This window comes from Desulfitibacter sp. BRH_c19, assembly GCA_001515945.1.
Classification (GTDB): Bacteria; Bacillota; DSM-16504; order Desulfitibacterales; family Desulfitibacteraceae; genus Desulfitibacter.
The window spans coordinates 1-57,671 of the sequence record LOER01000041.1 but is presented as its reverse complement, the minus strand read 5'-3'; the positions used below and the strand labels follow the sequence as shown (position 1 = coordinate 57,671).

Here is a 57,671-nt window from a genome sequence, read left to right as displayed (position 1 = left end):
AAGCAAACTTACTGAAAAGTAAGGACGCAAAACTATGGGTCTAAGACTTTCAGAGTTAAGACTGCCAGGTTGCCGGATGTTTTTCTTAAAGGTATGATGAATCTCATGGGCAAACGTTGCTTATGAGATTTTATTTTGCATTAAAAAATGGAGGGGATGAAGTGAAGGGTAAGAAATTATTAAGTTTAATTTTAGCTATTGTAATGATTATGAGTTTTACTATTGGGTGTAGCACAGCGGAACTAGGACTGTATAAAATGATTAACGAAATGAAACAGCTGACCAAATACGAGCAATCTGGAGAAATTGAAATTAATATATCTGTCGATGAATTGGCTACATCAGAAATGAATATAGGTGAACTGATTACTATGCAAAAAATAGAGGCATTTTTGGGTGAGAATAATATTGCATATTTAAGTGAGTGGGATTTGGATGAACAGCAAGGCTCCCTAATTCTTATGCTTAAAAATAAAGATAATCAAGAAACAACTGATTTTTTCACCTTAATCTACAATCAAGAGACCATCTACATAGATATAGAGCAACTCTTTAGCTTTGCACAGATATTCATGGATGAAGAAACCTTTAGTGAAGATGATATGAACATGGTTAAGGAGATATTTGAGGGCACCCAATATCTGTCCATTGACCTTAAAGATATAGAAGAGATGTTAATTTATGACATGCAAGATCCAGAACAAGTGGATGTTTTAATGAAGTACTATGATCCAGTTAAGGCAAAAACAACCCAAAAATATTTTGATGACTTTATAGACGGCTTAATTAAAAATGTTTATGATAATTACTCCATGGACATTGTAGAAGGAGGTAATAATAAGTATACTGTTACCTTCGACCTTGAAGACTTAGCGATTGTTCTAATATCATTAATTGAATATAGCGTAGATAATATTGAAGAGCTATCTATGTATGTAAAGGATTATATAGATGCTACAGATGATGAAGTAATTAATGACCTATCCATACTATTAGAAGAGGATCCAGTATACCTAAAAGAGCAAATAAAAGGAACAATGGATATGATGGTAGTGGAAGTTACTACAAACGAAGAAATGATTAAGGAAGACTTAAGAGAGTTTCGGGCTGAAGTGGCAGGTCCAGAATATAAGGATATTCTTAATAATTTCAATACCATGGTGGCCTTTGAAAAATTAGAAGATGAAAGTTACCAAACCTCACTACAGACAAGCTTTAGATATGTTGACCAGTTTACTCAACAAGAAATGTTTAACGTAGAGTTTAAAATTGACCAAACCTTAGTACCCTTGCAGAGTGTTACTGTCAACGTTCCAACAGATAATGTAATGACCCTTGAACAGCTTCGAACCATAATAGATGAGATAGAATCTGCACAAAATACAGAGAAATCCTTAGTTTTAACCCTTGAGCAAGGGCAGGCTATTGTTGATGGCTCACCCATGATACTGGATGTACCACCTTTTATGAGGAATGGCAGAACCTTAGTACCCTTTAGATTTATAGGAGAACAACTTGGTGCTTCAATAGATTGGAATGCGACTGATAGAAGTGTTAGTTATATCACTCAAGACACAGAAATTACATTGTATATAGACAGCACAAAAGCGATTATTGATGGAGAAGAAATCACCTTAGATACTCCTCCTATTCTTAAAGATGGCAGAACTGTTGTACCTGTAAGATTTATTAGTGAAGCACTAGGATTTTCTGTGGATTGGCTACCAGATGTTCGCCAAATCACTATTACAGGATCAGCGGGTCCTGTAAATTCCAATTAAAATATTCACAAACAAATTCATACAAAAAGCCGACAGCCCCTTATCCTTAGGGGCTGTTTTAGTTAATGTGGGTTAAGTATTGCTGTTTACCCTTCCTTTATGCTAGTATTGACAAAAGATGAAAGGTGGGGGAGAAACTATGCGTATAGGAGTATTGACAGGTGGGGGAGATTGTCCTGGTCTAAATGCAGTAATTAGAGCGATAACAAGATCAGGGCTTTACCGGGGTGATAAGATATTTGGTTTTAAAGATGGCTTTAAAGGGTTGATAGAAAATAGATATATTTCTCTAAATCATGATAGTGTATCAGGCATCTTAGCACGTGGTGGAACAATTTTGGGTACAACCAACAGAGATAATCCTTTCAAGTTCAAGCAGATTATAGAAGGAAAAGAAGTATTTGTAGATATGTCTGAGGTAATCAAAGAAAACTACAATAGCTTAGGGTTGGATTGCCTAGTAGTTATAGGTGGTGATGGTTCCATGAGGCTTGCCAATGAAATATCAGCCAGAACTGATATTAAAATAATAGGAGTTCCCAAGACCATAGATAATGATATCGTCGGGACAGAAATGACCTTTGGATTTAATACTGCCGTTGATGTTGCAACACAGGCATTGGATAGATTACACACAACTGCAGAATCTCATCACAGGGTAATGATCTTAGAAGTAATGGGCCGGGATGCAGGCTGGATTGCTCTTCATGCAGGCATGGCAGGGGGAGCTGATATCATCCTCATACCTGAAATCCCCTATACTCTCGAGGTAATAAATAAGACTATTCAAGAAAGAATAGCTCGTGGTAAAAACTTCAGCTTGATTATAGTAGCAGAGGGAGTTAAAAATCTGACTGGGGATCAAATTATTCAATCAGGAATACCAAAGGATATCTTTAATATCCCAAGGTTAGGCGGGATCAGTAACTGGCTGGCTAAGATAATTGAAGACTATACAGGAATAGAATCCAGAGCAACTATTCTCGGGCATCTGCAGCGGGGCGGCTCTCCTAATAGCTTTGACAGGGTCTTTGCCACTCAACTAGGAGCTAAAGCAGCAGAGCTAGCTGCTGATGAAAGATTCGGAGAAATGGTAGCACTAAGAGATAATAAAATTGTAAGCATTCCATTGGAAGAGGTTAAAGGTATACGCCTCGTCTCGCTAGAAGATCCCCTTGTAAAAACATGCCGAGAAATAGGTCTGTCTTTTGGGGAAGGGCAAAAGTAAAAGCCGAAGAAAAGTGTACGAATACCCATTTTATGGTACAATAATTATATAAAAGATAGAAAGCAGGTGTAAAATCTGAGTGAAAAAAGTGGATGATTTAAGGGGAATAAAAACAGCTATTACGGATAATAAAAGGTTTATTAAGAAACATAAAATTGAGTTGCTGGTCGTTATAGGGAGCTTTGGAACAGATAAGTTCTTGCATGGTGAAAGTGATATAGACATAGCTTTTCTAACTGAGGTTCCCATTAAAGAGGACCAAATGCTGGGTTTCTTAAATGAGCTTTCAAGTATAATTAAATATAGTAAACTGGATTTGATCGACCTGCATTACGCTTCAGGCTTGTTAAAATTTGAAGTTGCCACTAAAGGTAGGCTTTTATATGAGAAGACTCAAGGACTACTTGAAAGGTATAGACTTTATTGCTATAGGTATTACTATGATACTAAAAAATTCAGAGTTATGCGACAGGAGTATTTTGAAAATAAACTGGGGGAGTTAATGAATGGGCAAGGTTGAAATTGAAATTATTCAAGAAAAACTATTGTCATTGATACATACTATTCTGAGCTCATGGAACTTAAGGACATTAATTATGAAGAATATCTAGGGAATAAGCTTTATAAAAGGACTGTAGAGAGATTAATTCAATTAATTGTTGAAGTAGCTACTAATATTAACAATATGCTATTAAAAGGCTTGGAATTTGGTCCTACAGTTGATTACTATTCTTCCTTTATTGAGTTGGCTGAGGCTAATGTTTTACCCATGGAATTTGCCCTTAAGATTGCTCCTTCTACAGGTCTAAGGAACGTTATAGTTCATGAATATCAGAAAATAAATGATGCTACAGTACACAAATCTATAAAGGAAACATTGTCATATTATAAGAGTTATATGAAATATATTAATGATTATTTGAAAACTTAGCTTATGAACAGTAAAAAGCTGGCACTTTAAATTAACAAGTACCAGCGAAACTAAAACAATACCTGACTTGCTTACCAACCTACTCTAGTGTAAAATAATGGTAGAAAGAGACCATAGAGAGGCGATTTTATGGTTAAATTAGATAAAAATAAAATTGAATCTATTATAAATTACCTTCTGGAAAAAGTAGATCCTTATCTAATTATTTTATTCGGCTCTGTTGCTAAGGGATATATGAGGGCAGATAGTGATGTAGATTTAGGTTTTTTAAGCGATAAGAAACTAGACAACTATGAAATATTTCTAATTGCTCAAGGTTTAGCAGATATTTTAGGGAGAGAAGTTGATTTGGTTGATTTAGATCAAGCTTCCACAGTCTTTCAAGCCCAAGTTATTAGTTCTGGTAAGGTCATTTACTGTAATAATGAAAAAAGAAGAAAGCTTTTTGAGATAGTGGTTTTAAAAAAATATGTCCGATTAAATGAAGAGCGAAAACCTATCTTGGAGAAAATTAAGGAAAGAGGTAATATATATGGATAGGGATATTATTATTAATAAAGTTCAAGTAATTGAGCGATGTATTGCAAGGATACATGAGGAATACAATAACAATTCAAAGAACCTGGAAAATTATACAAAACAGGATTCAATAATATTAAATATACAAAGGGCTTGCGAAGCAAGTATTGACTTGGCAATGCATGTTGTCTCAGAAAAAAAGTTAGGTCTTCCACAAAGCAGTCGTGAAGTTTTTGATTTGCTTTGTAAGGATAAATTGATTGACGAAAGTTTAGCAGACCGCTTGAAAGCAATGGTAGGTTTTCGAAATATTGCTGTTCATGACTATCAAACTTTAAATTTGGAAGTTATAGAGAAAATTATTGATAATAATTTAGATGATCTAAAGGTATTTACAAAAAAGCTAATTAATAAAGGTACCGGGAACTAAGAAATCAAGGAGATAGGTACATTGATTTAGAAATGGGGGAGAGGTATACGCCTCGTCTCTCTAGAAGATCCTCTTGTAAAAACTATTGTCATTGCATACATACTATTCTGAGCTCATGGAACATAAGGACATTACTATTCTTCATTTATTGAAATAAATAAGCGCTACAGTACACAAATCTATAAAGGAAACATTGTCATATTATAAGAGTTATATGAAATATATTAATGATTATTTGTAAATTTAGCTTAAATAAGGAAGTATTGTTCTTATAACCTTATAAATTAGCTCTAGCTCCGTATCTGAACACTTGTCTAGTAAAACATTAATCTCCTTGCTCTTATCCATATTACCGTTAGATACCCCATAATGATCATTACCTTCCAAGAAATAACTAGCATCCTGGTTAACAGCTCCAAAGATCAGGTAATCCAAAGATTCCCGCAAATGCTTACTGATTTTAACCAAAACAGGAAGACTCATTTGCCTTTCTCCACGTTCTAATTGTCCAACATAGTAGTCTGAAAGCCCAATAATCTCTGCAAATTTCTCTCGTGAAAGACCTAGCTTTTCTCTTTCTCCCCGTATTCTTTGTCCAATCGCCTTGAGATCTATATCTTTGTCACCTACCATTTTATCCACTCCTCGCCTGAGGCTACTTTATCGAACTTTAGATAATACCTGAATGTGCTATTAGCATATATTTATTATTTGCAAATAGCTTTGATTTAATGTAAAATTATTGCAGGTGTTTTAGAGGAGTGATAAGGTGGGTTTATCAACTAGAATAGAAATAGCAAGAAAAATACTTGTTAATGCTGTTAATATGAATATGAGTAAAAATATCCTCTTAAAAATCAGTCAAAAAATGGACAAGTATATTGTTCAATATTATATAGAAAAGAAGGAAGAGGAGGATGCTGAAAAATGATATGGACTGCTTTAGCTATAATTCAAATGATTATCATCATATGTTTTGTAATTATAATTAAGCATCTATATAAGAAAGCACATACTGATATGCTGACTGACCTTTACACAAGGAGATATTTCTATAAGAAAATGGCAGAGTTGAAGCGAAAAAGACCGGTATTTCTGATTTTAATTGATATTGATAACTTCAAGGATGTCAATGACATATATGGTCATCCAGTAGGAGATCAGGTACTAAAGCAATTTGCCAGGATACTGAAGAGTAATACAAGGGATAGTGACCTAGTAGTCAGGTGGGGAGGAGAGGAATTTGCAGTAGTACTTTTTCGTACAGATGTTAGAGAAGCAGTTAAAATTTCTAACAGAATCAAAAGTACTGTAGAGAATTTTTCTTTTTCTTGTGAGAATGTAACTTGCAAAATAACTGTTAGCATGGGCATAGCATCCACAAAAAAACAAGAGGAGCTCGAACTAGAGCAATTTATAAAAATAGCTGACGAAGCACTATATAAAGCGAAAGAAAAAAAGAACTGCATTATTTGTAGTGAATGTTAGTAAGGCATATAGCTTCTTCCTTTCACAGGAACAAATTTTCCCACTCCACGTCTAACTAACCTATAAAATAAATAAATCATAAAAAGGTAAAAAATGTATAAGACAAGCAATATACTAATCATGTATAATTGATATTGATGGAGCAACACATGAATTCAGGGAGTGGTCAAGGCTATGGAGGAAGAAATCAATTTACGAGAAATAATCGAAGTACTAATCCGGGGAAAAGTATTTATTGCTATAATTACAATAGTGGCGGTGTTAATAAGTGGAGTCTTCAGCTTTATTATTTTATCACCTACTTATCAGGCGAAAACAACACTTTTAATTAATCTGCCAAATATCAGTCGCCAGGACGCTGACAGCAGTTTATCAGTATTTTTAGAATCAATTTCCCAATATCCTACCATGACAATGGAGACTCTTCGTTCCCAGGTAATAAACCCTGATCTACTACGAGCTGCTCTTGACATGCTACAGACTAATGACGAAGAATTGACATTGACAGGTCTTGAACAAAAAATAGATGTGCAGATTGTAAAAGACACAAGCCTTATGGAGATCTCAGTCAATGATAAAGACCCTGCTTTTGCAGCAGAAATGGCCAGCATATTGTCCCAGGAATTCATTAAGTTCATTAATGATCAAAACAAAGATAGGATGAATCAGTCAGTATCCTTCTTGGAAAAGCAGATACAAATAGAAGGTGAAAAGCTGGATGAAGCTGTAGAAGAAATGAAGACGTTTTTGTCTCAATCTCCAGGAGTAGAGGAATTGAGCTACGATATTAATGCTAAATTAATGCAGTTAACTGAATTCAAAACAACTATAGTAAGTCAGCAAATTGAGCTTGAAAAGCTACAAGCTAGCTTATCAAGTGCACAAAAAGAACTAGAGCAAACTCCCATGACATTAGTAACTAAAAAGTCTGTAATTGATGATCCTTTATTATCAGGCTTAATACAAGATACAGAAGATATGGATACTAGTTCTTTAAGCAAAATAGAGTTGGAAACAGAAGAAATTAATCCATCATATGTGTTTCTTTCAGAAACAGTTAGCTTTGATAAAATATCGATTTCGCAGATTGAAACCGAATTGACCGGTTTAAATCGCGAAATAAGAGAATTAAAAGTACAATTAGATAAGCTTAATGCACAATATGCTGAGAAGAGAACTTTACATGATCAGCTTGAACAGAAGGTCAATACCCTAAGTGGTACATACCAGGCCTTTGCCAACAAATATGAGGAAGCTAGAATTGCTGCATCTGCTGAAATGGGTGACAATACTGTAACTATTTTGGCTTCAGCACAGGTGCCTGAAAATCCTATAGCGCCCAATAAAAAACTCAACCTAGCTATAGCAGGGGTATTAGGTATAATGATTGGAGTCTTTGTAGTATTCCTCCGTGAATTTTGGATAAATAGTAATCCGAACAAAAAGTCGCAGAATCAAGCCGTTTAAGGCCCTGCGGCTTTTTAAGTATGTGCTCGACTAAAACTATATGGGTAATCTATGGAAAAAACACAAGTTTTAGGCAGGAAATGTACTAATCATATAGAATAACTTCTATTGATGCAGAAACAGTCGAATCTTAGGAGTTGTTAAAGTTATGGAAGAGGAAATAAATTTACGAGAACTTATAGAAACACTTTTACGAGGCAAGGTAATTATATCCGTTATTACAGTTATGGCAGTCTTAATAAGTGGCGTACTTAGCTTTTTTGTTCTCACACCTACATATCAGGCCAAAACTTCACTTATGGTCAATCAACCAAATATTCAATCAACAGAATCTGATAATCCAATATCAGTTTTGTTAGATTCCTTGTCACAGTATCCTACAATGAATTTAGAAACAATAAAAGCTCAAATTAAAAATCCAGAGATCCTTCAAAATGTGGTTGATAAACTAGATTTTGAAGAAGAGATGTCTCCTGCAAGGTTTGCAGATAAGATTAGTGTAGCAAATGTAACAAATACTAATTTGCTTGAGATTTCTGTAATAGATACTGATCCTGCAAAGGCCGCCGAAATAGCAAACATACTTTCACAGGAATTTATTTCTTTTGTAAATGAACAGAATAAGCAGAGGATGGGCCAATCAGCATCCATACTACAAACTCAAATGGAAATAGAAAATGAAAAGCTAGATATAGCCGTTGCTGAGATGCAGGAGTTTTTAGCTAGATCCCCTGGAGTGGATGAGTTAAGCGCAGAGATTGGCTCTAAGCTAAGCATGCTTACAAACTTTAAGACATCAATGGTTAATAAAGAACTGGAGCTAGAACAGCTATATGCCCATTCAAACAAGGCTAAAGAAGAACAGGCAAGTACCCCTGAGGTATTAATAGTAAAAAAATCAGTTATCGACGATCCCCTTTTAGCTGGTTTGATAAGAGATACTGATGGTAAGGATACTGCTTCTTTAAGTGATATTTCTATAGAGACAGAAGAGGTAAACCCAGTACATATAAATCTTACACAGATAATAAGTTCAGACAATATTTCAATGGCTCAAGCAAAAGCAGAATTATCGGGGTTAGAAAGAGAAATCGATGTAATTTCAAGACAGTTAGAAGAGCTTCAAAAAGAATATGCAGAAAAAATAACAGTACATGAACAGCTAGAACAAAAGGTAGATACCTTGCGTAGTACATACCAGTCCTTTGCTAATAAATATGAAGAAACAAGAATAGCTGCAACGGCTGAAATGGGGGACAATACAGTATCTATTATGGCATCAGCACAAATACCTGAGAACCCTATTGCCCCTAGAAAAATGCTTAATGTGGCAATAGCAGGAGTGCTTGGAATAATGGTCGGAGCATTTGTAGTATTCTTCCGTGAATTCTGGATAAATAGTGATCCAAACAAAACTAAACTAAGCGCCTGACCTGGGTATGTTGGGAAAAACTGCTGAATTTGATAATAGTTACAGGCAGGATAATCATGATCAATATAGAAAGTACAATATACGGTAAAAAGTGGTATTCCATATCAAGATAGGAGGGCATAATCATGGCACACCCTGATAGAAAGAAGCAGCGTGAGAGAAAAAAGCAGAAGCTAAGAGAAGAGGCCCTTTTAAGAAAAAACAATCTTGATGTGGTGGATTTAACACCTTTTAATGCCATAAAGCTTATAATTAATAGCAAGGTGAATATTCAATATAAATAAGGCAAAGAAAATTCATCCGTTTATAAAGAATGGATGATTTTTTAGTTCTTCCAGTTAAAATACAGAGGGTTTAAGAATACCTGTAAAACCTAGCAGGAATTAAGTAACTTTTTGTAGAAATTCTTGTAGCGGTTTGTTATTACATAGATTATTGAGGTGCCATACATATGTTTAAATACTTACGTACATTTGCTTTAATATTAATTGATATTATTTTTGTCAATGCTGCGTTATTCTTAGCATTAATAATACGTTTTGAAGGGGTAAGTACTATCCCTGCTCAGTATTTGGAATCATTTTTAAATCTTGCCCCTATCTTTACTGTAATTCGCATAGTTTGCTTTTATTTATTTGGTTTATACAATCGAGTTTGGAAATATGCTAGTATTGGTGAACTAATAAGCATTGTTTATGCAGTTACAGCAGGTACCATTATTAACATTTCTCTAACCTATTTTGTTATAGAAGGTGGGAGTCTGCCCTTACCAAGAAGCGTCTTTATATTAAGCTGGATGCTCATTATTTTGATTGTAGGAGGGTCTCGGCTTGCATGGAGGCTGCTTAGAGATGATCACCTTTACAATATTTTTAAAAATGGAGGCAAGCATATTCTCATTATAGGGGCTGGAGATTCTGGAGTAATCATTACCAAAGAGTTAAGAAGACATTATAAAGAAGAAATCAAAATCGTAGGTTTTATTGATGACGATAAGGATAAACAAAATTTGCGGGTTTTAGGGTTAAGAGTATTAGGCGGTAGAGATAAAATTCCTGAAGTAGTTCAAAAACTTGGGGTTGAAGAAATCATTTTAGCAATCCCCTCAGCACAAGGTAGTGAGATAAGGGAAATAGTTGATATATGTCATACTACAGAGGCAGTAGTAAAAACCCTGCCAGGAATTTATGACCTTGTAGAAGGTAATATTACTGTTAATCATATTAGAGAAGTGCAGGTTGAAGACCTGCTCGGTAGAGATCCTGTTAAGGTAGATCTAGAAGAAATATGTCAATATCTAAAAAATCAGGTGGTTCTTGTGACAGGAGCAGGGGGCTCTATAGGTTCAGAGCTGTGCAGGCAGATAATTACTTTTGAGCCATCAAAATTACTATTGATTGATAACTGTGAAAATAACATGTATGACATAGAAATGGAACTTAGACAAACAAATCCTCATCTTGAAATACTTCCCCTAACCAAAGATGTTAAGGATAAGCAGGCAATAGAGCAAATATTTAAGGCATATAACCCACAAGTGGTCTTTCATGCTGCTGCTCATAAACATGTTCCCCTGATGGAGGCCAATCCTGAAGAAGCAATTAAGAACAATGTGCGTGGAACATATAATACTGCTTATGCAGCTGACCTTTGCGGAACAAAAAAATTCGTTTTAATCTCAACAGATAAAGCTGTCAATCCTAGTAGTGTCATGGGTGCAAGTAAAAGGGTAGCAGAAATGTTTATTCAGCATTTGGACAAAACCAGCAGAACAAACTTTGTTGCTGTGCGTTTTGGTAATGTGCTTGGTAGTAGAGGAAGTGTGGTGCCCTTATTTAAAAAGCAAATAGCAGAGGGTGGACCAATTACTGTAACCCATGAGGAAATGATTAGATATTTTATGACCATACCTGAGGCAGTTCAGCTTGTTATACAAGCTGGAGCAATGGCAAAAGGTGGAGAAGTATTTGTATTAGATATGGGTGAACCAGTTAGGATTATGGATTTAGCCAAGAGTCTTATCAAACTTTCAGGGTTAGAACCTGGAAAGGATATTGAGATTGTTGTCACGGGAATTCGCCCTGGAGAAAAGCTATACGAAGAACTTCTAACTGCAGAAGAAGGAGTAAATTCCACAACTCATAAAAGGATTTTTGTTGCAAAGCCAAACCATCTCAATGACAGCTTAATAGAAAAAACTATGGCCGATCTACGTGCTGGTAAATACCCAACTGATAATAATAAAACTATTAAATTTTTAAAGGCATTTTTGCCAGACTTTCGCGAAGAAAATAGGGCCGAGAAAATAGGATGATTTATATAATAGATAAATTGGGGGAAGCCAAATGAAACAGGGGAAAAGAGAAAGAAAAAAGATTGACACAAGAGAACAAAAAGATAGCTTTCTTTATTGGCTGGCATTTGTGGGTCTATGGGGATTAATATTTTTACCTCCATATTTTAGAGGCTTATTTTTTAATACTGAACAAAATACAGCATTAATATTTGCACTCATTGTTTTTAGCCTATGGTGGTTTGTTAAAGTAAAAGATGAAGGGGTGGATATTCTCAACAATCCACTAGACTGGTTTGTACTAGGTCTTTTATTAAGCTATATCATAGCTTATTTCGGAGCAGTTAACCAAAAACTTGCTATAGTAGAGATTATAAAGTACATGTTGTATTTTAATGTTTTCTGGCTTGCCAGCAGACTTGTTATTGATTACAAAAGTAGTGTTTCGCTGCTTAATGTAATTATCCTTAGTGCAGTTGGTGTAGCCTTGGCGGGTATTTTTAGTGCTATGGATTGGATCAGTATTAAGGACGGATTTGTGGATAATCGTATATATTCTACCTTGCAATACCCGAATACACTAGCAAGCTATCTTTTGGCAGTATCGATCTTAGCCCTAGGCTTATGGCAGAACTCAAAGAAGCATTATAAATATGGATATATAGTTTTAACATATATTATGATGGTTGTGTTTTTTGGGACTAACTCAAGGGGTGCGTTTTTACTATTACCAATTATGCTAGTTTTAACCTTGGCTAATCCATGGTTAAAATACAGGATTGAGGCATTTTTTTTCTGGGTATTTGTATTGCTTGGTTCTTTAATTGCAAATAATGGACTTATTCCTAATATTGTTGAGGATAAAATCGGACTTGCATGGCTTTGGTTTTTTATTGGTTTAGCTGTAGTAATCGTTGCTCAGCTTGGATTAAATATAATAAGAGAAAAGGGGATTATAAAGTCTGAATTACCCCAGGGTAAAATCTTATTAGTTGTCATGATAGTTTTAATAGCCATAAGCTTTTTAGGCTGGCAGTATGTTTTGCCAGAAGATATTACAAACAGGCTTGCAACAATATCTCTTGATGATAGTAGTTTAGGTTCAAGGGTGTATTGGCCCTTAGAGGCGTTCAAGATGGTTAAAGAAAGCCCTATCTTTGGCTTAGGGGGAGGAGCCTGGGAGGCATCCTATCACCACTTCCAGGGCTATTACTATCAAAGTACCCAGGTACACAATGACTTTGCTCAGACATTGATGCAGGTTGGTTATGTAGGTTTAACCTTTTTTGTAGGTCTTTGGTTTGCCATGTTATATATGGGCTTCAGGCTTTTAAAGGTTGTAGATGATAATCTAAAGAATATCCAATGGGCACTTATGGTAGGTGTCATATCTTTGGGAGCCCATGCCTTTATTGATTTTGACTTTTCCTTAAGTGCAGTTACCATAGTACTCTTTGTTCTCTTTGGAATAACGGCAGGTATATATAGTCAGCAGTATCCGAATAAAACATGGTTTAAAGGGGCTACAGTTCCTGTAGTTGTCCTGTCTGCAGTATTCATTATTTTGCAATTAGTTTTGCCCATTACTTTAGCTATCGCAAGCAGCAATGCTAGTAAGGGCTTAGAGGCATATCGCTCTGGCAACATGGAGGCTACTATCAACTATTTTGAAAAGGCAAGAACCTATGACCCATTTGCAGCGAGCTATAGAATAGATCTTGCTAATTTCTATCTAAGTCAAGGAGAAGAAGTGAAAGCAGAGGAGTATTTATTAGCAGCAGTTGAAAGAGATAAATATAATTCAGAAGTATATAAAAAGGCCTCTCAGATTTATTTTAATTTAGATAATATAGACAAAGCAGTTGAGTACATGGAGCTTTCCAGAGATAGCAATAGGTGGCACCAGGAAACATGGAATGATCTTGCCCAGATGTATTATTATGGAGCAATCATGTCAATGGAAAGTGGTGACTATGACTTAGCTGAAGCATACCTGAATAAGGCAAGTACTATCCCAGACCAAATATCAGCCAAAATGGGGTCATTGGGGGAATGGGAAAACAGCCTGTGGAGGAGTAATAGACTTAGAGCTTCAGCGGATATTTACCTATATGCTGGGATAGGAAATTACTTTACTGATAATCTTAAAATAGCTGAGGAGTATTTCAATGTAGCTGTCAAGAGCAATAATGAAGCATTATGGTGGCTTGCACTTCTAAAAGAAAGACAAGGCCAAAACCAAGAAATGGCTGAGCTTTATGAAAGGGCTCAAGCAGAGCACCCAGAATTTGAGAACAACTTCCATGCAATTAGCAACATGCAAGAAGCTTGGTGGAATAGGTAATATGAAATAGTTAAGATTTTTATTTTATAGACCTTATTCTGATACCTGTATTCTGAAAACTATATGAAATTCACTTTCCGAGGTGCGATGAATTGGTATTCACCAATAACTTTAGGGGAACCAAAAGAACTGGAGGTTTTGGAAAATGCAAAAAAAAATCTACCTCTCATCCCCACACATGAGTGATGAAGGTTATGAAATGCAATATGTACAAGAAGCGTTTGACACAAACTGGGTAGCACCACTAGGTCCGAATGTAAATGAATTTGAGAAAGAACTAGCATCTAAAGTTGGTTCAAAACATGCTGCAGCGCTAACTTCTGGAACTGGAGCAATCCATTTAGCCCTTAAATCTTTTGGTGTTGGTGAAGGGGATATCGTATTCTGTCCTACCCTTACTTTTTCTGCTACAGCCAATCCAATTATCTATCAAAATGCAACTCCTGTATTTATTGATAGCGATTACGAAACTTGGAATATGTGTCCTAAAGCATTAGAGGTAGCCTTCGAAAAGTATGGTGATAAAGTAAAGGCTGTTTTAGTTGTGCATTTATATGGTTTATCTGCGGATATGGATAAGATCATGGCAATTTGTGAGAAGTACAATGTGCCAGTAATTGAGGATGCAGCTGAATCTTTAGGTGCTTATTACAAAGGAAAACATACTGGAACCTTTGGTGAATTTGGTGTATTCAGTTTTAATGGAAATAAGATCATCACTACTTCTGGTGGAGGGATGCTAGTTTCTGATGATGAAGAAAAGATTAAGAAAGTTAGATTCTGGTCTACCCAATCCAGAGATGCAGCAAGGTACTATCAGCATAGCGAATTAGGGTTCAATTACCGTATGAGCAATGTCGTTGCTGGGATTGGTAGAGGTCAATTAAAAGTATTAGATCAGAGAGTGGCTAAGAAGAAATATATCTTTGAATATTATAAGCGAGAATTTGGTGGATTTGAAGGCGTTGAATTCATGCCAATCAATGACTGGAATGAGCCAAACTACTGGCTGAGTGTCATGACGTTGAATGGGAAAGTAAGACCTCTTGATATGATGGAAGCATTAGAGAAAGAGAATATCGAGTCAAGACCTATGTGGAAGCCGATGCACATGCAACCGTTCTTCGCTGAGTATAATTATATTGGTTCAGATGTAAGTGAAAAGCTCTTTGAGAATGGGGTGTGCTTGCCATCCGATACAAAGATGACGGATGGAGATCTTGAGAACATATGTGGGATTGTTAAGGGGTTGTGGGAGTAAATATGGATCGTAAAAGAGGTTTGTATGAAAGATTAATCAAAAGGCCCCAAGATTTCATCCTCTCCTTGGCAGCACTTATTGTATTAAGCCCAGTTTTGCTTATCGTAGCAACCCTGGTGAGAACAAAGCTTGGCCGTCCTATCATTTTTAAGCAAGAGCGACCAGGGTTCAAAGAGAAGATCTTCACTATGTATAAATTTAGAACTATGACAGATGTAAAAGACGAGAATGGTGAATTACTGCCTGATAGTGTAAGGTTAACGAGGTTTGGAAAACTTTTGAGAACTACAAGCTTAGATGAACTTCCCGAGTTATGGAACATAGTTCGAGGAGATATAGCCGTTGTGGGTCCCAGGCCTTTATTAGTTCAATACTTACCACTGTATAGCGATCACCAAAAACGAAGGCATGAAGTAAGACCAGGGCTTTCGGGTCTTGCGCAAGTAAGCGGAAGAAACGCTATTAGCTGGGAAGATAAGTTTAATCTGGATGTTGAGTATGTAGACAATGTTTCTTTTATTGGGGATTGGAAGATTATTTTCCTTACGATCAAAAAGGTTTTTGTTAGGGAAGGAATCAACTCAGATTCTGCAGCAACAATGGAACCTTTCAAAGGAAGAAGCTTAAATCATTAGAGAAATAACCAACCGAGAGGAAAGAGTGTAGCCATGAAAGAAAAACTTTTGATTATAGGTGCTAGTGGACATGGAAAAGTAGTCGCTGACATCGCAATAAAAATGGATAAATGGCAAAGCATAGCATTTCTAGACGATGATGATTCAATTAAGTCATGTATGGGGCTTAAAGTCATCGGTAAGTCTGATGATGCTTTTACATACCTAAAAGATGCAGCTATCTTTGTGGCTATCGGTAATAACGCTACAAGAGAGAAGACGCAAGAAAGGCTTAAAATAGAAGGTGCCTCTATGGCGACTCTAATACATCCAAGTGCAGTCATTGGAACCGATGTTGAGATCGGAACAGGAACAGCTATTATGGCAGGAGTTGTAATTAACAGTTCTACTCATATTGGAAAAGGCTGCATTGTAAACACGGGAGCGACTTTGGATCATGACAGTGTGATTGAAGATTATGTGCATATTTCCCCTGGGGCTAATCTGGCCGGTGCCGTATGTATAGGCAGAAGGTCCTGGCTCGGGATTGGAAGTATAGTAAGTAATAACTTAAACATCTGTAGTGAGTGTAAAGTGGGTGCAGGTGCTGTAGTGGTTAAGGATATTACTGAACCAGGGACATATGTTGGGGTTCCGGCGAGGAGAGTATAGCGGTATGAAGCAGAATGTTTGGATATGGAATCATTACGCAACTAATATGTATTTTGATAAGGCCGGAAGGCACTATTGGTTTGCAGAATACTTAATTAAATTGGGGTACAAACCTACAATTTTTTGTGCGTCAACTAATCATTTTTCTAATGAAAACATAGACACCAAAGGGGAGAAATATATTACTGAGCCAAAAAATGATATACCTTTTGTGTTTGTTAAAGCTCCCGACTATAAAGGGAATGGCAAGAAGCGTATTTTGAATATGATCGCTTTCTATAGAAATATTTTTGCGGTGGCAAGGGAATATGCAAAAACGCATGGTAAACCAGATGTTATTCTTGCCTCAAGTGTCCATCCATTGACTTTAGTAGCAGGGATCAAGTTTGCTAAGAAATTAGGCATTCCATGTATATGTGAAGTTAGAGATTTGTGGCCGGAAAGCATAGTGGCTTATGGATCATTAAAACGTAATAGTGTTATTGCTAGGGTACTCTATCAGGGCGAGAAATGGATTTATAAAAATGCGAATTCGATCATTATGACCTGGGAAGGCGGCAAAGAATATATCTCAGATCGAGGATGGGATAAGCAGATTGATCTTGAAAAAGTAAAACACATTAGTAATGGAGTTATTGTTGACTCTTTTGACCGGAATAGTGAAGAAAATAAGATAGTTGATCCAGACTTAGATAATCGAAATTATAAAAATATTATTTATGCTGGTTCAATAGGAAAAGTGAATAATTTAGGCCTTTTATTAGACGCGGCCAAAATAATCCAAGAAAAAGGGCATGCTCAAATTAGATTTTTATTATATGGATCCGGCGATGAATGTGAAGTGCTTGAGCGAAGGTGTAAGGATGAAGGAATCAATAATATAACTTTCAAAGGCCGGGTAGAAAAAAAGTTTATTCCATACGTATTGAAAAAGGCTTACGTAAATATACTTCATAATTCTAGTACTTCGCTAGATAAATACGGACAAAGTCAAAATAAATTTTTCGAGTATTTAGCTGCGGGTAAGTGCATAGTTCAGACGTATTCAACAGGTTATAGCATATGTGATAAATATAATTGTGGTATAAGTGCTCCAGTCCAAAGCGCAGAAGAAATAGCTAAGGCAGTTCTAAAAGCGTGTGAAGATGAAAAGGAAAATTTTCTAATGGGACAGAACGCAAGACGAGCTGCCTACGAATTTGACTTTAGTAAATTAACGAATAATCTGGTTGATCTAATTGAAAGCGTATAAACAAGGAGAGGTTATAATGAATCTATATGAAAAGTTAGTAAAAAAAGAAGAAAAAATTGCTATTATCGGCTTGGGTTACGTTGGTATGCCAATAGCAGTTGCATTTGCAAAGAAAGTGAACGTAATAGGCTTTGATCTGAATGAAAAGAAGATAGAATTATATAAATCAGGAATTGATCCTACTAATGAAGTAGGCAATGAGGAAATTAATAGAACTACAGTAGAATTTACAGCAGATGAAACTAAACTCAGAGAGGCTAAGTTTCACGTTGTAGCAGTTCCCACACCAATTAATTCTGATAAAACGCCAGACTTATCTCCGGTTGAAGGAGCGAGCTGTATTGTTGGTCGAAATCTAACCAAAGGATCTATTGTAGTTTATGAATCCACAGTATATCCAGGTGTTACCGAGGATATATGCGTACCAATTTTGGAGAAAGAATCAGGTTTAAAATGTGGTGTTGGTTTTAAGATTGGATATTCTCCTGAAAGAATAAATCCAGGTGATAAGGTAAATACACTCGAGAAGATAGTAAAAATTGTATCGGGAATGGATGCCGAAAGCCTCGAAGATATAACAAAAGTATATGAGTTGGTAATTGAAGCGGGTGTACATAGAGCTAATTCAATTAAAGTAGCAGAGGCTGCAAAAGTTGTAGAGAACAGCCAACGAGATATTAATATCGCTTTTATGAACGAGCTTGCAATGGTGTTTGATCGTATGGGAATTGATACAAAAGAGGTCATTGATGCAATGAACACAAAATGGAATGCGCTTAAGTTCTATCCAGGGCTTGTTGGAGGTCATTGTATTGGTGTTGATCCATACTATTTTGTATATGAAGCCGAAAAACTAGGTTATCACAGTCAGATTATATTATCAGGAAGGAAAATTAATGACGGAATGGGCAAGTTCGTAGCAGATGCTATTATCAAAAAGTTGATTTTAGCCAACAAAGTGGTCAAGCAGTCAAAAATTGTTATACTTGGAATGACATTTAAAGAAAACACCCCGGATACAAGAAACTCAAAAGTAATAGATATCATTGATAGTTTAAAGGAGTATGGCATCGATCCTATAGTTGTAGACCCAGAAGCTGATGCAGACGAAGCAAAGTGTGAATATGGTATTGATATAGTTGATATTAAAGAAGTTGAAAATGCTGATTGTTTAGTACTAGCTGTTGCTCATGATATATTTAAACAAATGAGTTGGGATGAAATAGATTCCTTATATGTCGATTTTGATAATGAAAATAAAGTGCTTATTGATGTCAGAAGTATATTAGATAGAAAAGAGATTGAAGAAAAAGGCTATAGTTACTGGAGATTATAGGAAATTAAAGCCGTGAAGAGGAGACAAGCATGAAGATACTGCATATCATTTCATATTATAGTGGGAGTACATTTTACAAAAATTTATTCGACAAACAAATTGATAGTGGCCTTGATATTGATGTCTTTGTGCCTGTATCATAATCCTATAAACAAACTGATATCAATCTTGGGAAGTATACAAATATAAGAAAAAATCATGGAAAGTACGACAGATTGATATTTCATTTAAAACACATTAAGATTTTTAAAGACGCTGTAAGACAATATAGAATTAATGATTATTCGGTTGTTCATGCGCATTCATTATTTTCTAATGGATATATTGCCCTAAATTTGAAACGAAAATTTGGGAAACCGTACATCGTTGCTGTTAGGAATACAGATGTAAACATATTCTTCAAGTATATGATTCATTTAAGAAGGCTAGGAGTTCAAATACTAGAAAATGCAGACAGGATAATCTTTTTGTCAAAAGCATATAGAGACAAAGTCATGAAGATGCTAATGATACGGTAGATGTCCTAAAAAAGTCGGTAGCCATTTTCGTAAAACCATAGGAGCAGCTACAGTTAGTAAGAAATATGAGTTTATCAAAGCTCATGCATCCAGGCATTCTGTGGAGAAAATGTGCAATCTTTTAAAAGTATCCCGGAGCGGTTACTACGACTGGATAGATAGGCCCCTATCTAATAGAGATAAAAAACACAAGAAAATCCTTGGTATCATTAAGCAAACACATATCAAGCACCCAGTATGGGGAGTAGACCCTATCTGTACCGAAGTAAAAGAAGCTATACCATGTAGCCGTGGGGCAGTATATCGATTAATGAAAGGAAACGGCATCAAATCAAAGCGTAAAGCTAAATGGAAAGCAACTACCAACAGCAAGCATAATTTACCAGTAGCTCCAAACCTATTGGAACAAGACTTTAATGCAGACCTACCTAATACTGTATGGGTAGGAGATATCACATATAATTGGACTGAAGAGGGATGGCTATATACAGCCATAGTAAAAGATCTATGCACTAAAGATGTAGTAGGCTATGCCATAGGATATAGAATAACCAAAGAGCTCGTAATAAACGCTATGAAAATGGCACTTAGAAGAGAAACCCCTAAATTAGGACTAATATTTCACTCTGATAGAGGTAGCCAATACTGTTCTAATGATTTCAAGAGCCTTCTAAAAAATAACCATATAAGGCAAAGTATGAGTCGTAAGGGCAATCCTTATGATAATGCTCCAGCAGAGAATTTCTTTAGCTGTTTAAAATGTGAATGTACCAGTTTTTATTATTTTAAAAACAGAGATGAAGCTAAACAGGTTATCTTTGAATATATTTAGGTCTATTATAACAGACAGAGACGGCATGCAGCATTAGGCTGGATTACGCCGGCAGCATATAAGAAAATCTTTACTGAAGATCTTGTAGCATAAAAATACATTGGAAGATTTGCCTAATTATAAGGGAACTTAAATTTTTTGTGATGTCAAGGGCGCATTTCCCCTTAGTATTGCTTGAAATTTAAGTATAATATCCAAAGCAAATTTCCAAACCATAGAAAATGTGAGCTATTAGGGTTAAATAAGTAAAACCTAATGTAATGCTAAGGTATGCTCACGAAACGGTGTCCAGAAAATGGAGAATGCCTCAATTTTTTATGTTGACTTTTTTAGTACAGACCGTTTTTTATATTTTAGCACTTATGAAATTAATATTTGGATTTACCAATAAATTATTTTATTATCCTTACTATTACTGTATGACTTTAATCGCACAAATAGTTGGCACTTATAATCAATTAACGGGTAAATCTAAGCCCTTTTGGGAAAAAGCGGAGAGTACGAGATAAATTTGAGAAAAGGAAATGATGACGAATGGGTAGGTTTCTATTATGAAGGTATTAAATATTAACTCATATTATTATAGTTCTACTGTTCATAAACAATTGCAGCGATCTTTACTAGAACAGCAATTAGATGTATTTACTTATGTTCCGGTATCAAGGGGATATGTTGCAAGAGAAGAATGTCAATATGAAAATGATGAACATGTAAAAAAAGTTGAATGTTATAATGAAGTTGACAGATATGTATTCCATGTTAAACATATAAAAATACTTAAAAATATCACAAAAAAGATTGATGTAAATAAATACGGCTGTTTACATGCACACTCTTTGTTTTCAAATGGTTATATTGCAATGAAAATAAAAGAGAAATACGGAATTCCATATATAGTTGCAGTTAGAGATACAGATGTTAATACATTTTTTGAAAAGATGATTCACTTAAGGAGTTTGGGCAATAAAATATTAAAGCAAGCTGATGGAATTGTATTTTTATCAAGCTCATATAGAGATAAAGTAATTAATAAATATGTAAAAGACAAGTATAAAAACACAGTATTGTTAAAATCACATGTTATACCTAATGGAATTAGTAAATTTTGGTTAGAAAATATAAGTTCTTTAAGAATTATAGAATCAAAAGTAAAAATCAGGCTGTTACATGTAGGTGCAGTAAGTAAGCGGAAAAATGTTTTAGCAACAATTAAGGCAATACAAATCCTTAGAAAAAAAGGCTATGATATCCGTTTTACTGTAGTCGGTAAAATAGCTGACAAAGAAATCTATGAAGAAATTATTGCATACGATTTTGTAAAATATGTTTCTCCTATTCCAAAAGAAAAGCTCCTTAAAATATATCGAGAAAATAATATCTTTATCATGCCGTCAATAACTGAAACATTTGGCTTGGTCTATCCTGAAGCAATGAGTCAAGGGTTGCCTGTTATTTATACTAGAGGACAAGGATTTGATGGGCGGTTTGAAGAAGGTGAAGTAGGCTATAATGTAGATTGTTTTAATTATGAAGAAATTGCAGGTAGAATCCAAGATATTATAATTAATTATGATAATATATCTAACAATTGCATTAAAAATGCACATAAATTTGATTGGACTAAAATATCACAGGAGTATATCAATCTATATTCTCAAATTGTATGATGGTTTAGATCTAAATTTATAATAGGAATTATGTATTAAGTATGAAGTATACTATAATCTAATATAAATGAGGTTAAGTATGTACACATTATTTATAACAAGAGGTATCCAACAAATATATATAAAACAAATTGCATATTCGAATTTGATCAGGCCAAAGCACTAAGAGAACAAGGTCATAAAGTAGTTTACGCAGTTATTGATTTACGTTCATTTCGCAGGTGGAGAAAATGGGGTATAGTTAAAGAAAAAAATGATGGGGTATATATCTATTCTCTAAATATTTCTTTAGGTAGAGTGCCTAAAAGAATACTTAGGATATTTAGCGACTTAGTTTTAAATATATTATTCAAAGTAATAGTTAAAGAACAAGGAAAACCTGATGTATTACATGCTCATTTTACTAGATCTGCATATTCTGCATCTAAACTGAAGGATAAAACCGGAATACCCCTAGTCATAACAGAACATTCATCTCAAATTAACAAGGAAATTATAAGTGAGGAATTGCATAAAATGGCAAAAATAGTTTATAAAAATGCAGATTCTTTAATTGTGGTTAGTCCATCTTTAGGAGACGTAATAAAGAAAAAGTTTAATATTAGTTCTACGTACATACCTAATATAGTGGATTTAAAAATATTTCATTATGAGGATAAACATACAAATAATATATTTAATTTTGTTTCTACAGGAAATTTAATTGATATAAAAAGAATGGATCTAACAATAGAAGCATTTTACAAGGCTTTTAATAAAAATCCAAATGTAACATTAACTATATTTGGACAAGGCCCTAAACGAAAAATGTTAGAAGAATTAATAAGTAAGTATAATTTAATTTTCAGGTGAGATTAATGGGACTATGTTCAAGGGAGCAAATATCAAAAAAATTAAAGGAAAGCGACTGTTTTGTATTAGCATCTCAGTCCGAAACATTTGGCCGTGGCTTATATAGAAACAATGGCTATGGGAGTTCCAGTTATAGCTACTAAATGTGGAGGACCAGAAATATTTATTAATGATAAAAATGGTTTATTAATTGAAGTGGATGATAAAAATGAATTAATAGAAGCTATGAGATATATGTACAACAATGTAGATGACAGGAAGAGCATAGCGACAGAAATAAAAGAAAAGTTTTCATCAGAAGCTGTTGCTAAAAAAATAATTATGGAATATAGGAGAATTTTATGATAGGTAGGCATAATTATGAAAAACATTCATCCAATAACCTGTGGATGATTTATATAATAATCTTTTCAGTAATATTAATTCCTGATATTAGAATTACTAGCATACCAGCATTTAGAGTAGAACAAATTGTAGTAGTTATTTATGCAATTTTTTTGTACATGAAACTAATGTTAAGAAAGAAAACTGGAATAAATAGACAAAATATAAAGTTTCCAGTTCTATATCTATGTTTCTCTTTTTTTATAATTATTTCCATAGTGGTGGGTTCGGTTAAGGGAGTAAAGGTTATACCTAGGGATTACTTTGAGTTATATAAAATTTTTATTTATCTTGGAATTTATTTAATTACTTTATTGACATTTAAAAATGAAAAAGATAAGCTTAAAGTTTTAAAATTTACAATTTTTATTTTATTAATATCTGTGGCAATTGCGACTCAACAATACTTTAATTTATTTAATCTAAATGAAAAATACGTTCAAATAATAGCACCTACCCAATTTAGAACTTTAGTTAATAATTATCCTTTTCCAAGAGTAATTGGCATGACATCTAATCCTAATGAATATGCAGTTATGCCAGGAATAGGGGCTGTATTGTCTTGGGGTTTATATTTAAATACCAAAGAGAAAAAGAATATCTTATATATGATGGTGTTTATTGTTGGAGTACTTATGACCCTATCTAGAAGTGGATTTCTTTTTATGAGTGTTGGTATAATAATGTTTACCTTTTTATATGTATTTAAATCTAATATAAGTAATTTTCTTCAAGGAAATGTTGATTTAAAAGTAGTAAAAGTTGTTATCTTTTCCGTTGTATTTTTAATAATTATCGGCATTATAATATTCAACTTCCTGCCCCAAGAGCTTACTTGGAGACTTATGAGGGGGATTAATATAGGAGCAGATTCAAGTTTTCAAGCAAGACTCTCAAATTGGGAAGAACATATTGTACGCTTCAAAAGTAGTCCAATATTTGGGCTAGGACCTGCTAAGTCAATTGAATATGAACACTCAGTAGATAATGAGTGGTTGCTATTTTTAAAAAGATATGGAATTATAGGTACGATTTATATTGTTTTCATTTTTATATTTCCCGTTATTAAAAGTAAAGGTAATTCTTTTAAATATCTATATTTTTCCATATTAACTGGAAGTGCAGTATATATGATACCAGCTATTATTTACAATTGTTTTCAAATTATGCCTTTAATAATGATTTTGGCAGCTTTAATACCTGATAATAAAATCACCAAGAAAATATAATTCAAATACTAAAATATTTTAATATATAGAAACAATATTATATCTATGAGGGGAATAAGAATGAGGATACTTTTAATTACAACACTATATCCTGGGTATGTAAATCAATCTAATATACAAGCCACACATGCCGTACATAATTTTGCAAAGGAATGGGTTAAAAAAAATGAATTAAAAGTAATAAGACTATGGCCATATTACCCTAATATATTTAAATGTTTAAAAAAAACAAAGATAATGAATCAGTTTGCGTATGAAGAAAGTTTTATTTTAGATAATGTCAATATTTACAGAGTACCTATACCTAAAATTCCTAAAATAAGTTATCGGAATAAAGATATAAGACTCGTCTCAAAGAAAATCATAAAAACAATAAATAACGAGGGTAACCCAGATATAATAATATGTGATATGTTAAATCCATCGATTTATATAGGGGAATTAGTTGCAAGGGCATGTCATAGTGTTTTATTAGCAAGCTTACACAATTCTGATATAGTTTATCTATCTAAGAATAAAAATTATAAAAGATTTATAAATACTGATCAAAATGTAGATAAAATAGTTTTTAGATCAAAAAAAATCAAAGAAAACTTTTTAAAATTATATGGTGGAAATAAAAATGAAAAAGATTACTATAAGATATTATTTGGAATTAATAAAACAGATATTATAAATAGTAATAAGTTAGAAAGAAAAATTGCAAATCCTAATAAAATTATTATTATTGCATCTAGTTTGAAAAAATTAAAAAAAGTAGATGTACTAATAAATGCATTTGTACGAATAAAAGACAAAAAAGGTTATATACTGAAAATTATAGGAGATGGACCTGAACGGATAAGGCTAGAAAAGCAAGTTAAAGCACTAGGGAGTGAAGATTATATTTATTTTGAAGGTGAAAAAACTAGGGATGAAACACTAGCGTTAATGGAAGAAGCAGATATATTTGCAATGGTCAGTTCACCCGAAACATTTGGATTAGTCTATGTAGAAGCCATGGCAAAAGGATGTATAACCATAGGCTCTAAGGGTGAGGGAATTGATGGAGTTATAATTGATGATGAAAATGGTTTTTTGTGTGTTCCAGATGACGTAGAGAATTTAAAAGTAAATTTAGAAAAAGCAATTACGCTAAACATAAAAGATAAAAAAAGAATCATATATAATGCAATAGATACTGCAAGTGCCTTAAATCATGAAGATTTAGCAGCCAAATTTTTAGAAAGAATCAAAAAATATGGATAATAATGGCGTTAATTATAAAAAATTCAGAGAATAACAGGAGCAGAGCTATGAGGAAAATTGCAATATTAACATTGAATGGTTATTTTAATTATGGCAATAGATTGCAAAATTATGCAATGCAAGAAGTGCTAGAAAATTTGGGGTTTTATTGTGAGACAATTATTAATGATAGAGCAAAAGGTGGGGCAAGCCTAGCAAAAAGAATTAATAATCTAAGAAAGAATAGTATTAAAGATATATATATTAAAACTTACTATAGAATTTGGAGAAATATAAGAAAAGATACTATTGCAAAAAGAACTGAAGAATTTAAAAGCTTTACTTTAAACTACATAAAAGAAACTGACTATGCTATTTCTAAAAGTGATATTTCAGGAAACTTATCTGAACGATATGATTATTTTGTTACCGGGAGTGATCAGGTTTGGAATCCACAAAATCTTCATGGTTCCTCTATTTATTTTCTAACCTTCGCAGAAAAACATAAAAGAATAGCCTATGCACCAAGTTTTGGTGTGTCTGAAATTAAACCGGAATATATAGAAAACTACAAAAAATGCCTTTCTGGTATGCATAAGTTATCTGTTAGGGAAGATGATGGTGCTAAGATAATAAAGAAACTAACTGGAAGGCAGGCACCAGTATTAGTTGATCCAACATTACTCCTTACCAAGGATAAATGGCTGTCTATTGCTAAAGAAGCTGGTAACAAGCCCAAGGGTAAATATTTATTAACCTATTTCTTAGGTGGTATACCAGATAATTATAAAAGACAAATCAAAAATATTGTTAAAGAAAATAAGTTGGAAGAAATTAACTTGGGGGATATTAGAGAAAAGGAAACTTATAGGACAGGTCCTAGTGAATTTATAGGTTATATTAATGACTGTAGTATATTTTGTACAGATTCATTTCATGGAGCAGTTTTTTCAATACTTTTAGAAAAGCCTTTTATAGTGTTTGAAAGGATAGGTTCTACTTCAATGTATTCTAGAATTGATACACTTTTAAATAAATTCAAATTGAATTCTAGGAAAGTTGAGAACATGTCATGGGGAGATGATGTATTCAAAATTGATTTTTCTCATGTATCTCAGATATTAGATGTCGAAAGAAAAAAGGCACTAGACTATTTAAAAAAGTCTTTGGAGACTAAGGATGCGAATTAGACCATGAAAGTAAATCAACTAAAGGCCGGAGCTGCCTTATCATATATGTCTATGGGTTTAGGATATATTGTTTCCATAATTTATACCCCCCTAATGTTAAGGTTGTTGGGACAAAGTGAATATGGTCTTTATAATCTAGTTGCATCTGTTGTCGCTTATTTAGGCGTATTAAACTTTGGGTTTGGCAGTGCTTATATGCGGTACTATTCAAGGTATAAAGTTCAAGAAGATAGAGAAAAAATTACTACTTTGAACGGTATGTTTTTAATTATTTTTTCTGTAATAGGATTGATAGCCGTAATTTCTGGAACGATATTAGCAATTAATACTGAAACAATATTTGGTTCCGAGTTGACAAGTGTAGAATTATCTAGAGCAAAAATATTGATGCTGATTCTTGTAATTAATTTAGCAATATCTTTTCCTAACATAGTCTTTACCTCACATATAACAGCAAATGAAAAATTTGTGTTTCAAAAACTAGTTCAAATGATAAAAACAGTAGCTAATCCTTTCGTTGTCTTACCTTTACTAATTCTAGGATATGGCTCAGTAGGGATGGTTGTTGCAACTACATTTCTAAATATTACGATTGAGATAGCTAACGCAATCTATTGTATTAAAAAACTTAAAATGAGATTTTCTTTTAGTGACTTTGATTTAAGGCTGATGAAAGAAATGACTGTGTTTTCTTCATTTATTTTTATAAACTTATTAATAGATCAAATTAACTGGAATGTAGACAAGTTTATTTTAGGAAGATTTTATGGAACAGTTTCTGTGGCAGTATATGGATTGGCATCACAATTGAACACTTATTATTTATCAATAGCTACGGCGATATCAAGTGTGTTTATTCCTAGGGTGCATAGATTAGTGGCAAACTCTGTAAATAATGATGATTTAACAAAATTGTTTACGAAGATTGGAAGAGTTCAGTTTATCCTGCTTTCCTTAATTTCAAGTGGCTTAGTTTTCTTTGGAAGACCTTTTATTAATTTGTGGGCAGGTAATAATTATGACAATTCATATCCAATAGTATTATTACTTGTAATTCCTGTCACTATTCCACTTATTCAAAATATAGGCATAGAAATACAACGCGCACAAAACATACATAAATTTAGGTCTTGGGTATACTTTTTTATTGCTTTAGCAAATTTAGGCATAACTATTCCACTATCAAAAATGTTCGGTGGAGTTGGTGCGGCAATTGGTACAGCTGTAGCACTTATAATTGGAAATGGACTTATTATGAATTGGTATTACCATAACAAGGTAGGATTAGATATGAAATTCTTTTGGAAAAAGATACTTAGTTTTGTCCCTGCTTTAGTAATACCAGTATTAGTAGGTATTATGATAAATAGATTTATTGATTTATACAAATTAGTTAATTTTTTAGGGTTTGGAATAGTTTATGTTATAGTTTTTAGCATTTCAATGTGGCTTATTGGAATGAATCAATCTGAGAAAGACTTGATAGGAAATCCAATAAAAAGACTAGTAATAAGAAAATAATCTAATGAATTATCGATTGGTGGTATTAATATGATAGATAAGAAAATAGAAAATAAAAAAGATTGTATGGGATGTCATGCATGTATGAGTATATGCCCTAAAAGTTGTATTTCTATGGAGTCAGATCAAGAAGGGTTTTTATATCCAATAGTTGATTATAATTTATGTATTAACTGTAATAGATGTATAGATGTATGTCCAATAATCAATAAAGCAGAAGTAGACAATAATCCGACTGCGTATTCTTGTATTAATAATAATGAAACGATTAGGTTGGATAGCTCTTCAGGCGGAATATTTTCATTGATTGCAGAAATAATGATTGATCAATGTGGAGTTGTTTTTGGCGCGAGCTTTAATGATAAATGTGAATTAGAACATGAATTTTCTGAAACAAAAGAAGAGCTTAGTAAGCTTAGAGGATCTAAATATTTACAAAGTAAGATCGGCAATTCATATAATCAAGCTAAAGAATTTTTAGATGCAGGACGAAAGGTTTTGTTTGCGGGTACGCCTTGTCAGATAGCAGGATTGAAGTCTTATCTTGGGAAAATATATGATAATCTAGTAACTATAGATATAATTTGTCATGGAGTACCTTCGCCAAAAGTATGGAGAAAGTATGTAGAATATCGTGAAACTGAAGCGGGTTCACAAACACAAAGAATCGCTTTCAGGCGAAAGGATGAAGGCTGGAAGCGATACTCTGTATCATTCTTATTCAAGAACAATACAGAGTATCGTCAAAATTTACGTAAAGATTTATATATGAGGGCATTTTTGAAAGATGTTTGTGTAAGACCTTCTTGCCATGAGTGTGAATTTAAGGGACTGAATCGTCAGAGTGATATTACACTTGCAGATTTTTGGGGAATTCAAAATATATTGCCTGAAATGGATGACGATAAGGGAACCTCATTGGTATTTGTTAATAGTCAAACTGGTCAAGCCTTATTTGAAGAAATAAAGGATGGTATGTTATATCAAGAAGTGGATAGTAATGAAGCTGTTAAATATAACTCTGCAGCGATTAAATCCCCTATACCTAATACAAACCGGGATAATTTTTTGAAAAATTTAGATTCATTATCATTTGATGGATTAGTAAAAATGTACTGTGCTGATAAGTTATCAATAACAGTTAAAAGAAAATTTAGATCAATTGTAAAAAAGCTAGCAACTAAATTAGGCTTAGTGAAAGTGATTAAAGAATTGATAAGATAGAGTTTTTACGATAAAAGTAAGGAGCACTTAAGCCTGAAATAGTTAACTAGGGTACCTGCAAATTAAAAGGGCATAGCAAATAAGCCATCAGTTAATGACTTAAAAAGACCTTGATTAACCAGAAATCAAGACGCAGCCATAATACGGTAACCTTGATTTTTTGCCAATAGTAATGCTTGCTCTACCGTGATTTCACGGTTTACTGGAAGAACATCGGATTGTCTATACAAATCAGCATTGTACGGTTCCTTCTTTTTGAGGATATTGTAAATAGCCGTAAGTAGCATTCTTGCAATAGCAATAATTGCCTTTTTATGACCACGACGCGTTTTAATTCTTAAGTAGCGGTTACGGATTTCAGGATGCTTATCGCTTTTAACTACAGCGGTAGCACACTGTACCAGAAGCGGCTTAATGTAACAACCGGCCCTTGAAATCCTTACTGACTTTTTCTTTCCGGCACTTTCGTTATTGGTAGGTGTAAGCCCTGCCCAGGAGCATAGATGCTTAGCTGTCGGGAACACGTCCATATTGACGCCTATTTCAGAGATTACTGTTATAGCTGAAAAGATGTTTTTAAAGGACGGAACAGTTAATATCAGATTAATTTCTTCAGAGTAGGGCGCGGAAAGAATAAGAATAATTCTTTCAAGATCATCTTTACGAGACTTAAGATCTTCGTAGTGTTGTTTGATAACTTTAATTTTTTCAGCTTGTTCAGGCGTGATAAAACCATCGATGGCAAGCTCGAGTTCTGGTAGTTTATCTTTCATAGAACCGTGAATGAGAGGTTCTATGTCAAAACTTTTATCCAAAGGATTTAGCAAAATTCTTTCAATAATGTTCATGGAACTTTTGCCAAAAGTATCAGAAACAACGTTAGCAAGCTGAATATTGGAAACGGTTAAAGAGTTTTGAAGACGGTTTTTCTCGCTTGACATAAAGTTAGTCAGTTTAAAACGGTATCGCATAAGGTCACGAAGCTGCCTGATAGCAAGAGGAGGCATAAAGCTTCCAGCTATAAGGTCATGCTTGAATAGATCGGCAATCCATTTAGCGTCTTTTTTGTCAGTTTTCTTGCCACGGATTGCCTTGACATATTTGGGATGTGCCAGAGTTATGTTACAGGAATCTTCAAGAACATTAAATACTGGAATCCAGTACTTTCCGGTAGATTCCATACAAACATCCTTACAGTTATTCTCACAAAGCCACTGTGACAGCTCTTTCAGCCCTTTTGTATAGGTAGAAAAGCGATGGCGTTTGTAGGTAGTAACACCTTTGTTGGTAGATGCAATACAAGCAACAACAAAAGTTTTGTGGACATCAACTCCACAACAGATTGGGTAAATAATTTTTAAAGCCATAGGTAAAACCCCTTTCAAAGAATTACAGGAATAGACAGCATTGACTGATTGCCCAGCAATAAATGAGTAATGTTTATACAAAGATAAGTCTGCGTGCTCTTATGTCACACTTATTTGTGCTTGGAAAGGCAATCTACACATATAAACATGCGGTCCATCCAAATTGGAGTAGCCCACTCACCTCCCCGTGATTTGTAGTTAACTGTTATCCCTATGGCTATAGAATAATAGAATGAGTAGCTCGAAGCCAAGACATTTCATTACGTTTTGTGCCTTGAGCGAAGCGAAAGGAATGGTTATAAACATGAAAAATACTAATATCAGGTGCAGCCGGCTTCATAGGTTTCCACCTTTAAAAAAATTACTAGATCAATCCTATCAAGTAATTGGGATTGATAACTTAAACGACTATTATGATCCAAGTCTTAAGCAGTCTAGACTAGACTGACTAAAACAACACGACAACCTTGAGTTTCATAAAGTAGATTTAAAAAATAAAGCTGAAGTCGACAGCATATTCACCCAATAGAATCCAACTCAAGTCATAAATTTAGCGGCTCAAGCAGGAGTGAGGTACTCTATTGAGAATCTCTATGCTTATGTGGGTTCTAACCTAATTGGATTTATGAATATCCTTGAAGCATGCAGAAACTACCTAGTAAAGCATCTACTTTATGCTTCATCAAGCTCTGTCTATGGTGGTAATAAGGTAGCACCCATTTTCTACAAATCAAAATGTGGATCATCCAGTATCTCTCTACGCTGTTACGAAAAAGTCAAATAAGCTGATGGCCCATACATATAGCCATCTTTATCGTATCCCAACAACTGGTCTTAGATTCTTCACAGTTTATGGACCTTATAGTAGACCGGATATGGCTTACTTATCATTCACGAAAGACATCTTAGCAGGCAAGCCTATCAAAGTCTTCAATCACGGAAAGATGGAAAGAGACTTCACTTTTATTGATGACATTGTAGAAGGCATCGTGAAGCTTATTGATAAGGCACCAGTTACCAATAAGGACTGGTGATGAAAGTGTGGATGACTTAAGTACAAGCTTTGCACCTTACAAGATTTACAACATCGGAAACAATAATCCAGTAAGGCTTATGAGATTCATCAATGCTTTAGAAAAGGCTCTTGGTAAAGAGGCAGAGAAGGTTTATATGGACATCCAGCCAGGAGATGTAATGAGAACCTATGCTGATGTATCTGATCTTGAAAAGGATATTAACTTTAAACCATCTACTAGTATTGAAGAGGGTCTATTGAAGTTTGTAGAGTGGTATAAGGATTGTAAGTTACAATGCTACAAATAGATGCAATTAATTAAACGAATTAGATATAATTTAATAACAAATAAGTACAAGGGGGTATGCTCAAAATGAAAATAGCAATAGCAGGAACAGGCTATGTGGGGTTATCAAATGCAGTACTTTTAGCCCAACATAATGAAGTAATCGCTTTGGATATAATCCAAGAAAAAGTAGACATGATTAACAATAGAAAGTCTCCAATTGCAGATGCAGAGATTGAGGAGTTTTTAGCCACAAAAGAATTAAACTTAACTGCATCAACAGACAATTATGAAGCTTTCAAAGATGCAGAGTATATTATCATCTCTACACCTACCAATTATGACCCAGAGAAGAACTACTTTAATACTAAAACGGTTGAATCTGTGATTGCCAATGTCCTATCCATCAATTCTGATGCGGTAATGATTATTAAGTCGACAGTACCTGTAGGCTTTACGATAGAAGTAAGAGAGAAGTTTAATACAGAGAACATAATCTTCTCACCAGAATTTTTAAGAGAAGGTAAGGCCTTATATGATAATTTATTTCCTTCACGAATTATAGTAGGTGAGCAGTCAGAAAGAGCTAAGAAGTTTGCTGATCTTTTAGCAGAGGGTGCTCTAAAAGAAGATATTGATGTTTTGTTTACCAATTCAACAGAAGCAGAAGCGATCAAATTATTTGCCAACACCTATCTTGCCATGAGAGTAGCCTTCTTTAATGAACTGGATTCATATGCAGAAATTAGAGGATTAGATACCCAACAAATTATTGAAGGTGTATGCCTCGACCCACGAATAGGTGGTCACTACAATAACCCCTCTTTCGGTTATGGAGGTTACTGTCTTCCGAAAGATACCAAACAACTTCTTGCCAATTATGCTGATGTTCCAAATAATATTATGGCAGCAATCGTTGATTCTAATAGGACAAGAAAAGACCATATTGCTCATAGGATAATAGCAAAGAAGCCTAAGAAAGTAGGTATCTATAGACTTACTATGAAAATGGATTCTGATAACTTTAGACAGTCAGCTATTCAAGGAGTTATGAAGAGGATTAAAGCTAAGGGTATCGAAGTAGTAGTATATGAGCCTGCGCTTGAGGAAGATGAATTCTATAATTCTAGAGTAATTAAAGACTTTGATGAGTTTAAGAAAATGTCAGATGTTATTGTGGCAAATAGATTATCAGATGATATTAAAGATGTTGCAGATAAGGTGTATACTAGAGATATATTTAGTAGGGATTAGGAGGAACCAACCAATGCAAGTACGTAAGGCAATTATACCAGCAGCAGGATTAGGGACACGATTTTTACCGGCTACAAAGGCCCAACCTAAAGAGATGCTACCAATAGTGGACAAGCCTACTCTTCAATTTATCATCGAAGAAGCTGTGGCTTCTGGAATAGAAGAAATCCTGATTATTACTGGAAGAAATAAGACATCGATTGAAAATCATTTTGATAGGTCTATAGAGTTAGAACTTGAACTTGAGAAAAAAGGAAAAATGGACTTACTTGAAGAAGTAAGGAAAATTTCAGACATGGTAAATATTCACTATATAAGGCAAAAAGAGGCTAAGGGTCTAGGACATGCTATTTACTGTGCTAAGAGCTTTATAGGAAATGAGCCCTTTGCAGTACTCTTAGGTGATGATATTGTGGATGGAGAGCCACCTTGCTTAAAGCAAATGATTGAGATGTATGAACAGTATAAAGTAACTATTCTAGGTGTCCAGGAAGTGCCCACAGAAGATGTAAATAAATATGGAATAGTAAAAGGGCACCAGATAGAGGATAGGGTATATAAGGTAAAAGACCTAGTTGAAAAGCCTTCTGTAGAAGAAGCCCCCTCAAACATTGCTATTTTAGGTAGATATATTATTAATTCTAAAATATTTGGCATTCTTGAAAATACTAAACCAGGAAAGGGTGGAGAGATTCAGCTTACCGATGCATTAATGGAGTTAGCAGGGGAAGAGGCCATGTACGCTTATAAATTTAAAGGCAAAAGATACGATGTAGGAGACAAACTTGGTTTTTTACAAGCTACTGTGGAATTTGCATTAAAAAGAAATGAGCTGAGAGAAGATTTTCTTAAATACTTAACGGGGATCGTTGAAAAGGAGACTAAAGCAGCGATAGTTGACGAGGTTGCAGTAGGTAAGGAAAAGAGCTGAGTGTGTATTTTAGGCCCATCACTTAAATGTGGTGGGCTTTTTAAATTTGCACCTAGGGTGTCAATTGTGCAAATTGTCAAAAAATACTGTAAATGTCTTGGCGTTATCTATGCAATATGCCGAAGGAAAAATTGCTGGTGATAAGTAATATTATTAACAATGGAATTATTAATAATATGGAGGATATACAGGAGGGGATTCAATGAATCTTTTAGATAGATTAAATAAAGCAGTTAATCATGAAGAAGTTTATCCAGTACCTGTAGCATTATGGGATGTTGCTCCTTGGATGCCAAGTATGATGGGAGTAAATTGCAAGGAATACTATCAGGATCCAGATATCAAGCTGGATGTATTAACTAAATTGCAAGAGACTTTTCCTGAAGCTATCTTGTTCCCTGGGATTTTTCCTGACTATGGGGTTGTAGTTGAAGCGTCGGCCTTCGGTGCAGATATACAATGGATGGAAGATGATGCTCCCTATGCACATGGATGCTTACATGAGATTAATGATGTATTAAAGCTAAAGCAGATAGATCCATCTACCGATGGACTGATGCCCAAAGTATTAGAGGAATGGACTTACTTAAGGAAAAATGCTCAACCAAATCTAATCAAAGACTATGGCTACTTCGAAGGGCATGCCTTTACTATTGGACCTATCGAAACTGCTGCCATGTTAAGAGGATATGACAAGTTTTTTATAGATTTTTTCATTAATACTGAGATGGTTCATAGACTTTTGGATATAGTAACAGAAGGAATAATTACTTGGATAAAAGCTCAAGAAAAAGTTAATGGTCAGCTCAATAGGTTATTTATTGTTGACCATGTAGGTACTCAACTTTCGCCTAGTCACTTTGATGAGTTTTTTAAGCCTTATTTAAAAAGGATATTCCAGGAGTTTAGTTATCCACAATACAGGCTTTGGCATAATGAAGGACGATCCAGCCATGTGTATAATAAATTGCCTGACATGGGATTTAATATATATAATTTTGGGGCAGATCCAGTAGCTGATATAAAAAAAGAACTGGGTGATAAAATTTGTTTAATGGGTAATCTTGATCCCGTTAAAGTAGTTCAAAAGAAAACACCCATTGAAATTTATAATGTAGCAACCAAGGCATTGGAGCAGGGAGCAGCTGGAGGAGGATTTCTATTATCTGGTGGAGGAGGGTTAGCGCCTGGAACAACAATAGAAAACGTAAGAGCCATTGTTGATGCAGCAGATACTTTTAATAAAAAATAATTACAAACAAGGGGAGGAATTAAATTGAAAAGACAATCGTTTAAGATGTTTGCACTAGTTTTGCTTCTTAGTTTAGGAACAGTTTTAACCTTTGGATGTGCTGATACTGATGGTAATAATGGTCCTGTTGAGGAGACCAAGGTAACCTTAAGCTATGGAGGTATCCAATCAACTGAGGATGCGACTACCAAGGCAATGCACAAAATGGCGGAATTAGTTGCAGAAAAAAGTGGTGGATCATTAGAAATAGAAGTTTACCCTGCTTCCCAGTTGGGAGATGCCATTAGTCAGATGGAAGGAGTTATGATGGGTTCTCAAGATATGTTCATTGATGCAGCTTCATTTATAGCCCAGTTTGTACCTGATAAGCAGGTGGACAGTTTGTTTTTTGCATTTTCTGATGAAGAACACTTTAAAACCTATCTGAATGACGAACTAATGGCTAAAGTTGAAGAAGAGTTTTTGCAAGAAAGAAACGTTAGAGTAATAGATCAAGGTTATTTGAGAGCACCTCGTGTAATGGTTTCTAAGAGTCCAATCAATTCACTAGAAGATATGAGTGGATTGAAAATGAGAGTACCAGAGATTAGAACTTATCTTGAATCTGTTAGTGCACTAGGAGCCAATCCGACACAGATTGCGTGGGGTGAAGTATATCTGGCATTGAGTCAAGGTGTAGTAGATGCTGCTGAAGGACCATTAGATGCCGTTTACTCAATGAAGTTTCATGAAGGTGCACCTTATATTACAATGACTAATCATATTAGAGATAATCTAGCTGTTATGATTAATGAAGATGTATTTCAGGGAATGAGTGAGAATCAACAACAAGCATTAGTTGAAGCAGCTGCTGAAGCAGGAGAATGGTATAGTGACCAAGTAAGTAGTAGTCTTGCTGAAACAGTTGAAAAATTAAAGAGTGAAGATGCTATAATTATTGAAGATGTAGATATCGAGCCTTTTGTTAATGTTATGGTTGAAACAGCAACAAAGCTAGAAGATGAAGGAGTTTGGGCAAAGGGATTATTTGAGCAAATTCAGGGTCTCAAGTAAACAGTCTCTTTTCAGGAGGAATAAATAATGAGGGTTTTAAAAAATGGGCTAAAAACAATAATAGATCTGGGATTAAAAATTCAAGTAACTTTAGGAGCTATTTGTTTAGCTATAGTCATAGTTACCATTACTCTAGGCATTATCAGTCGCTATGTTTTTAACTCTCCATTTACCTGGACTGAGGAATTAGGGGTATTCTTATTCGTTTGGATAGCATTTTTTGGAGCAGCTGTTTCAACCGCAAAGAATAAGCATGTGGCAATAGACTTATTGCCACAAAAGCTTTCCCCTAAAACAGTCATAATACTGGAGTTTGTTCTTAACTTGTTTATTTTAGTGTTCTTATGCGTAATGATTTTTGGAGCCATTAAGTTGCAAACTATGACGAGGACTCACTTTAGCGTTGCACTTAATATCCCGAGAAGCGTTTATTACCTTGCACCATTAATATCCGGGATATATATGGTACTAGTCTACATTTATCGAAACTTAGAAATAATTGAAAGAGGTACTAAGGCCTCTAAAACTTCTTCAAGAAGTGCAGAAATATAATAAACAACTGATTTAAAGAAGGGAGGCCATAACCTTTGACTATAGTAATAGCATTAATTGGTTTATTTCTAATTCTAATGGTTCTTGGTGTACCAATTGCTTTTGCTATGGGGGTATCTACCCTAAGCTATCTTTTCCTAAATCCTTCAGCACCAATTGAAATAATTAGTCATAGAATGACAGGGTCACTATTTAGTTTTATTCTATTAGCATTACCAGCATTTTTGCTATCTGGTAGAATGATGAATAGTGCGGGAGTGACTGATAGAATCTTTGATTTTGCAGTTGGATTAGTGGGACGTTTTCCTGGGGGGATTGCCCATTCTAATGCCTTGGCGAGTATGCTCTTTGCCTCTATGTCTGGTACAGCTATAGGTGATACCGGCGGATTAGGGCAGGTAGAACTAAAAATGATGAAGAAGGCAGGATATACTACTGATTTTGCTGCAGGACTTACTGCTGCTTCATCAGTAATTGGGCCAATTATTCCACCGAGTGTCGTAATGGTTGTTTTAGGCGCCTCAGCAGAAATATCTATCGGAAGGCTCTTTTTGGCCGGCATTATACCAGGGATACTATGTGGACTAAGTATTATGGGTTTTGTATACTGGAAAGCTAAATATACTGAAGAAGGTAGAAGCTGGCCAATTACTAGGGTGCCATCAGCACAAGTATTAAAATCTTTTTTAAGAGCTTTCTTTCCACTTTTGACTCCAGTAATAATTTTAGGGGGCATTCTCTTAGGGGTAGTAACTCCTACAGAAGCTGCTGTATTAGCCATTGATTATGCCATAATTTTAGGAATAGTGTACAAAGAGCTAACTCTAAGGAAATTATGGGATACCTTAAAAGACGTTGTAGAAATGACGGGAGTCTTTATGTTCATTTTTGCAATTGCGGGATTCTTTAGTTGGGTATTGACGCTAGGCGGTTTGCCTCAACTCATTGCTCAGACCTTAACTGGCATCACTACCAGCGAAGTAGGCTTATTAATAATTATTGCTTTAATGGCTTTAGCAGTAGGGGCATTTTTGGATACTACTGCGGCAATATTACTAATGACACCCATTATTCTACCTGTGGTACACATGGCAGGCATAGATGTTATCCACTTCTCGGTAGTGTTTATTTTAGCCTTAGTAATTGGTATAATTACACCTCCATTTGGTATATGCCTTTTTGTGATGAGTGATGTGGCAAAGATCTCGGTTTCGAGGGTAACAAGAGCAGCTGCACCTTATCTAATACCTTTAGGTATTACCTTGTTACTAATAATTTTATTTCCGCAATTGGCTACTTGGATACCTTCACTTTTCTTTAATTAAAATAAAAAAAGAGAATTTCAGAAAACCTCTTCACTTTAAGCTCATTAATTTGAGCTTTTTTTTCTTTTCTAAAGGATTATCTTTTGATAATAGAGAAAAAATATGGTTATATCGAGGAGGATGATATAATGCAGCTGACGCAGGAACTAGCACAAGAAATAGTGGAAAAGACCAAGGAAATTATTAAGTTTAACATAAACATTTTTGATGATACTGGTTATATAATTGCTTCTGGGCAAAAAGAACGTCTAAATACTTTCCATGAAGGTGCCTATGAAGTTATTGGATCTGGAATTAGTGATGAGTTTTCCATAGAGAAGGCTAAAAAATACAAAGGTGTTCAACCAGGTATTTTGTATCCAATCCAATTTAACGATAAAATAATTGGTGTGGTTGGTATGAGCGGTGATCCAGAGGAAGTTAGAAATTATGGTGCTCTAGTAAAAATGACAACGGAAATGATGCTCAGACAGGATTTTTTGACCAATCAGCTAAGAGCAGAAAAAGGTGCTCAGAATAATTTTATAAAAAACCTTGCATTAGGGCAATTTGGGGAGGATTTAGAATTATTTATTGAAAGAGGAAAAAACCTTGGCATTGATGTGCTTTTGTCAAGGCAGGTAATAATAATAGAGTTGTTAAAAATGCCGGAATTTAAAGAAAATTTAAGTGATTTGCTTCAAAAGCAAATATATAGAGATGAAGTATTAAAAATATTAGAGAAACATTATGATCATGATGAAGATTTAATACTTTCTATGGGGAATGTAAGATTTTTAATTTTGAAAAGGATAAATAACCAGGTTAAAAATACATCTTCGATTAAAACGGATTTAGGCATCCTTATTGATAGCTTAAGGAAAAAAGGTTTTGATGCTCGGGTAGGAATTGGCAGCTCGCAAATCCACTGGTTAAACCTGAAGATTTCCTACCAAGAAGCTTCTGATGCACTTTTTTTAGGTGAAAGGATGGAGAGTACATCTAATATTCTTCATATTGAAGATTTACTCTTAGAAAGAACTTTAAATAGTATTGACGACTTAATGAAAAAGAATATAATTAATTCTTTTTTGGGAGCGACACAAAACCTTGATAGTAAATACTGGAATGAGATGGAAAAAACACTGGGTGCTTTATTTGATAGTAACCTAAATGTTAGTGAAGCTGCTAAAAAACTGTTTTTACATCGAAATTCCTTAACATACAGGTTAAATAAGATAACAGAACAAACAGGTCTTGACCCGTTGTCTTTTTATGATGCGGTTAAGCTTTATGTATGTTTAAAAATAAATAAGTTAGAAGAAAGATGACAGCGGGACGTTTCGTTTGACATATTCATGGTTTTCGATGTGAAAACTTTTGGTTTAATTGAAAAGGATAAAAAGCTGACATATGTGCTAATTTATATCAAAATAGCAGGAATTTCTACAAGAAAAGTTAAATATATAGAAATAAATCACATGTGCCAGCAGGATTAAATGCATATAAACGATTGTACTATTTAGCTTGGAGGGGTTGAAATTGATTGTTGTTGGGATTGCAGGTGGGACAGGCTCTGGTAAAAGTACTGTGGCAAATGCTATTGTGGAATCACTAGGAATCAACCAAGTTGCTCTGATTGCCCAAGATTCGTACTATTTAGATCGTTCAGATTTGACTCTCGCAGAGCGTGGATTAGTTAACTTTGACCACCCTGACGCTTTTGAAAATGATTTGCTGGTAGATCATTTGCGGCAACTGCGTCACGGCAAGGCTGTTAAGATACCCATCTACGATTTTTCTACCCACACTCGTTTAGACAAAACTGTTATGATTAACCCTAAATCAATTATAGTTGTTGAAGGCATTATGGTCCTAACTAATGAAATGCTACGTGAAATGTTTGACATAAAAGTATTTGTAGATACTGATTCAGATATTCGTGTTTTGAGACGAATAGTTAGAGATATTAAAGAACGGAGCCGTACAATAGATTCTGTGATTGAGCAGTATCAAGAGACAGTTAAGCCAATGCACGATGCTTTTGTGGAGCCTTCAAAGAAATATGCTGACATAATTATTCCTGAAGGCGGTTTTAATAATATTGCAATCAATATGCTAACCTCTACTATTAGACACGGGGCCTAGGTGTGCATTATGCCAAACATCAGGCCAAGTTCTGATTTAACCAACCCTAGGCAAGAAGTCTCCATCTTCTAAGTAAAACGTAAGGTGGAGATGAATTGCACAGGAAACACTTTCCAAAGGGTTTTCTATTTTTTCTCCACTAGATAGTGTGGCAAAGTGGAGGGATGTTTCGTTTGACATATAAGGTTGTGTTTATTCATAGTGGGTCCACATTCTTAGGACTTTGATTACTTGTTCTTCCTCTAAAATCTCATAAGCCATCCTATGCTGTATATTTATTCTTCTTGAATAAAAGTTATTTAAATCACCTGAGAGTTTTTTATAAGCTAGAGGAGTTTGGTAAGGGTTTTTCATTAAAAGCTTTAACAACTTTTTTGCTTTTTTATCCAACCCCGAGGCTTCCAACTTTTTAGCTTCTTTTGCAGCCTGTTTTGTAAAAACTACTCTAAATTCCATCCTATATCCTCCAAAGATTTACAATCTTCAACGGCCTCTTTAGAACCTTCTAAAATGCTTTCCCTCATACCTGGTATTGATAAAAGAAATAGTGTTTCTTGGATAGATGCCCAATCATCTAAACTCAACATTACAACATCACCTTTTTTGCTAGTTATTTGTATGGGTTCAGAATTGTGAATGGTTTGTTCAATTATGTTAAATATATTCTGTCTAGCGTTAGTAACTGGTATGGTTTTCATAATCCGATCACCTCGTATATAATTATACTGTACATGATTATGTACGTCAATGCTTAGAGTATTAAATTTACAACCATATAATAAGTATAAAAAATGGAAAAAATTAATATAAAGGAAGGATTTTAAGGAAAAATGTCGAAAAATGAAAGTATCATAGGAAATCAAACAACATTAGTATACCTAAAGCAAAAAAATATGGTTACTTAAATGGGGTAAGTGCTTTAAGTAGGTACTTCCTCAGAAGCTTATTTGGTTTGAGGCTTGAGATTAATTTGGATCTAAGCACACCAAATTATATTGTATTGTACAGTATAATTTAGTGTGTTTTTTTACATTTTTAATTTTAATGTATAAATATTTTTAATGTAATTAAATTAAGCAAAATAAAATTACAATTCATTTTTGTGCACTCATTGGGGGGCATACTTACTTTGGTTGAGTCACCGTCCGAACTGGAAAAAGAATTAAAAAAGCTTGCTGTACAAATTCACTTAAAACACTATGGAAAAGGACCTGAGGAGGTTTGGGTCAAGGTACATAGAAATATTGTTACTTTTTACTGTTCAAAAATAATAACCCCCTTAGAGGATACACTACTAAGGATTTCCGGCGGAAGAGAGGAGGTTTTACGCATTAGAGAAAAAATCTATGCACACATTAAGCCACACTTATTCTTAGAAGTGGAGAAGGTATCGGGGTGTAAAGTGTTAAGCCTTGCTGCAGATATTTGCCTTGAAACAAAATCTCTGCATGGATCGATTCTTTTTTTACAGAACATTGAAAAAGAGCTTTCGTAAATAAATATTATACTAAAAATTAATATGAGAATTTTAGTATTTTTAAGGGCAAAATTACCGAAAGGTAATGACTGCAAAACTATGGGTCTAAGGCTTAAATCAATTAATAAGCTATGATTGCCAGGTTGCAAATTGCACGTGAATTTACCTGCCCTTTATTTAAGGACAGGTTATTTATTTTTAATGTCTAAAAAAGATAAAGTATTAAAAATTGTAATGTCAATTTTAATGAAAAGTTTGGTATTGATGGAGGAAAAAATGAATTTTAAATTATTAGCCCAATTTATTGACGTAACAAAGCTGGAAAAACTTTTAAGTTCTCATCGAAAAATAACTGGTGTATCCTGTGAACTTTATGAAGAGGGTGCTGATATTCATAAGACCCAAGCTATTTTAGAATTTCCTATCTCCGTAGCAGGTAAGGTAATGGCAAAAGTCGTTGTAGATCAACCACAGGAAACTGTAAACTTAGGAGAAATTAATTATTTCTATAATTTATTCGTAGATATATTAGCAGAAATGGGGGAAAACCAGCTTAACTGGACCAAAACTAAAGCAACAAACCTTTATTCTTTAGAGAATGTCCAGGAACAGCTAGTTGATGGATTACTGGCTGTTTTGTCAGAACGTGACTATGTTGCCAATGGACATGCGACAAGATTGGAGAATCTTTGCTTAAGTGTTGGACAAAGAGTGGGTCTTTCTTTAACACAGTTGTCGGATTTATCACTTTTAGCACGAGTTCACGATATAGGAAAAGTGGGAGTACCAGACTCAATCTTATTCAAAAAAGGACCTTTGACTGAGGATGAGTGGATAATAATGAAAATGCATCCTATCAAGGGATATCATATTGCTAAAAGATTTCCTACATTGAGTAGAATTGCAGAGTTAATCCTAAAACATCATGAAAGATGGGATGGACATGGATATCCAGCCGGTTTAAAAGGAGAAGAAGTGCCTATTGAGTGCAGAATACTTGCTATTGTAGATGCTTTTGATGCTATTACTAACGATAGACCCTATAGGGCTGCTAGGATTAGAGATGAAGCAATTTCTGAACTGGCCTGCTGTACAGGTACACAATTTGACCCTTGTTTAGTTAATGACTTTTTTGAGGTCTTACTTTTATCAGAGACAAAATCAGCTGAATAATATAGGACAAAAAAATACTAATTGATAAAGGCAAAATCGCCTAAAGGTGATGACGCAAAGCATAGTATGAATATCAACAGTAGTAGGAGGTGATCAAATTGAAGAAAAGAGAGGTATTAGTTCATGGGGATAATTTAAAAGAAGCGCATATGGTGGTTCAAAATCTTCTTGAAGAACATGAATCAATAATGCATACTGAAATACTAACTAAAGGGCGAAGAGGTTTTTGGGGATTTTTTAGGAAGCCAGCTACTATAAAAGTAATCATAAATGCTGGCCAAAGTAGGGGCTATCAAAAACAACAAGAACGCGAACAAGACGGAATGGCTGAAATAAGTGAAGGCGTGCTTAAAGTATACGGTCCAAGTGGTGGGAGAAAAAAGGCGGTGATTATTCCGGCAGCGGGAGCTATACTGCGTGTAAATGGAGTACCAACACGTGGATCTAGGCAAGTAGGTGAGGATGAGGAAGTTGAAGTTGAACTTATTAAGAATATAGGAGAGGCAAAATTAGAGGTTGAGATTTCCAAAGATAATCTTATTGCGGGAGTTAGAATTACCCCTCAAATTACTATTTTTCATCAACTAGTTGACCAGAGCAGGCAAAATGTGCTTCAATTGATCACTCATCAGCAGAAGATTGAAAAAAGAGTTATTACCTTTACCGAAGTTGAAGAAGCTTTACAGGCTTATGGTGTATCCTTTGGTATTGACCATAATGAAATACAAAAAGCTATAGCCGCTGCCGACGGAGATTGGTGGGTAGTAGCAAGAGGGCAGCCTGTGCATCAGGGCAAAGATGGTTTTGTGGAATATATGTTTCAGTGCGAACCTGTTGAGATAAAATATGGAGAAGAGGAATGGGTGAATTACTGGGAACGATATACTTTTCCCGGTGTACGGGAAGGAGAAGTGCTGGCAGTTTTGCATCCAGCGCAAGAGGGTCTTCCTGGAAAGGACGTTACAGGAAAAGATATTTTGCCAAAACCTATTAAAGAAGCATACCTGCAGGTAAAAGATGGAGTGAAAATTAGTGATGATGGATGCAAGGCTATTGCCACTATATCTGGAAGGCCTGTGTTAGAAGGTTATAGAAAAAAATATATAAAAATTGTTAAATGCATGATACATCCTGGCGATGTGGACATTAAGAGCGGTAACCTACGCTTTGAAGGTGACCTCATGATACTTGGTAATGTCAAGGAAACTATGCAAGTGGCTGCCTATGGAGAAATTACGATTATGGGGAACGCAGCGGATGCAGTCATTCAGGCTGGCGGGAAAATATTTTGCAGAGGCAAATTTTTTGGAAGCAAAGTTCGCGCGGGAGGATTAACGTCATTTTATAACAGGGTTAGTAAACTGTTAGATAAGTTGGACGAAATATTGGATTGGATTATGAAGGAATCAATCAGAGTTAGAGAGTACTCACTACATGAAAATAAGCTAGATGAAGTATATCTTAATGAAATTGTAGTGTATTTAATTGATTACAAAAAAGCAGAACTTGAAAAGCTTCTTAATGAATATATTTCTATCATAGAGGAACAGGATATACCATTTCCATCTACAATTAAAGATTTAGTACCAGCTATTAAAAATTTAATTTCCAGTAGGTGGAGGAAGGATATTTCTATATATGATGAGGTTAATAGCATCCGTGAAAAAAATCAAAATATAACTAAGATTTTGGAAGCTATCCCCGAGGAAGCATGTGATATCTATTGTTCTTATGCTCAGGGTAGTATCCTTGAAACCAATTGTAACATTATTGTAGGCGGTCAGGGCTGTTATCAATCTTCTTTGATAGCAGGCAAACAGATTAGAGTCAATGGAACCTTTAGAGGTGGTGAGATGCTTGCTAACCAAGATATTCTTGTGGATGAAGCAGGTTCCGAAGGTATGTCTGCCGGCAAGATCAAAATAAAGACATCTGATAAAGCCATTGTTACCTTAAATAAGGTTCATCCCGAAACCATCGTTCGACTAGGTAACCAGTCGTATCTTTTTGAAGAGGAAATGGAAAGAGTAAAGATGTATGTTGGGGTTGAAGGGAAGATTAAAATAAATAATTTAACTTCAGGTGGAGTTTCCCACAGGATGAGTTCAACTAGAGTTCAGGGAAAAGCACCCAACTAAGTTTCACTGAATGACTCCATGAATATTATAGAGCGAAACTTGCCAACTTGTTTGGCGTAGCTGAGCTAATCCTTTAGGGAAACCGTTATCCAGGGGCTTAGTACCACTTATCTCCCTCCTATTTCATAATAGGGCATATTTTGTAGTGGCAGGATGACTTACAATATTTTCATTTGTGTTATACTATACCTACAAAAGGTTATTTTAGCCGAAGAAATGTTGTACATAACTTTTAGAAATGAGGTGGAAACATGTTGGATTTAAGTAGCTTAAGGAAAGCAGTTTTATCACTAGAGAGGGCTCTAGGCTTTACAGGTGAAAGACTAGCTATAAGCAATATATCAGTTGAAGAGGAAGAGGTTATTAAGGCTGGTGTTATTCAAAACTTTGAGTTTACCTATGAACTCTGTTGGAAGTTTATGAAACGATGGCTTGAATTGAATCTTATGCCAGGACTATTGGATGGGGCATCAAGAAAAGAATTATTTAGAAATGCACTTGAGCAAAAGCTGATATCCGATTTTTCTTCATGGGTTCGTTATCACGAGCTTAGAAATACCACCTCACATACTTATAATAGAGAAGTAGCAGATGAGATATATTCTATTACCAACGATTTTTTAGAAGATGCCACTTATTTACTTAAGGCATTGGAGGCTCGTAATGATTAAATTAAGTGAAAAAGAACTACAACTAGTTAAAAATATCCTCAAAAACTATGTTCATGATTTTGAGGTTTTAGTATTCGGTTCTCGAGTCAACGGGAATACTCATGAGCATTCTGATTTAGATATAGCCTTAAGAGGACCAGATAAAATAGACCTTTTACTCCTAGCGGATATTAAGGATGAGTTTCAAAACTCCGATCTTCCGTTTAGAGTCGACATTATAGATTTTAACAGGATCTCACCTGAATTCCAAAAAGTTATATTAGAAAATCATAAGATCTGGTAGTAACGATTAGGATTCTATATGGTAGGCGTGATTGGGAGCAATTCCTATAGGGTAAGAGGGCAAGACTATGAGGATCTTGATATTGAGTGTTAATAGAGAGCTTAAACTTATATGATAAAAGGAACTGTTATCTGTGTCATTTAACCGACCCTAGGCAAGAAGTCTCCATCTTCTAAGTAAAACGTAAGGTGGAGATGAATTGCCAATTCGCTGGACAAAGCGAATAAACCAAAAAAATTACCACTAATACACATGCAACACTTTCCAAAAGAACATATGTTTGGTACAATATAAGCAGGTAACCCATAGAGAACTTTGGAAGGTGTTAAAAATGAACAAGGCCTATAAAATTAGAATATATCCCAACAAAGAACAAATACAAACAATAGAAAAAACCTTTGGCTGCAGTAGGTTTATCTACAATTATTTCTTGGCCCAAAGGATAGACCTATATAAAAATCAGGGTAAAAGCATTGGCTATATTGACCAGCAAAACCAATTACCAATACTAAAAAAAGAATTCATATGGCTAAAAGAAGTAGACAGCACATCCTTACAAATGTCACTTAGAAACCTGGACAAGGCCTTCAAAAACTTCTTTAGAGACAAAAGCATAGGATTTCCCAAGTTCAAAAATAAAAAGAATAACAAAAAAACCTATACAGTAAACTATGTAAATAACAACATCCAAATCAAGAAAAATACAATAAAACTACCAAAACTACAATGGATTGAAGCTAAAGTCCATAGATATGTACAAGGCAGAATAATAAGTACCACAATATCCAAATCACCCACAGGAAAATACTTTGTATCTATTATTACAGAAGCAAATATCAAGCCAACAGATAAAAAAGCTAAAGCTAAAGGTAAAATAGGCATTGACCTGGGAATAACCCACTTTGCCACACTATCTAGTGGAGAAAAAATAGAAAACCCAAAATACCTAAAGAAAACCCTGGAAAAACTAGCAAGAGAACAAAGAAGCTTGAGTCACAAACAAAAGTACAGCAATAACTGGTACAAGGCTAAAAAGAAGGTTGCAAAACTTCACGAAAAAGTAAAACAACAAAGAGCCGACTCTCTACATAAGCTATCAAAAAGGATTATAGACGAAAACCAAATCATAATCCTAGAAGACCTAGTAATAAAAAATATGATAAAGAATCATAAACTATCAAAAGACATAGCAGATGCCAGCTGGTATAAGTTTTATTCCTTTCTAGAATACAAAGCAAAATGGTATGGAAAAACAATCCATAAAATAGATAGATGGTATCCAAGCTCTAAAACCTGTTATTACTGTTGCCATGTTCTGGATGAAATACCACTAAACACTAGAAAATGGGATTGTCCTAATTGTCATACCAAAGATATAGACAGGGATAAAAATGCAAGCCTAAATATACTAAAGCAGGGATTATTAGAAATTGCAGAGATTGCATAAACAGGATTCTTAACTCAGGTGGAGTTTTGACTCCATCTGAGTTTTAGAAACCGTTATCCAGGGACGTAGCGCCACTTATCTCCCACTTGTAGAAGATAGGAGTCTTGGAGTGAAACTTGTCAACTTGTTGATATAGCTGAACCCATGCAAGGCTAGTGGCGGTAGTCATCGGATAAATAAATCACCGTAGGGACTACGGGTAGAGCCTGTGGAGAAAGTAGGTTGCGAAATCTATGAAGCAGGAAAAGTTCTTAAGGCTTTTTGCACTTAAGAAGCTCCCACTTCTAAGCCGATAGGTGAAAGTGGGAGAGGTTCACTAAAAATCTTTCCTGGACAATTGTAATTCTCTGGATGGTGTTAATCTTCTACCTATCACACCAGCCAGCAACAGAGTCTAACCAACTGAGCACAGGAATAACTGAGGCTATTGTAAAAGCCGTGGAAAAAGTTGCTTCTAATGTGAATTTTGATATAGGAAGCTTCAATCACATCATAAGAAAAAATGCCCATTCCCAGATAGGGATTTAGAAAAATAAAAATGCTTTCCTCTAGACCTAAAGAAGAAAGCATAAATTAGTTGTTATTCAATTTGAGCCTTGAGTTTCTCTAATTCTTTCATATCAAGGCCTGTAATATTAGAAATTACTTCAATTGAGAGTCCATTTTTAAAAGCTGCAATAGCTAATTCTTTTTTGCTTTCAGTTCTACCTTCAGCCCTACCTTGAGCCTTGGCGGTACTGATCATATTAGCTCTTTCATGTAAAGAATTCTGTCGTGCCTCATAAAGGGCCATTGCAGTCTCATCGCTCAAGTTTCTTATTAGTCTTTTTAATAGCGTCATCCATGTCTGCAATCTCCTTTCTTGTTTCATCAGTAATGGATTTGTCAAAGAAATATAACCATCTATGTAATGGGTTGTTTTCAAGATCTTTGTGTGTGAAATTTTTCCCGTCCGCTGTTTTAGCTCTAACATCTAATCTTCCAGTTTTGTCTTCGACAAGTTCTTTAGTAAGTTCCTTGTTGTCAACTATTTCTAAAGAAACTAATTTTTTTCTATCGACTGGGTCAAGAACTGCGTTTAGAAAGGCGATGAGGTTATCTTTTGAATCTTCTTCTCCCAATAGTTTTTTAAAAATAAAATCATTAAGAGGGTTAACCTGTCTAACTGTCATAATATTCTTCCTTTCTATCTTATTTTACCACAAATGGTTTGGTGATAGAACATTTACAGTTATGCTTACAACAAATACTATTAACATAATTTAATTATAGCAGAAAACAGGCATAAATAGAACATATGTTTGGAAAAAGTAAGAAGGGATGAAAGCGGGACGTTTCGTTTGACATATTCATGGCTTTCGATGTGAAAACTTTTGGTTTATTCTTTTTTTAATCCATTAGAGAGCTATTGAATTGCCGAATGACACTTTTCAAATATCTCCGAGTTATTTTTGACATATGTGCTAATTTATATCAAAATAGCAGGAATTTCTACAAGAAAAGTTAAATATATAGAAATAATCACATGTGCCAGCAGGATTAAAATGCATATAAACAATCGTACTATTTAGATCGTTCAGATTTGACTCTCGCAGAGCGTGGATTAGTTAACAATTATAGTAGTTGAAGGCATTATGGTCCTAACTAATGAAATGCTACGTAAATGTTTGACATAAAAGTATTTGTAGATACTGATTCAGATATTCGTGTTTTGAGACGAATAGTTAGAGATATTAAAGAACGGAGCCGTACAATAGATTCTGTGATTGAGCAGTATCAAAAGACAGTTAAGCCCATGCATGATGCTTTTGTGGAGCCTTCAAAGAAATATGCTGATATAATTATTCCTGAAGGCGGTTTTAATAATATTGCAATCAATATGCTAACCTCTACTATTAGACACGGAGACTAAGCAAGGTAAAATAACTGATTAAACTAGATGGGAACTATATAAATGTCAATGAATAAATTTTTATCCTGGATCTTAGTTGTTTTATTTATGGTAGTGATATTTTACTTATCACACCAGCCAGCAATAGAGTCTGACCAGCTAAGTACAGGAATAACAGAGATTATTATAAAAACTATAGAGAAAGTTGTTCCTAATGCTGATTTTGATATAGGAAGCTTCAATCACATCATAAGAAAAAATGCCCATTTCTTTGCTTATTTAGTACTTGGAGTGTTAGTGATCAACGCTATGAGAAGAAGTGGAGTATCTGGATATCGGAGTGTAGGTATAGCTCTAGTAATTTGCGCTCTTTATGCTGTGAGCGATGAGGTCCATCAGTTGTTTATCATTGGGCGAAGTGGTGAACTGAGGGATGTGCTCATTGATAGTGCCGGGGCTAGTGCTGGGGTTGGAGTGTATTGCCTTATTGATAGGGTGGTTAGGTGTAAAAAGGAGAACGATAGTGTGTGAAAAATAAGAAAATGGTATATAATAGTTATATTTAGTATGTGGGGTTAGAAAATGGAACTTTTTAGTGCTCAAATGATAATAATATACTTTCTATATGGGTTAGCTTTTTTTACAATGGCCATTGTAATTGCTTCTCAGGGCAGAAAAGATAGCAGTTTCATTCTGGCTAAACCAATTTGGTTTTTATCAGGATTCGGAATTTTTCAAGCCTTTGCTGAATGGGCTAAAGTTACCAAATTGCTTTATATGTATCAGATTACTCTATTAGACATTTTTACACTTCACTTGATTGATGCATTGACGGTCACAATTTCCTTTACATTTCTACTTTTGTTTGGTATGCACCTGGTAATTGCCTCTGTGGGAAAGTATTCTCGATTAAAATATTTACCCATATTGTTGGCAATAGCTTGGGCTGTTAAGTTCATACTAATAGATTTAATTATTATACCAACAGAAAGTTTTAAGATTTGGAATGCCACTAGCATTGCCTGGGCGAGATATTTGCTGGCTTTTCCCGGATCTGTGTTAGTAAGTGTAGGTTTAATCCTGCAGCTTCCTACATTAAAAACTTTGGATTTAAAATCAGCATATTATAGTTGTCTGGGTGCAGCCATTACATTTGCTGCTTACGGCTTTTTTTCCGGCTTAATAACGTTTCCTGTTGATTTTTGGCCTGGGAATGTTTTAAATAGTACAACTTTTTTACAATTTACTGGTTTACCTGTTCAACATTTCCGAGTAGCAATGGGATTATTAATGGCTTATACAATTATCAAGACAATAAATATTTTCAATGTAGAACAACGTAGACGTCTGGAGGAAGCTGAGAAGCTAAGTGTGCTGATGAAAGAGCGGGAGCGATTTTCAATAGATTTACATGACGGTGTTATTCAATCGGTTTATGCTGCAGGTCTGATGATAAAAGCAAGCCAAGCCATGCTTAAAAAAGAAGAAAAAGTAAATGTCAATGTATACGAAAAGTTGGAAAATGTGAACACAAGGCTTAATAAGACATTAACAGAACTTAGAAGCTATATTAAAAATTTAGGCAAAACATCAGAGGATAGTCTACAACGGATGTTGTCAAATTTAATTCTTGAATTTCGTAATTTATCAATGATGCATATTGATCTCATAGATAATTTAAAAGGCAGCCTATATCTAAATAAAAAACAAGAAAATAATGTATTCCACATAGTTCAAGAGGCACTATTTAATATGATAAAACATGCTGATGCTACAGAGGGCAGGATTATCATTGGAGAAAGTAATAATAATATAATTATTAAAATAATTGACAACGGGAAAGGTTTTGACTTGCAGGAATATCAAAAAAATAATCCTGAAAGTAAGGGCTTAACAAATATGAAGGTTAGAGCACAAAATTTAGGTGGTGTTTTAACTATAAATACTAATGAAGGTCAGGGAACCGAAGTGATTCTTCGATTTGAGGACTAGATCACATTATAATAATCGACACAATCGTAGCTAATAACAGTCCAGACATCACAGCTATGAAATTTCGCCTGACTAAATCCATGGGGCTTACCCCTGCAATACCAGCATCGGCTACCACACCAAATGCCCAAGCTGTTAAAGTTCCTCCACCAGCCCAAATACAAGCTATCTGTCCAAATAAATACCTACAATACAGGGTAATACAAAATCTCTACGAAAAACCATCAAAACTATAACTGTTATAACCACAGCTAGATATATCCAGTGTGATAAGGTAGTTTTTTCAAGTTACAGAAAAAAAGTATAAAAATTCAATATAAAAAATGACAAGTAGTGGTAAAAATATTACCAAAATTGACAATCCACACAATTGATCAAAGTACTATTCTTTTATGCAGATATGGTGTACAATTTAGAGTATAAGCCTTAAAAGAAATAATATATTAAACTATAATATAGAATTAAAGGAGGTAATTTTATGTTCGGAATGATAGGACCTCTAGGTATATGGGAGATAGCTTTAATACTTATCATTGCTTTGATTGTTTTTGGGCCTGGTAAACTACCCGAGGTTGGGAAAGCAGTAGGTAAGGGGTTAAGAGAGTTTAAGAGTGCAGCGAATTCGATAACTAGTGATGATGGAGATAAGGATAAAGATAAGGTTACAATTCAAGCAAAAGAAGAAAAAGAAATTAAAGAAACTAAAGAGAATCAGGACAAACCGTCTTAAGTGTACTTAAAAGCCTCAGGAACTTATTAGGTCCCTGAGGCTTTATATTAAGCAGGTCTAATCATAGACCTGCAGAGATATTGCTGAAAGTTTTGTTTTATGATGGGCTAAAACCTTGTTGTTGCCACCATTCTTCTTTGAGGTCGTCATAATGTTTTTCGAAGCTGGCAAGGTGATCTTCTTCCCATTTAGCAAGGGTTAAGTAAAGATTTTTTGCAGCATCTATTTGTGTATCTGCAGCAGCTTTTTTATAGAAATCAGATGCTGATCTTTCCATCTGAATAGCAATTCCAAATACTGATACAGCTAAGGAACCTGATTCTGTTCCAGCAGTATTCCAGTTAAATATGTGAGGGGAAGGTACTTCCTCCATCTCACTAGGATTAAGGATTACAGTATCTTCGCTTACGGATTTATATAGTTTCTTTAACCAGGTCAAATGCTTTTCTTCTTCTTTGGCAAAATGAATATATGCTTCCTTTGATTCAGGGTTACTTTCTTTTTCTGCTGCTAGCATATAAAAATTGTATCCTTCTAATTCATTTACAATGGCTTGCTTAATTACTTCTAAATCATTTGTGATAGGCATGATTGTCCTCCTTACCATCATAGTATTAGCATCCATGCTAAAAGATACATAAATCTAGAAATTATGCTATTATCTTTAGCTGAGTGATTTCAAATCTAGTTTGGCTATTTTTTCTACAAATAATGCTTCTACAATGAATATAAATTATCCTATCAATGATTCAAATCTTGACAAAATCTTCATGTTGGCTTAATTTTCACCTAATGGGTGATTTTTTGGTTTTCGGAAAAACTATCAAGAGGATTCTTAGAGCTTTAGGTGAATTATAGAAGAATGATTTTGTTAATCTAGCTAAAAGGGAGATAGCGCAATGGCACGGAAAAAGTATGGGAAAACATGGTGGGGAAACGCCTGGGTGGAAGCCCTTGAAAGAATAGATAGTGATACAAATAGATTGCCCAGGGGTAGAAGCTATGCTAGTGGTGATAGGGTAAGTCATATTGAAATAACCACAAAGGGTAATATTACGGCAAAGGTCAAGGGAACACGTCGCAGACCATATAATGTCGAGATAGGACTTAAAAAATTTAATGATCAAGAAATTGAGACTATCCAAGAATTAATTGAGAACAATCCCCTTTTAGCTTCAGAATTATCTATGGGTAAGCTACCGGAGAGTCTTCTTGAATTATTAGATGAACAGGGGGTTCATCTTCTTCCGGATTCATGGAATGATATAGCGGCTCAGTGTTCCTGTCCTGATTGGGCTAATCCGTGCAAACACCTTGCAGCTGTTTACTATATAGTAGCTAATGAAATAGATAAGGATCCATATCTATTATTTAAGCTAAGAAACGTCTATAAAGAAGACTTGTTAAAAAATGTATCATACAACTCCCAGGACAACCCATTGGTAGAGTATAATGAGGAATTGCTCTTTACCAAATACAGTGATTACATCCCTAACGGCCTCAATAACGGTGGTGTTGAAAATATTGATTTAAGCTCAATTGCAAATAATATGCAGGGTGAACAAATCTTTGCGCTTTTAAGCGATGCTCCTCTTTTTTATGAAGGAAAGGATTTTAAAAAGAAATTACTTAAAGCTTATCAAAACTGTGCTAAAGCTGTAGAAGAAATAGAGCTTATAGATAATGGCTACTCTTTTAAAAACTTAAGGCTAACCCTTTTGTATCCAGAAAAAAGCGAATCTCCGTATTCTTTTTTTATTAGTAAAGTTTCAAGTTCTAAGGAATCCTTAATCTTTACAGGTGAGGAAAAAAACATTTTCATTCCCCAGTTTCAAGCTGGAACAATAACCTTAAAAAGAAAAAAGGGCATCATAGTACCCATAGAAGAAGTAATAGATCTGTTTTTAACCCTTCCGTTAGAATTACCAAAGGAAAAGACCTCGCCCTGGGCAGATTTTTTAAGTGCAACGGCAAGTGTAGCTCGCGCCCTAACCAAATCATCTGCCTTTGTACCCGTCGTAAAATCAATAGATGAAAACGGAAGCTTTAGGATAGGCTACAGACCCTTAGATAGGGCCAATAGCCTGCAAAAAATAATTAAATATCTGGTGCAGCTACTACCTCCGGATTTAATCTATAAGAAAAAAGAAAAAAGCATACTATTAGAGGAAGAAGCAATAGAAGAGGTAATCCAGTTAATTTTGTCCCAGATCATGTACCGCTATAACAACCAAAAGCTTGACCCTGGGGATGAAGTCGCAGGAGTCTTCTTTAATGGCATTCACTATCAAGCAGACAGCTTTGAGAAAAGGCAGACGGGAAAAGCAATTGCAAACTGGCTTGCCTGGTTGAATCTTGAACCTGCTCTCGTGGCGCCTATTATTAAAATTGGCCTTCCTGTAAAAGGTAGTGAGAAATTCAGATTGCTGGTAGATGTTGAGAACAAGAGGGATCCACTAGGTCCCATACTACCTTTGAAAAGGGTTTTTTCTAACAAGGGAGAGACCAAGGATCTAATATTCTCAATGCCAGCTCCTATAGTGCGTAGGGAGATCTCAAAACAATTGACAATTGCCGGGGAGTATCTGCCGGTATTGAAAAGCATTCTCCAATTTAAAGGGAAAAAGGGTGCAGAGGTTACTTCAGAGGCAATGGCAGAATTCTTGGGACAAACCCATCAGATTCTTTCTTTGCTTGGAATTAGTGTGATGATTCCGCGAGAGCTAAAGAAAATGGTGGCTCCAAGACTGACCATTTCAGCAAAAACAAAAGAGGGTACAGCCTCTTCATCAATGTCATATCTCAACCTTGAGGAGATGCTTGATTTTTCCTGGCAAATAGCACTAGGCGATAAGCTGCTATCACCTAAAGAATTTCGTGAGCTTGTAAAAAATGCAGGTAAAATAGTCAAGTACAAGAATGAATATCTCCTTCTAAAGCCTGAAGAAATAGAACGAATGCTAAGAAGGATCCAGAAACCAGAACCTAAGATGTCCTCCATGGAAATTCTACGGGCAGGCATTAGTGGAGAAACACAGCAAGCTGACTTTGTACCTGACGTGATATTCCAAAAGATGATAAATGCTCTAAATTCTAAAAGTATTCAGGAAGAGATATCCCCGCCTACAGGATTAAGGGCAGAGCTACGACCCTATCAGCAAAGGGGTCTAAGCTGGTTATATGGAAATGCAATACGGGGATTAGGCTCCTGCCTAGCTGATGATATGGGTCTAGGAAAAACTGTTCAGATTATAGCTTTAATCTTAAAGCTAAAGGAAGAAGGCAGGCTATCTAAACCCGTTCTGGTTGTATGTCCAACAACACTAATAGGTAATTGGAGTAAGGAACTTGAAAAATTTGCTCCGTCTCTTGAGGTAGAAATCTATCACGGAACTACTCGTAAATTAAGTAGTAAAAATATAGATATAATTATCACTTCCTATGGTATCCTGCGTGGAGACAGGGCAAAGTTCAAGAAAAGGCCCTTTGAAATGGTTGTTATTGATGAGGCGCAAAATATCAAAAACCCTGATACAGAACAAACCAGAGCTGTTAAAGATATCAAGGCCTCTACCTATATTGCCATGACAGGAACGCCTGTTGAGAACAGACTTTTAGAGCTGTGGAGCATTTTTGATTTTATTAACTATGGATTTATGGGACGTAGGAAAGATTTTCAGGTTCATTTTGCCAATCCTATTGAAAAATATAGGGATGGAGAGAGGATTCAAAAGCTAAAGGATGTCACAGGGCCTTTTATCCTTAGAAGGCTTAAAAGCGATAAGTCAGTAATCAAAGACCTACCAGATAAAGTAATAAAGGATGAATATTGTTATCTAAGCGAAGGGCAAGCAGCGCTGTATCAGCAGGTCACCGAGTCTCTTTTAAAAGAGGTTGAGGAAAGTGAAGGTATAGAAAGAAGGGGAATAGTATTTAAACTCATAACCTCACTAAAGCAAATCTGTAATCACCCTGTTCACTATACTAAAAAGGGAATTGTAGAAAAAGAGCATTCAGGTAAGGCCCTAAAAACTCTGGAACTGATTCAAAGCTTAAACGTGAAAAATGAAAAGGTATTGGTCTTTACCCAATACAAGGAAATGGGAGAGCTTCTACTAGAACTCCTTAGGGATGAACTGAAGGTAGAACCGTTTTTTTTCCATGGAAGTCTTACCCGTAAAAAGCGTGACGAAATGATAAATCAATTTCAAAATAATCCTGAAAGTTCACCGATCATGATAGTGTCTCTAAAGGCAGGAGGCACAGGTCTAAATCTCACAGCTGCTTCAAATGTAATCCATTATGACCTCTGGTGGAATCCTGCAGTCGAGGACCAGGCTACAGATAGGACTTACAGAATAGGACAGCTGAAAAATGTAATGGTCCACAGGCTGATTAGTATAGGTACCTTTGAAGAAAAAATAAATGAAATGATCGGAGATAAAAGGGAACTAGCAGAATTGACAGTTACAGCAGGTGAAACTAGAATTAGTGAAATGTCCAATAAGGAACTCAAGGATTTGTTTATGCTGGACAAACATTAGTGAGCTCGTTAAGCCAAAGCTAAATTATAGGTAAAAATACTAGTCTTATACTGTGCTTATGGTGTACAATTGGCGTAATAAGGAAATATACATCTAGCAGGGACCCTATTATTATATTAAGAGTTTTGGGGGTGTATAATAATATGACAGATAGAGACTTACTTGAACTAATTGCCAGACAGGTGGCCAAGTTAACTGAAGATGTAGGTGAACTAAAAGTAGGACAAAAAAATCTTGAATTAGGTCAGCAGAATCTTGAGGTAGGACAGCAGAATCTTGAAGTAGGACAGCAGAATCTTGAAATGGGACTAAAAGGTCTTGAAGCAAGACAGCAGAATCTTGAAGCAGGACAGCAGAATCTTGAAATGGGACTAAAAGGTCTTGAAGCAAGACAGCAGAATCTTGAAGCAGGACAGCAGAATCTTGAAATGGGACTAAAAGGTCTTGAAGCAAGACAGCAGAATCTTGAAG

General features: G+C 34.9%; 53 protein-coding genes and 1 pseudogene. 47 read left to right on the top strand and 7 right to left on the bottom strand.

Annotated features, from left to right (window positions below):
- Positions 1-161: 161 nt before the first annotated feature.
- From APF76_16115 to APF76_16090, 6 genes are all read left to right on the top strand, one after another.
- Positions 162-1,781, top strand: coding sequence for a hypothetical protein (locus APF76_16115; GenBank protein KUO49327.1), 1,620 nt, complete (start codon positions 162-164; stop codon positions 1,779-1,781).
- 139 nt (positions 1,782-1,920) lie between these two features.
- On the top strand, positions 1,921-3,009 hold the full coding sequence (locus tag APF76_16110) for a 6-phosphofructokinase (GenBank protein KUO49326.1): 1,089 nt from the start codon (positions 1,921-1,923) through the stop codon (positions 3,007-3,009).
- Between the two features lie 79 nt (positions 3,010-3,088).
- A complete protein-coding gene (locus APF76_16105; GenBank protein ID KUO49325.1) occupies positions 3,089-3,529 on the top strand; it encodes a hypothetical protein in 441 nt (146 codons plus the stop codon).
- A 54-nt stretch (positions 3,530-3,583) separates the two neighbouring features.
- On the top strand, positions 3,584-3,940 hold the full coding sequence (locus tag APF76_16100; protein ID KUO49324.1) for a hypothetical protein: 357 nt from the start codon (positions 3,584-3,586) through the stop codon (positions 3,938-3,940).
- 129 nt (positions 3,941-4,069) lie between these two features.
- Complete coding sequence (locus tag APF76_16095) at positions 4,070-4,480, top strand: DNA polymerase subunit beta (protein ID KUO49323.1); 411 nt, start codon at positions 4,070-4,072, stop codon at positions 4,478-4,480.
- Positions 4,473-4,889 (top strand): hypothetical protein, encoded by a 417-nt coding sequence (locus APF76_16090; protein ID KUO49322.1) that lies wholly within the window; start codon positions 4,473-4,475, stop codon positions 4,887-4,889. Before APF76_16095 ends, APF76_16090 begins: the two co-directional genes overlap by 8 nt.
- Positions 4,890-5,132: 243 nt before the next feature.
- Here the strand turns inward: APF76_16090 and APF76_16085 are convergent, their stop codons facing one another.
- Positions 5,133-5,522: a DNA-binding protein gene (locus APF76_16085; protein KUO49321.1), complete on the bottom strand. Its 390-nt coding sequence runs from the start codon at positions 5,520-5,522 to the stop codon at positions 5,133-5,135.
- A 294-nt stretch (positions 5,523-5,816) separates the two neighbouring features.
- On the opposite strand from APF76_16085, the gene APF76_16080 reads away from it, so the two are divergent.
- From APF76_16080 to APF76_15985, 20 genes are all read left to right on the top strand, one after another.
- Positions 5,817-6,377: a hypothetical protein gene (locus APF76_16080; protein ID KUO49320.1), complete on the top strand. Its 561-nt coding sequence runs from the start codon at positions 5,817-5,819 to the stop codon at positions 6,375-6,377.
- Between the two features lie 174 nt (positions 6,378-6,551).
- A complete protein-coding gene (locus tag APF76_16075) occupies positions 6,552-7,844 on the top strand; it encodes a hypothetical protein (GenBank protein ID KUO49319.1) in 1,293 nt (430 codons plus the stop codon).
- Between the two features lie 148 nt (positions 7,845-7,992).
- A complete protein-coding gene (locus APF76_16070) occupies positions 7,993-9,276 on the top strand; it encodes a hypothetical protein (protein KUO49318.1) in 1,284 nt (427 codons plus the stop codon).
- Between the two features lie 451 nt (positions 9,277-9,727).
- On the top strand, positions 9,728-11,590 hold the full coding sequence (locus APF76_16065; GenBank protein ID KUO49317.1) for a polysaccharide biosynthesis protein: 1,863 nt from the start codon (positions 9,728-9,730) through the stop codon (positions 11,588-11,590).
- Positions 11,591-11,621: 31 nt separating this feature from the next.
- Positions 11,622-13,913, top strand: coding sequence for a hypothetical protein (locus APF76_16060; protein KUO49316.1), 2,292 nt, complete (start codon positions 11,622-11,624; stop codon positions 13,911-13,913).
- Positions 13,914-14,058: 145 nt separating this feature from the next.
- Positions 14,059-15,174: an aminotransferase DegT gene (locus tag APF76_16055; GenBank protein KUO49315.1), complete on the top strand. Its 1,116-nt coding sequence runs from the start codon at positions 14,059-14,061 to the stop codon at positions 15,172-15,174.
- Between the two features lie 2 nt (positions 15,175-15,176).
- Positions 15,177-15,809: a sugar transferase gene (locus APF76_16050; protein ID KUO49314.1), complete on the top strand. Its 633-nt coding sequence runs from the start codon at positions 15,177-15,179 to the stop codon at positions 15,807-15,809.
- 33 nt (positions 15,810-15,842) lie between these two features.
- Positions 15,843-16,460 (top strand): acetyltransferase, encoded by a 618-nt coding sequence (locus tag APF76_16045; GenBank protein KUO49313.1) that lies wholly within the window; start codon positions 15,843-15,845, stop codon positions 16,458-16,460.
- A 4-nt stretch (positions 16,461-16,464) separates the two neighbouring features.
- Positions 16,465-17,712, top strand: coding sequence for a glycosyltransferase WbuB (locus APF76_16040; protein ID KUO49312.1), 1,248 nt, complete (start codon positions 16,465-16,467; stop codon positions 17,710-17,712).
- Positions 17,713-17,728: 16 nt separating this feature from the next.
- Positions 17,729-19,048 (top strand): UDP-N-acetyl-D-galactosamine dehydrogenase, encoded by a 1,320-nt coding sequence (locus APF76_16035; GenBank protein KUO49311.1) that lies wholly within the window; start codon positions 17,729-17,731, stop codon positions 19,046-19,048.
- A gap of 215 nt (positions 19,049-19,263) precedes the next feature.
- Positions 19,264-19,566 carry a hypothetical protein gene (locus APF76_16030; GenBank protein ID KUO49310.1) on the top strand — a complete coding sequence of 101 codons (303 nt, stop codon included), beginning with the start codon at positions 19,264-19,266 and terminating at the stop codon, positions 19,564-19,566.
- Between the two features lie 109 nt (positions 19,567-19,675).
- Positions 19,676-20,398 (top strand): hypothetical protein, encoded by a 723-nt coding sequence (locus APF76_16025; GenBank protein ID KUO49309.1) that lies wholly within the window; start codon positions 19,676-19,678, stop codon positions 20,396-20,398.
- A gap of 551 nt (positions 20,399-20,949) precedes the next feature.
- The gene (locus APF76_16020) at positions 20,950-22,065 is read left to right on the top strand and encodes a hypothetical protein (protein ID KUO49308.1); all 1,116 of its coding nucleotides are present in this window, start codon (positions 20,950-20,952) and stop codon (positions 22,063-22,065) included.
- Positions 22,066-22,362: 297 nt separating this feature from the next.
- Positions 22,363-22,917 carry a hypothetical protein gene (locus tag APF76_16015; GenBank protein ID KUO49307.1) on the top strand — a complete coding sequence of 185 codons (555 nt, stop codon included), beginning with the start codon at positions 22,363-22,365 and terminating at the stop codon, positions 22,915-22,917.
- Positions 22,918-23,034: 117 nt separating this feature from the next.
- Positions 23,035-23,262, top strand: a complete 228-nt coding sequence (locus APF76_16010; protein ID KUO49306.1) for a hypothetical protein — start codon at positions 23,035-23,037, stop codon at positions 23,260-23,262.
- On the top strand, positions 23,259-24,530 hold the full coding sequence (locus APF76_16005) for a hypothetical protein (GenBank protein ID KUO49305.1): 1,272 nt from the start codon (positions 23,259-23,261) through the stop codon (positions 24,528-24,530). The genes APF76_16010 and APF76_16005 overlap by 4 nt, the downstream gene beginning before the upstream one ends.
- 60 nt (positions 24,531-24,590) lie before the next feature.
- Positions 24,591-25,778, top strand: a complete 1,188-nt coding sequence (locus tag APF76_16000; GenBank protein ID KUO49304.1) for a hypothetical protein — start codon at positions 24,591-24,593, stop codon at positions 25,776-25,778.
- Positions 25,779-25,825: 47 nt separating this feature from the next.
- Entirely contained in the window at positions 25,826-26,947 is a 1,122-nt protein-coding gene (locus APF76_15995; GenBank protein ID KUO49303.1) for a hypothetical protein, read from the top strand.
- Positions 26,948-26,950: 3 nt separating this feature from the next.
- Entirely contained in the window at positions 26,951-28,468 is a 1,518-nt protein-coding gene (locus APF76_15990) for a polysaccharide biosynthesis protein (protein KUO49302.1), read from the top strand.
- A 30-nt stretch (positions 28,469-28,498) separates the two neighbouring features.
- Complete coding sequence (locus APF76_15985) at positions 28,499-29,692, top strand: (4Fe-4S)-binding protein (protein KUO49301.1); 1,194 nt, start codon at positions 28,499-28,501, stop codon at positions 29,690-29,692.
- Between the two features lie 125 nt (positions 29,693-29,817).
- Here APF76_15985 and APF76_15980 read toward each other — a convergent pair whose 3' ends face one another.
- Positions 29,818-31,059, bottom strand: a complete 1,242-nt coding sequence (locus tag APF76_15980) for a transposase (GenBank protein KUO49300.1) — start codon at positions 31,057-31,059, stop codon at positions 29,818-29,820.
- A gap of 311 nt (positions 31,060-31,370) precedes the next feature.
- Between APF76_15980 and APF76_15975 the strand changes: the two are divergent.
- The 9 genes and pseudogenes from APF76_15975 to APF76_15935 all read left to right on the top strand — a co-directional run bounded on the left by APF76_15975 (position 31,371) and on the right by APF76_15935 (position 40,854).
- A pseudogene (locus APF76_15975) lies at positions 31,371-32,382 on the top strand (capsular biosynthesis protein CpsI).
- A gap of 65 nt (positions 32,383-32,447) precedes the next feature.
- Positions 32,448-33,614 (top strand): UDP-glucose 6-dehydrogenase, encoded by a 1,167-nt coding sequence (locus APF76_15970; protein ID KUO49299.1) that lies wholly within the window; start codon positions 32,448-32,450, stop codon positions 33,612-33,614.
- Positions 33,615-33,627: 13 nt separating this feature from the next.
- Positions 33,628-34,545, top strand: a complete 918-nt coding sequence (locus APF76_15965; protein KUO49298.1) for a UTP--glucose-1-phosphate uridylyltransferase — start codon at positions 33,628-33,630, stop codon at positions 34,543-34,545.
- Between the two features lie 202 nt (positions 34,546-34,747).
- Positions 34,748-35,797: a hypothetical protein gene (locus tag APF76_15960; GenBank protein ID KUO49297.1), complete on the top strand. Its 1,050-nt coding sequence runs from the start codon at positions 34,748-34,750 to the stop codon at positions 35,795-35,797.
- Positions 35,798-35,821: 24 nt separating this feature from the next.
- Complete coding sequence (locus APF76_15955; protein ID KUO49296.1) at positions 35,822-36,850, top strand: hypothetical protein; 1,029 nt, start codon at positions 35,822-35,824, stop codon at positions 36,848-36,850.
- 27 nt (positions 36,851-36,877) lie between these two features.
- Entirely contained in the window at positions 36,878-37,402 is a 525-nt protein-coding gene (locus APF76_15950) for a hypothetical protein (protein KUO49295.1), read from the top strand.
- Between the two features lie 35 nt (positions 37,403-37,437).
- Entirely contained in the window at positions 37,438-38,727 is a 1,290-nt protein-coding gene (locus APF76_15945) for a hypothetical protein (protein ID KUO49294.1), read from the top strand.
- Between the two features lie 128 nt (positions 38,728-38,855).
- Positions 38,856-40,037, top strand: coding sequence for a hypothetical protein (locus APF76_15940; protein KUO49293.1), 1,182 nt, complete (start codon positions 38,856-38,858; stop codon positions 40,035-40,037).
- A 211-nt stretch (positions 40,038-40,248) separates the two neighbouring features.
- Positions 40,249-40,854, top strand: coding sequence for a uridine kinase (locus tag APF76_15935; GenBank protein KUO49292.1), 606 nt, complete (start codon positions 40,249-40,251; stop codon positions 40,852-40,854).
- A gap of 192 nt (positions 40,855-41,046) precedes the next feature.
- Here APF76_15935 and APF76_15930 read toward each other — a convergent pair whose 3' ends face one another.
- Both APF76_15930 and APF76_15925 read right to left on the bottom strand, forming a co-directional pair.
- On the bottom strand, positions 41,047-41,310 hold the full coding sequence (locus APF76_15930) for a toxin of toxin-antitoxin system (GenBank protein ID KUO49291.1): 264 nt from the start codon (positions 41,308-41,310) through the stop codon (positions 41,047-41,049).
- Entirely contained in the window at positions 41,295-41,552 is a 258-nt protein-coding gene (locus tag APF76_15925) for a prevent-host-death protein (protein ID KUO49290.1), read from the bottom strand. Before APF76_15925 ends, APF76_15930 begins: the two co-directional genes overlap by 16 nt.
- Positions 41,553-41,983: 431 nt before the next feature.
- Between APF76_15925 and APF76_15920 the strand changes: the two genes are divergently transcribed.
- The 6 genes from APF76_15920 (at position 41,984) to APF76_15895 (ending at position 48,043) form a co-directional block, all read left to right on the top strand.
- Entirely contained in the window at positions 41,984-42,349 is a 366-nt protein-coding gene (locus APF76_15920) for a hypothetical protein (protein KUO49289.1), read from the top strand.
- Positions 42,350-42,958: 609 nt separating this feature from the next.
- Positions 42,959-43,504 (top strand): phosphohydrolase, encoded by a 546-nt coding sequence (locus APF76_15915; protein KUO49330.1) that lies wholly within the window; start codon positions 42,959-42,961, stop codon positions 43,502-43,504.
- A gap of 98 nt (positions 43,505-43,602) precedes the next feature.
- Complete coding sequence (locus APF76_15910) at positions 43,603-45,642, top strand: hypothetical protein (GenBank protein ID KUO49288.1); 2,040 nt, start codon at positions 43,603-43,605, stop codon at positions 45,640-45,642.
- 251 nt (positions 45,643-45,893) lie between these two features.
- Positions 45,894-46,313, top strand: a complete 420-nt coding sequence (locus APF76_15905; GenBank protein KUO49287.1) for a nucleotidyltransferase — start codon at positions 45,894-45,896, stop codon at positions 46,311-46,313.
- Entirely contained in the window at positions 46,306-46,596 is a 291-nt protein-coding gene (locus tag APF76_15900; protein KUO49286.1) for a hypothetical protein, read from the top strand. The genes APF76_15905 and APF76_15900 overlap by 8 nt, the downstream gene beginning before the upstream one ends.
- Before the next feature lie 331 nt (positions 46,597-46,927).
- Positions 46,928-48,043 (top strand): transposase, encoded by a 1,116-nt coding sequence (locus tag APF76_15895; protein KUO49285.1) that lies wholly within the window; start codon positions 46,928-46,930, stop codon positions 48,041-48,043.
- Between the two features lie 580 nt (positions 48,044-48,623).
- Here the strand turns inward: APF76_15895 and APF76_15890 are convergent.
- Both APF76_15890 and APF76_15885 read right to left on the bottom strand, forming a co-directional pair.
- A complete protein-coding gene (locus APF76_15890; GenBank protein KUO49284.1) occupies positions 48,624-48,884 on the bottom strand; it encodes a hypothetical protein in 261 nt (86 codons plus the stop codon).
- A complete protein-coding gene (locus APF76_15885; GenBank protein ID KUO49283.1) occupies positions 48,844-49,215 on the bottom strand; it encodes a hypothetical protein in 372 nt (123 codons plus the stop codon). The genes APF76_15890 and APF76_15885 overlap by 41 nt, the downstream gene beginning before the upstream one ends.
- Before the next feature lie 491 nt (positions 49,216-49,706).
- On the opposite strand from APF76_15885, the gene APF76_15880 reads away from it, so the two are divergent.
- From APF76_15880 to APF76_15865, 4 genes are all read left to right on the top strand, one after another.
- Positions 49,707-49,955: a hypothetical protein gene (locus APF76_15880; GenBank protein ID KUO49282.1), complete on the top strand. Its 249-nt coding sequence runs from the start codon at positions 49,707-49,709 to the stop codon at positions 49,953-49,955.
- A gap of 48 nt (positions 49,956-50,003) precedes the next feature.
- Positions 50,004-50,465 (top strand): VanZ family protein, encoded by a 462-nt coding sequence (locus APF76_15875; GenBank protein ID KUO49329.1) that lies wholly within the window; start codon positions 50,004-50,006, stop codon positions 50,463-50,465.
- Between the two features lie 51 nt (positions 50,466-50,516).
- A complete protein-coding gene (locus APF76_15870) occupies positions 50,517-51,926 on the top strand; it encodes a hypothetical protein (protein KUO49281.1) in 1,410 nt (469 codons plus the stop codon).
- Positions 51,927-52,404: 478 nt separating this feature from the next.
- Positions 52,405-52,656, top strand: coding sequence for a hypothetical protein (locus tag APF76_15865; GenBank protein ID KUO49280.1), 252 nt, complete (start codon positions 52,405-52,407; stop codon positions 52,654-52,656).
- A 97-nt stretch (positions 52,657-52,753) separates the two neighbouring features.
- Here APF76_15865 and APF76_15860 read toward each other — a convergent pair whose 3' ends face one another.
- Positions 52,754-53,245, bottom strand: a complete 492-nt coding sequence (locus tag APF76_15860; protein ID KUO49279.1) for a hypothetical protein — start codon at positions 53,243-53,245, stop codon at positions 52,754-52,756.
- Between the two features lie 310 nt (positions 53,246-53,555).
- Here APF76_15860 and APF76_15855 point away from each other — a divergent pair, with 310 nt between their 5' ends.
- Both APF76_15855 and APF76_15850 read left to right on the top strand, forming a co-directional pair.
- On the top strand, positions 53,556-57,200 hold the full coding sequence (locus APF76_15855; GenBank protein ID KUO49278.1) for a hypothetical protein: 3,645 nt from the start codon (positions 53,556-53,558) through the stop codon (positions 57,198-57,200).
- 143 nt (positions 57,201-57,343) lie between these two features.
- A partial coding sequence (locus APF76_15850) for a hypothetical protein (GenBank protein ID KUO49277.1) occupies positions 57,344-57,671 on the top strand: 328 nt, incomplete at its 3' end.

Coding starts and splice junctions, on each gene's coding strand:
- APF76_16110 (KUO49326.1), top strand. CDS start 1,921: ATGCGTATAGGAGTATTGACAGGTGGGGGAGATTGTCCTGGTCTAAAT.
- APF76_16100 (KUO49324.1), top strand. CDS start 3,584: ATGGAACTTAAGGACATTAATTATGAAGAATATCTAGGGAATAAGCTT.
- APF76_16095 (KUO49323.1), top strand. CDS start 4,070: ATGGTTAAATTAGATAAAAATAAAATTGAATCTATTATAAATTACCTT.
- APF76_16090 (KUO49322.1), top strand. CDS start 4,473: ATGGATAGGGATATTATTATTAATAAAGTTCAAGTAATTGAGCGATGT.
- APF76_16085 (KUO49321.1), bottom strand. CDS start 5,522: ATGGTAGGTGACAAAGATATAGATCTCAAGGCGATTGGACAAAGAATA.
- APF76_16080 (KUO49320.1), top strand. CDS start 5,817: ATGATATGGACTGCTTTAGCTATAATTCAAATGATTATCATCATATGT.
- APF76_16075 (KUO49319.1), top strand. CDS start 6,552: ATGGAGGAAGAAATCAATTTACGAGAAATAATCGAAGTACTAATCCGG.
- APF76_16070 (KUO49318.1), top strand. CDS start 7,993: ATGGAAGAGGAAATAAATTTACGAGAACTTATAGAAACACTTTTACGA.
- APF76_16065 (KUO49317.1), top strand. CDS start 9,728: ATGTTTAAATACTTACGTACATTTGCTTTAATATTAATTGATATTATT.
- APF76_16060 (KUO49316.1), top strand. CDS start 11,622: ATGAAACAGGGGAAAAGAGAAAGAAAAAAGATTGACACAAGAGAACAA.
- APF76_16055 (KUO49315.1), top strand. CDS start 14,059: ATGCAAAAAAAAATCTACCTCTCATCCCCACACATGAGTGATGAAGGT.
- APF76_16050 (KUO49314.1), top strand. CDS start 15,177: ATGGATCGTAAAAGAGGTTTGTATGAAAGATTAATCAAAAGGCCCCAA.
- APF76_16045 (KUO49313.1), top strand. CDS start 15,843: ATGAAAGAAAAACTTTTGATTATAGGTGCTAGTGGACATGGAAAAGTA.
- APF76_16040 (KUO49312.1), top strand. CDS start 16,465: ATGAAGCAGAATGTTTGGATATGGAATCATTACGCAACTAATATGTAT.
- APF76_16035 (KUO49311.1), top strand. CDS start 17,729: ATGAATCTATATGAAAAGTTAGTAAAAAAAGAAGAAAAAATTGCTATT.
- APF76_16025 (KUO49309.1), top strand. CDS start 19,676: ATGTGCAATCTTTTAAAAGTATCCCGGAGCGGTTACTACGACTGGATA.
- APF76_16020 (KUO49308.1), top strand. CDS start 20,950: ATGAAGGTATTAAATATTAACTCATATTATTATAGTTCTACTGTTCAT.
- APF76_16010 (KUO49306.1), top strand. CDS start 23,035: ATGGGAGTTCCAGTTATAGCTACTAAATGTGGAGGACCAGAAATATTT.
- APF76_16005 (KUO49305.1), top strand. CDS start 23,259: ATGATAGGTAGGCATAATTATGAAAAACATTCATCCAATAACCTGTGG.
- APF76_16000 (KUO49304.1), top strand. CDS start 24,591: ATGAGGATACTTTTAATTACAACACTATATCCTGGGTATGTAAATCAA.
- APF76_15995 (KUO49303.1), top strand. CDS start 25,826: ATGAGGAAAATTGCAATATTAACATTGAATGGTTATTTTAATTATGGC.
- APF76_15990 (KUO49302.1), top strand. CDS start 26,951: ATGAAAGTAAATCAACTAAAGGCCGGAGCTGCCTTATCATATATGTCT.
- APF76_15985 (KUO49301.1), top strand. CDS start 28,499: ATGATAGATAAGAAAATAGAAAATAAAAAAGATTGTATGGGATGTCAT.
- APF76_15980 (KUO49300.1), bottom strand. CDS start 31,059: ATGGCTTTAAAAATTATTTACCCAATCTGTTGTGGAGTTGATGTCCAC.
- APF76_15970 (KUO49299.1), top strand. CDS start 32,448: ATGAAAATAGCAATAGCAGGAACAGGCTATGTGGGGTTATCAAATGCA.
- APF76_15965 (KUO49298.1), top strand. CDS start 33,628: ATGCAAGTACGTAAGGCAATTATACCAGCAGCAGGATTAGGGACACGA.
- APF76_15960 (KUO49297.1), top strand. CDS start 34,748: ATGAATCTTTTAGATAGATTAAATAAAGCAGTTAATCATGAAGAAGTT.
- APF76_15950 (KUO49295.1), top strand. CDS start 36,878: ATGAGGGTTTTAAAAAATGGGCTAAAAACAATAATAGATCTGGGATTA.
- APF76_15940 (KUO49293.1), top strand. CDS start 38,856: ATGCAGCTGACGCAGGAACTAGCACAAGAAATAGTGGAAAAGACCAAG.
- APF76_15930 (KUO49291.1), bottom strand. CDS start 41,310: ATGGAATTTAGAGTAGTTTTTACAAAACAGGCTGCAAAAGAAGCTAAA.
- APF76_15925 (KUO49290.1), bottom strand. CDS start 41,552: ATGAAAACCATACCAGTTACTAACGCTAGACAGAATATATTTAACATA.
- APF76_15905 (KUO49287.1), top strand. CDS start 45,894: ATGTTGGATTTAAGTAGCTTAAGGAAAGCAGTTTTATCACTAGAGAGG.
- APF76_15900 (KUO49286.1), top strand. CDS start 46,306: ATGATTAAATTAAGTGAAAAAGAACTACAACTAGTTAAAAATATCCTC.
- APF76_15895 (KUO49285.1), top strand. CDS start 46,928: ATGAACAAGGCCTATAAAATTAGAATATATCCCAACAAAGAACAAATA.
- APF76_15890 (KUO49284.1), bottom strand. CDS start 48,884: ATGACGCTATTAAAAAGACTAATAAGAAACTTGAGCGATGAGACTGCA.
- APF76_15885 (KUO49283.1), bottom strand. CDS start 49,215: ATGACAGTTAGACAGGTTAACCCTCTTAATGATTTTATTTTTAAAAAA.
- APF76_15880 (KUO49282.1), top strand. CDS start 49,707: ATGTTTGACATAAAAGTATTTGTAGATACTGATTCAGATATTCGTGTT.
- APF76_15875 (KUO49329.1), top strand. CDS start 50,004: ATGAATAAATTTTTATCCTGGATCTTAGTTGTTTTATTTATGGTAGTG.
- APF76_15870 (KUO49281.1), top strand. CDS start 50,517: ATGGAACTTTTTAGTGCTCAAATGATAATAATATACTTTCTATATGGG.
- APF76_15865 (KUO49280.1), top strand. CDS start 52,405: ATGTTCGGAATGATAGGACCTCTAGGTATATGGGAGATAGCTTTAATA.
- APF76_15860 (KUO49279.1), bottom strand. CDS start 53,245: ATGCCTATCACAAATGATTTAGAAGTAATTAAGCAAGCCATTGTAAAT.
- APF76_15855 (KUO49278.1), top strand. CDS start 53,556: ATGGCACGGAAAAAGTATGGGAAAACATGGTGGGGAAACGCCTGGGTG.